This is a genomic window from Anaerosalibacter massiliensis, from assembly GCF_024623155.1.
Lineage (GTDB): Bacteria > Bacillota > Clostridia > Tissierellales > Sporanaerobacteraceae > Anaerosalibacter > Anaerosalibacter massiliensis.
Genome location: NZ_JANJZL010000002.1, coordinates 57,672 through 115,342, shown reverse-complemented (window position 1 = coordinate 115,342; position 57,671 = coordinate 57,672). Strand labels below are relative to the sequence as shown.

Here is a 57,671-nt window from a genome sequence, read left to right as displayed (position 1 = left end):
GGAAGTAAATTTACCATATTGATAACATTACAAGGTTATTAATAAATTATTGATTAAAGTTTGCTGGTATAGTCAAGTTATGATATTATATGACTACGTATAAAAAGGAGTGATGAACATGGAAACAATAAGACCATCCTCAGATTTAAGAAATCATTATAGTGAAATATCTAAAATTTGTCGTGAAACAAGACGACCAGTTATTATAACGGTAAATGGAAGAGGAGATACTGCTATTCTTGGATACCAGGAATATCAGCAAATAATTTCTGAATTGGAATTATTAAGAACATTAGCTGAGGCGGAAGAGGATGTTGTAGCAGGTAGAGTTGCACCTATAGAAGATGATTTCAATAATCTTCGTCAATCACTTTTATCGAGGAAGAATAAATGAAATATCGTATTATTAGAACGGATAAGGCAAGTGACCAGCTTTATGACATTATTAATTATATTGCTGAAGATTCTTGCAGTGTAGATATTGCCCTAAATTATTTGAATATGATTGAAAGAGCTATAATAGGGTTAGAAGATTTTCCTTATATGGGGAGTATACCACGATACAGTATTTTGAAAAAGCAAAGCTACCGTGTACTTGTTGTGGAAAGGCATCTTATTTTTTATAAAGTAAATGAAGTAGAAAAAATAGTAATTATATATGCTATAGTTGATGGCAGAAGGGAGTATAGGAATTTAATATAGGATTTGCTAAAGTAAGAATATATTTAAATGGATAAAAGCGAACATTTTTATAAATTCAAGGCAGAGAACAATTCTTTGTCTTATTTTTTTATTTATAATAATGGAAAATTTAATTAATATAATTAATAAAATTACAAAACTGTCAATAAAGTTGAATTGTTTTGTAATTTATAGATGGTATCCTATGTATTATAGTGTTAAATATATTGCTATATTTGCTATTAGACTTATATAAGGGAGGATTAATTGTGAATATATTGGAAACAAAATCATTGAAAAAATACTATGGAAAAGATGCTAATTTAGTAAAAGCTGTAGATGGAATAGATTTATCTATAGAAGAAGGGAAGTTTGTAGCAATAGTAGGTTCTTCTGGTTCAGGTAAGACCACATTACTCCATATGATGGGTGGATTAGATAGACCAACTGAAGGAAAAGTATTTATAGATAATAAGGATATCCATTCAATGAATGATGAAAGTTTGGCCATATTTAGAAGGAGAAAAGTAGGGTTTGTTTTTCAATCATATAACTTAATTCCAGTATTAAATGTGTGGGAAAATATAACTTTACCTATAGAGTTTGATTTAAAAACTGTAGACAATGAATTCATAGAAGAATTGATGAGGACATTAAATATCTATGATAAGAAAAATGCTCTTCCAAATCAGCTATCAGGTGGACAACAACAAAGGGTGGCCATAGCTAGAGCATTAGCTACTAGACCAGCTATAGTTCTTGCAGATGAGCCAACAGGAAATCTTGATTCTAAAACTAGTTTAGAAGTAATAAATCTATTGAAACAATCTGTAAGGAAATATCATCAAACATTAGTCATGATAACTCATGATGAAAAATTAGCCCAAATGGCTGATAGAATAGTGAGAATTGAGGATGGTAAGCTCCTTAACAGGGAGGGAGAATCTTGTTAAGGTATATGAAAATAGCATGGAAATATATAAGAGAGTATAAGAAAAGATCTATTGCTATGATTTTAAGTATTGCACTAAGTGTGTTTTTAGTAGTCACTATAGGATCACTGGCAGAAAGTACAAGGGTACTTCAAGTTAATGATGCCAAAAAAGATTCTGGGTTACAGCATGTTAGATACGATGGAGTAAATATGGAGCAAGTAAATAAAATAAAAGAATATCAAAATGTAAAAAAAGTAGCAAATAGCTTTTATTATGATGGTTGGAACCACGAGAGTGGATTAACAGTAAATATTTTAGGTGCAGAAAAAAATATATTATATATGGAATCAAACAAAATGAAGGTAGGGAGATTTTCAACGAAGTCCAATGAAATAGCTGTGGAAGAATGGGTTTTAGATAGACTAAGAATACCCCATGAACTCAATCAAACTATAAAGATATCTTTAGCAGAAAATGGTGAAAAGGAATTTAAACTGGTGGGAATAATTGAAAATAATTTAGATAAACAGAGTGTTGGAAATTTGGAAGCCTATGTAGCTTTTAATGATGAAAATTTAGCAGGTAGGGAAAATCACATATATTCCTTTGTTGAATTTAAAGAGGATTTGAATTATAGAGATGAAGCGAAGAAATTAGGAAAGCAAGTAGGAGTTAAGGATGAAAAGCGAATAGTATTAAATAGAGGTTTACTTACTGCTATGGGAGAGTTAAATGCTATAGATTGGGATTTAGTAAAAAAATCTCTATTTCTTATGGTTGTAGGTGGAATGGTAATATACAGTATATATAATATTTCAGTTCTAAAAAGAGTACAAGAATATGGAATGATGAGGGCCATAGGCAGTACAAAGAAACAAATAATATATGTAATACTGTCGGAACTATTCATTGTTTATATGATAGGAGTATTATTAGGTATATTGCTGGGAGTATTTTTTACAAATCTATTTAAAGGAAGTACTATGTCTAGTGGCTTGTTTACAGAAATTGATTATAAATTAGATATTGTAGTTATCTCTAGATTTGCCATTGGGTTAGCTATGTTGACATCTTTTGGCTCTATATTATTATCAGCCATAAGAGGATCAATTTTAGTTAACAGGGTATCTCCTGTAGAAGCTATAAATAGAAGCACCCAAGATAGTAATATAAAGTTTAAGGAAAGAGAAAGTTTCATTGAAAAAGTTTTAACTATACCAAAGAAGGTATCCTATAAAAATTTAAGGAGAAACAAAAAGACCATTATATTTACCATAGTATCTATGGCAGTAGGGTGTACATTATTTATGGTTCAAACTTTTAAAACAGAGTTGTGGACAAGAGATTGGAAATATCGCAATAGCATTGATAAATCACAGATGTATGAATTTAGATTAAATACAAACGAAGGTAGACCTATGAAGGAAGGCTATACTACGGAACAAATAGATGAAATTAGTAAATTACCCCAAGTACAGGATGTATCCTTTAAGCAAGTTCTTTATTCGGAATTAAAAATTAATAAGAAAATATTGAATGGAATATATGGCAAAAATTATATAAAGTTCATGAATTCCGAAAATGGATTTTTAAAGGATTTGGGAGACTTTTCTTTTGAAGGGGTTACTAAAGATGAAATGATAATAAGAAATACCATATTGGGATTATCAGATAGAGACTTAAAGTCCTTAAGCAAAGGATTAAAAGAAGGGCAAATAGATATAGACCAAATGAAGAATGAGCCTGTAGCTGTAGTCCATATTCCAAAAGTAAATGAAAAGGGATTATACTTTGATCATACAGGAAAGAGTAAATCTGAATCTGCGCTGAATTTAAAAGTTGGGGATAAAATAACAGTAACTATTCCAAAAAAAGGATATGATAAAGGTATTGATACTGTCAGACTTTTAGCAGAACATGATAAATCTCAATATATAGATCAGGAATTTACCATAATAGGTATAACTGATGTTTTGCCTGATAAGGATGGTTTTCATTTAGGTACTGATTTAGCACCATATCTATTTATATCAGGAAATATGTTTAAAGAATTATCAGGAATAGATAAATACAGATTAGTTCGAGTAGATATGAAAGATAATTATACTGAAGGTGATTATAAGATTTTAAAAGAGGAAGTTCAAAAGATGTCTGAGATTATTCCAGGAACTTTATTAGAAGATAGGGTTGAATATCTCAAGGAAGCAGAAAAATCTGATATCACATATGATTTGTTGAAAAATTCAATATCCATAATATTGATATTAATAAGTGGGTTGAGCATATATAACAATATAAACTATAATCTAATATCTAGAATAAGGGAACATGGTATCATGAAAGCTATAGGACTTACAAAGAAACAGTTTAGAAATATGATAAGATTTGAGGGATTAATATATGGCATTATATCTGCTACATTTTCATGTGCTATAGCATTAATGATTGAACTAGGTATCTTTATTTACTATGCATATATATTTGATAAATATTCGGAGCCAGTATTATTGTTAAAGCGATTTTTCATAGAGTGGAAGTCTTTTTTAATAGTAATAGCTATAAACTTGAGTATTGGCTATATAGCTACGATAGGTCCTAGAAGACAAGTAGATAAAATTGAAATAACAGATGCTATAAGAGCTGTTGAATAAGATAGGAAAAAATATTTATTTGCTCTTTAATTATGTAAACTCATATTAAAGATGCGATAAGTCCTTTTTATGTCTGGTAAAAAGGAAACCTAATAATATTTTGCCAAAATAACAAAACTGTCAATGATATGAAATTGTTTTGTAATGTAGAAATGCTACTTATATATATAGGTATCAGAATATATAAGATAAAAAGTGTATGAAAATAAAAAATGATTTTTAAAGTATTGTATTAGGAGGTAAAGAAATGAGTAAATTAGAAATAGTAAATTTAAGTAAAATATATGGAAAAGGAGAAAGCGAGGTAGAAGCCCTAAAGGGAATAAATTTATCAATAGAAAATGGAAAATTTACAGCTATAGTTGGACCTAGTGGTTCAGGAAAAAGTACGCTTTTGCATTGTACAGCTGGATTAGATAATCCAACAACAGGAGAAGTAATTTTAGACGGTAAAAATATATTTAAATTATCAGAAGAAGAAATGTCAAAATTGAGAAGACGAAAGTTTGGATTTATATTTCAAAGCTTTAATCTTATACCAGTAATAGATATATATGAAAATATAACACTACCCATATCAATAGATAATAAAAAAATAGATACGGAATATATATCAGAGATAATAAATACGCTAGGACTTAAAGATAAAGTGAGTAAATTTCCAAATGAACTTTCAGGTGGACAACAGCAAAGAGTAGCTATAGCTAGAGCATTAGCAAATAGACCAGAAATAATATTTGCAGATGAACCAACAGGAAATCTAGATAGTGAAACTACAGCTGAGGTAATAGAGCTATTGAAACTTAGCGTAGAAAAATTTGGACAGACTTTAGTAATGATAACACATGATGAAAATATAGCATCTACAGCTGACATACTCATAACTATAAAAGATGGAAAGATTGTAAAAAAAGCGGAAAATAAACAGCGCAAAAGACATTAGATGAATAGAGAGTAGAAATAACATATAAAATTAGCTTTGGCATATCTAAAGAAACAAAAGGAAAGAACATTCCCTATGATTCTTGGAGTTGTCTTGGCTATAATGTCAGTACTTGGTTTTGATGTAATAAATGAAAGTCGGAGTAAAAAACAATCAGAAATGATATATAAAGCATATGGAGAATATCATGGCTTTTATCAAAATTTAAGTAAAGATAAATTAGAGGAAATGAAAAACGATAAAGATATAGAAGAAATAGCAGGAGTTGCAAGTCTGAGAGATATTATAGCAGAATATGGTGTTTCTATAAAATTAAATTCATTCAATGAAAAATATATAGATATGAGTAGTTATTCCATGAAAGAAGGACATTTACTAGAGAAACAAGGGGAGATTGTTCTAGAGTCTCAAGTTTTAAAACAAATGGGATTAGATGAAAAGTTAAATCAAATAATTGAGTTCAAAATAAAAAAAGAATATAAAGATGAAAGTGGCATGAACCAGATATTTATGGAGAAAAAGAAATTCAAGTTAGTTGGAATAATAACAAAATCAGCCCTTTATTATGAAAATTTTTATTTTTTAAAGGGATTTACTTTCTTTAAAGAAGGAGATATTACAGTACTACCTAAAGAACTCATAAGTTATGAGAACATAGTTAAATTAAAATCTAAATCAAATATACTTTCAAAATTAAATGATATAAGGATAAAGTATAAGCCTGGGAGTTGGATTTTGAAGAAAACACGGATTGACCCCTTAATTTTGGACAAAAACTCACTAATATTTACAATATCATAGTATTTCATTTTGCCCTTGGTTTATTGTACATTAATATTTATCTTCATCAAGGATAAAGGCTACGCCTCTGCTAACGCAGGTCCTTGATTTCAGCTAAATATTAATGTGTTAGGCACTTGAGGGCAAAAATATTAAAGCTTTACTACCAACGGTTTTGCTGTTCCTTCCAATGCTTTATGATAAAATTCTACTGGTGAAATATATCCTAAAGAACTATGGATTCTAACCTTATTGTAGAATTTAATATATTAAGATACTGCTTCATAAGCTTCTGTATAGCTTTTAAATTCGTACCTTGACAAACATTCATCTTCTAATAATCTATGAAAAGCCTCTATATGGGCATTTTTGTTTGGAGTCTTAAATGGTATCTTTTCATGCTCTAATTCTAATTCCTTACAAGTATATTGAAATTTATTGTTAATAAATTGTGGGCCATTATCTGACCTTATAACCAAGTTAGTTTCCTTGTTATAGAGTTCTCATTTCATTAATACTCTTTTAAGGGTTACAATTATGTCTTCAGTTTTACATGATAATCCCATGTGATATTCTACTATATTTCTATCATATACATCTAAAAAGGAAGCTATATAGAAGAATCTATCTTCACCATGAATATAACCATATTTAACATCTACTTCCCAAAGAGAATTTGATGTTGTTATTTCTCTATTCATAGCTATTTTTCTAGGATACTTAGATTTAATCTTTCTTTGAGGTCTTAGAACCCTAAGCTATTTACATAATCTATATACCTTTTTCTTATTTATGATTAACTTAAATTTTCTTTTTAGTATTATGGTTATTTTATAGTAGCTATAGCATAATCCTTCGGACTCGATGATTTCACAAATATATTCTTTAATTTGTTCATCACAAATACGATTGCCATCTTTATTAAAAGAGTAACCAGGAATTGGTTTACCACCTTTATTTATTTTTATATCTTCAATTTTAGTTCTTTTTTTAATATTGTAGTAATAGGTAGACCTACTTAATCCAATAATTTTAAGGACAGTAACTGCAGTATCTCCTAAATTAATCCATTTTTTGCAATATTAACTTTATCCTCTATTATGGGTTTATTTTTTTAAAAAGGTCTTTAAGAATGGCAATTTCTAAATCTTTTTTGCCAAGTAATTTTTTTATTGCTCATTTTCTTTCTTTGACTCTCTAACCCAGCGAGTAACAATACCATGAACTAAATCGTGTCTTCTTGCAACTAAAGTAGCATTACCAGTTTCCTCTACTTCCTTAATAATTTGACGTTTGAATTCCTCTGGATATCTTTTACCTTTACCTTTCAATTTAGACAATCTCCCATTAATTTTTATTTCACTAAATTAGTGTGCGATTGTCCAAATTGGTTAGGGGGCTTAATAGAACAAGCTACTTACTCATGCTTTAGATGAATATATTATGGTAAAAGAGAGTGGTACACAAAAAGACATGAAGAGATTAATTATAGTTACATCCATGATACTAATATACAATATGTTTAATATAATATATTAAACATATTATGTGGTGATGCAAAAATAATGGAGACTGGTTTGTTAAGTGAAATGAAAGGTAACTCTTTTAAGTTATATAATAATATAAATTTTGATAATGATCTTGTAGGATATACATAAGAAGATATAGAAAAGTTATCTGGTATAGATGGGGTAAAATAAATAAAAACCAAAATTAATTTTCAGGGGTTTTTAAAATTAGAAACAAAAGATTTAGAAGAATATATGGAGTATAATGGAATATCAAATAAGAATAATAATGTAGAATTGAATATATTTATAAATGGATGTGATAACAATTCCTGGAAAAATTTAAAAAGTATATAGAAAAAGGTGAATTAACAAAGGAAAAGGAAGGAGAATATCCTAATGTTACAGTTTTTAATTATTATTATGATGTCTTAAAAGATTACAAAAATAAAAGTGCTATGAAAAACATGAAGATAGGAGATATAATAACTATAAAAATACCTAAGATTAAAGAAGTAATAATATCATATGAGTAACAGAAAGTTAGAGTAGGAGCTTTATTAAAAGAAGAGTGGGGATTTAAAGAAGATAATGGAGGGGGAGGATATATAAAAATTTTAATTCCAGAAAAGTCTTTAATGGACATGTCAAACAAGAATATTTATAATGAAATTGGTTTGAAAATAAATGAAGAAAAGGAGGAACAAATTTATAAAAAGTTAAAGGGAATTTTTAAGGATAAATCTTTTGTAGAAATAAAAAGTAGAGCAGAAATTAAAGAAATTAATAATGAAGGACCTAGAGAGAAAATAAAAGAATACTACATAATAGTGTTATTAATTCTTATTATAGCAGCAGTAAATATATATGGAACAATAAAGACTAGCTTACTTATACGTACAAACGAGTTTGCAATAATGAGAGCTATAGGTATGACAACTAGGCAGATTAGAAATATGATAATAAAGGAAACAATAATATATGGATTTTTAAGCAGTATATTAGCAGTAATAACAGGAGTATATAAATATTATAGTGAAATTAAATTTATAAACAATCAGTACAAAGGTGCGTTTAATATAGATAATATAGTAGAATTTAGCTTACCTATAGTAGAAATATTACAATATACTGTTATAGCAATGGTGATTTGTATAGTTGTAGGTTATATGTCTAAGAGAAGTATAGAGAAGATGAGTATAGTAGAGGGAATGAAAGTAGTAGAATAGATGTTAATATAATAAATAATAGAATATATAAAAAAGATTTTTTTATTATCTTTTTAATTTAAAAAGATTTGAAGATAAAAAGGAAAATCAATAATATTTTGCTTAAATTACAAAACTGTCATAAAACTGAAATTGTTTTGTAATAATTATGTGTTATTCTTTGTATGGAAAGTAGATGAAAGTTAAAAAATGCTATAAATCATATGATCAGTAGATAAAATATGATGAAAAATAATAATATATATTTATAATTAATTATTTATTGATATGTTAATTGGGCCTAATATTAGCAAAAGTAATATTTATTAAAAACTTAATAAACATAACGATAGAAAGGAGGGAAAGTAATGTTGAAAATAGAAAAGATAGAAGAAAAAATAGAATTATTAGATGTAGAAGCTCAGGCTGATCCATGTAAATATAAATATGAAAGGGATAAAGTTACAGGAACATATGATTGTTTGCATGATTGTACTAAAGGTGGTAAAAGAACACCATACCAATCAATAGCATATTAATAATTAAGAATAAATTAACAAGAGGCAGTGTTAAGATAAAAATGAATTTTAAGATGAAAAAAGTTTTTTAGATTGATTTTTTATTAAAAGTGAACTCATTTAGTTCTTGGTAGTGTAAATAAATGCTCTTTTCTGGTAGGAATTAAAATAAGAATAAAAACCAGAAAGGAGCATTTTTATGAGCACATTATCAAAAAAATTTGAGGAATATGATTAATGATGGAAGTAAAAAAACAGCAGGATATTCAAAAGGTTATAGAAAAGTAAGCATCAAAGATAAGACATATTTTCAACCATGATTTCGATGAGATAATACATTTAAATTATAATAAAGGAGGCTATCTTAAATGAAATCTTAAGGTAGAAAACTTTAGACTGAATGAATTCAAAATTATAGAAGTATTGGATTAATAGTTGTTAGGTGGTTTGAAGAAAAAGGCATTTCTGTTTATAAATTTAGGTATTAAATAGAATTTATGTTAATAAGGTAGCCATATTTTTTGAATAATTTTTGAGATGTTTTTCTAACATTTTGTAGAAATAAAAAGTAGTGTTGAAATTAGAGAGTTAGCTAATGCAAGGGCTAATAAGTAAATAGCAAAATGATGAATAAGTATTGCTAATTCTGCTTATAGTAGCAGTAAATATATATGGAACAATAAAGACTAGATTAATTATACATACAAATGATTTTGTAACAATGAGAGCCACAGGTACGATAATTAGTGGGATTAGGAAAAAATAATAAATGAAACCATAATATATGAGAAGGGAGAAAGTAAGGTAGAGACTCTAAAAGGAATAAATTTATCAATAGAAAATGGAAAATTTACAGATATAGTTGGACCTAATGGTTCAGGAAAAAGTACGCTTTTGCATTGTACAACTGGATTAGATAATCCAACAACGGGAGAAGTAATTTTAGATGGTAAAAATATATTTAAATTATCAGAAGAAGAAATGTCAAAATTGAGAAGATGAAAGTTTGGATTTATATTTCAAAGCTTTAATCTTATACCAGTAATAGATATATATGAAAATATAACACTACCTATATCAATAGATAATAGAAAAATAGATAGAATATGTTAGAGATAATAAATACACTAGGACTTAAAGATAAAGTAGGTAAATCTCCAAATGAACTTTATTTTTTTATTTGAATTAAATAATTATATAAAAAGGGTGAGATGTCATGAAGAAAAGATATTTTTTGAATGAAATTTGTGATACCGTTTTTAATGATAAAAAGGTTATATTAAGTAATCAGTTTACAGGAGAATGGATTAAGATACCTATAGAATGTTATAAAGTTATAGAATATTCCTTTAAAAAACGTATTCCAGTTAATAAAGTTATACATGCATTTAGAGATGAAGAAGATCAGAAATATTTTATCCAAGTTTTATGTAGACTGGAAAAAATAGGATTATTAGAAAAAGAAATAATAGATGATATAAAAGTAGATTTTATACCCAGAGTTATATTTTCTATAACAAACAGATGCAATCTGAATTGCGATTATTGTTGTGTAACAGCGTCTTTAGATAAGAAATTAGAATATGAAGATGTTTTGAAAACAGAGGATGTTAAAAAAGCTATTGATAAGATAGTAACTTTAAATCCTCAACAAATAGTTCTATCAGGCGGAGAACCTTTAATAAGAAAAGATTTTTTTGATATTTTTTACTATGTAAAAGGTATATATGATGAGAAATTAACCTTAGCTACAAACGCAACCTTAATAAGAGATGAAGATATTAAAACTATAGCTAAAAATGTTTATAGTATAGAAATTAGTCTAGATGGATTTGATGAAAAAACTTGTGCTAAAGTTAGAGGAAAAGGAATTTTTAATAGAGTTATTGAAGTGGTGAAATTATTACAGGAGAATGATTTAGAAAAAATATCTTTATCAATGGTAGTTGGAAATAACAATGTTCAATATGTAGACAAGTTTAATGAGCTAAATAGAAAGCTAGGGACAAAAGCAGTTATTAGGAATTTTAGTAAACTAGGTAGAGGTGAATATAATTTCGAGAAGTATCTAGGGGAAAAAAATATTGAACATTATATTGGAGATGATGATTTAGATATTGATATAATGAAAATAAAAGCCAATAGTTGTCAAGCTGGAAGTTCTCAACTATTTGTAAATTATGATGGTAATGTATTTTTATGCCCATTATTACAATATGAAGAATTTAAAATAGGAAATATTTTAGATTTGAATGATGATCTTATGGAAAAGATTTTAGAAAGGAAGTTACCTAGTTTTGAAAATTTTGAAAAGGTTAAGACTAAAAATATATTATATTGTAAAAATTGCAAAGTAAATACCTTTTGTACAGGATGCCCAGCAAAAATGTATACATTATTGAAAAATAAAGAAGCTTTTAGATATAATTGTGAATTTATGAAAGATAAGCTGATGTATAAAATATGGGAAAGTTTCTAAAATTACAAAACTGTCATTAAACTGAAAGTGTTCTGTAATATTCATATGCTACCTTTTATATAAAAGGTAAATAAAAGGTGGAAATATTAGAAGAAATTCATGGAGGAAGATATGGGAAAAATTAAAGTAGCTATTGTAGATAGTGGAATAGATTTAGACAATACTTATTTAACAAAGTATATAATAAAGGGGAAAAGTTTTATATTAGATGAAAGTAACAGAAAAATAATAGAGGGAAATGATATAAGAGATAGTTATGGTCATGGAACATCATGCGCGTATACAATTTTAAGACAAAATGAAAGTGTGGAAATTTTTCCAATAAAGATATTAAACTCTTTAGGAAGGACAAGTTCTAAATGTCTTTTAGAAGGATTAAAGTTTTTAATAGATACAGATATAAAATTAATAAATATTAGTTTAGCTACTGTTAATTTTGACCGTGAAAAAGAATTCATTGATATATGCAAAGAACTAATTGATAGAAATAAGATAATTGTAGCATCGATGGATAATATGTTTAGAGAAAGTTTACCAGCTATTCTGCCAGGGGTTATTGGCGTAAGAGGTAAAAATTTAGGATTTACAAATGAGTATTGGTATGACAAGAATAAGAAAATACAATGCATATGTGATAATGAACCTATATTTGTACCAAAAATAAATGAAAAAGGAATGAAGTTATTTGGTCATAATAGCAAAGCAACATCTCTTATGACAGCAAAAATATCAAAACTTTTAGATTTAAATAAAGAATTAAAATATAGAGAAGTAGAAGAATTATTATTAAAATATTCATCAAAAACAAGTTGGACAAGTGAAGAATTAAAGGAGGATAAACTTCCAAGAGAGATAGTTGAAAAAAGAGAATTAGAGGGAGAAATGAAAGAAAAAGCGAATGAATTATGTAAGTTGATAATAGAAACTTATGATTCAAAAATTGAAGATATAGATTTTCTCTATCAATATTCACTATTTAATAATTTCACAAAAATGAATAAGCATAATTGCTTTGATATTATAGATAAAATAGAAAACAAATTTAATATAAAAATAAAATATGATGAAATTTCTATGAGTTCATTTTATTCTATATATTCGTTATTAGACATTGTTATAAAATATTCTTAAAAAATGAGATTTGCTAAATAGGAGGAGATATTTTGAAATTAACTGATAAGATGATTTTTGATAAAAAAGACCTCTTAATTAATAAAAAGAATAAACTAGTTTGTATATACAATAAAAAAAAGTGTAAACATTTTATATTATCAGAAGAAGTATATGATTTTTTTGAAAAAGCTGTAGGTGAAAATATTACATTTAAAGAATTTATAAGCTATTTTAAAAATGAAGAGGATAAAAAATATATTAAAAGAGTAATAGATAATTTAATAAAATTAGAGGTGTTTTATTCTGAAAGTTTGGAAGATAAAGAAGAAAAAAGTTTGACATTAAAATCAATAGACAATATTTACATAACTTTAACTAAAAGATGTAATCTTAATTGTACACATTGCAGTACCAGTTGTAGCAATAAAGAAAAAGATTTTCTTAGTACTGAACAGATAAAAAAGATGGTTGATAAGATAAAACGATTAAATCCTAAAGTTATAATATTGACAGGTGGAGAACCTTTAATAAGAAGTGATTTTAAAGAGATAGTTATGTACATAAGAGAGAATCTAGAAAATGTATTTTTAGGATTATCTACAAATGGGACTTTAATATGTAAAAATAATATAGATTTCATTGTCAAAAATTTTGATAAGGTAGATATAAGTATAGATGGAGTAGATGAGGAAACTTGTAGTATTACAAGAGGTAAAGGAGTATTTAATAAAGTTATATCAGTGGTAAAACAACTACAATTAAAAGGATTTTCAAATATACACTTGTCAATGATTTTTGGAGAAAAAAATATGCATCTTTCTGAAGAATTTAATGAGCTAAATAAAAAATTGGGAACTACTCCAATAGAAAGAACATTTATTCCAGAAGGTAGGGGTGCAGATAATGTTTTAGAGTATTGTTTAGAGGACTTTAAATTACCTGTTCTAATTCCTAAAATATTAGAATCACAAAAAAATATAAAAAGTAAGAAAATAAGCTCTTGTGCTTGTAATGCACTAAAAGGTCAAATATTTATAGATCATAATGGAAGTATTTATCCTTGTCCTTCATTAATGAAAAAAGAGTATAAAGTTGGGAATATTTATGATAAAGATATAATCTTAAATATTCAAAATCTGGAAGTTACAAAACCAGATATATGTAGTAGACTTGAGGATATAAAGCCTTATAATTTTGAAAAATGTAAAGATTGTGATGTGAATATATTTTGTTGGCATTGTCCAGCGTTGATAGATGGAGTGAAGAACAACGATAAAGAATTAAATAACTGGTGTAATTTAATGAAACCCTTGTTAAATAAAATCATATGGGATGAGGATGTGATTTAAAATGAAATTCACCATATTTGTAACATCCAAATGTAATCTGAGATGTAGGTATTGTTATGAAGGAACTGAAAAGTCAAATATAGATATGACAACTGAAATATCAGATAAAGTTATTGAATTTATAAAATATAAATTAAAAGAAGATAGTGAAAAGAAACCTTTGAATATAATTTTTCATGGCGGAGAACCTTTGATAAATTTTGAATTAATAAAATATATATCAGGTTCTATCTTGCAAAAGATTAAAGATAGAGAAGTTATTTTTAGTATGACTACTAATGGAACCATAATGACGGAAGAAATTATTGAGTATGTAAAAGAGTATATTGATAGTTTGTCTATCAGTATAGATGGTACATTGAAGTCACATGATATGAATAGAAAATTTGCTAATGGAGAGGGTTCTTATAAAACGGTGATATACAATGCTAGAAAACTTCTATCAGGAGGAATTGATTTAAGAGCTAGAATGACTTTTAATTCTCAAAATGTAAGAGAATTATATGAGGGAGTAAAGATTATGGCAGATTTAGGATTTAGATATATTGTTCCTGCCATTGATTATTATGATGAATTATGGGATGAAGCAAAAGTTGAAGTATTAAGAGAACAAGTAAATAGAGTGTCAGAAATAAAAAATAAATACCCTAATACCCATATATCTTTAGTAGAAAGAGATATGATTTGTAAAAAGAAAGGTGATTGTTTTGGAGGGGTGAATGGTTATAGTATAGATCCTAAAGGAAATCTATATCCATGTGCCTTTTGCGTTGGCAATGATGAATTTATATTAGGAAATATATATAGTACAGAAAAATTGGATGATAATTTACCTAAGCTTTATGAAATCAGTCAAATAAAAAACCAAGATTGTTTAGGATGTAGTGCATATGAGTATTGTGATGGGGTAAGATGTAAGTTTTTAAATAAGGTAATTACAGGGGAATACAATGTACCACCTCCAATACTTTGTGCAATGAAAAATATACTTTTTAGAAGCAATAATATTTTGAAAGGTACTTTTTAATAGGGTAGACTGACTAAATTTCACTGCAGTGATGTCAGTTTTTAAATAATTATGAGAATTATAAAGGGGGGGGATATGAATGTTGAAAATAAAGAAAATAGAAGAAAAAATGGAACTATTAGACGTAGAAGCTCAAGCAGATCCATGCAAGTTTTTTTGGGACAATGATGGAGTTGCAGGATTATATGATTGTTTAAAAGACTGCAAAGGAAAAACACCATATGCTTCAGTTAAGTATTAATAGTTAAGAGTAAATTAACAAAGGGGATATATTAGATATCCTCTTTGTTAACTTAAAAGAAGAAAATATATATAAAAGAGTAATAAAGAAGAATGTTTTAAATAATGAGAAGTTGTAATATTTTATTGAAATTCCAAAACTGTTAATGAAATCAAATATATATAAATGATATTTATTATATCTAAAATAGAAAGAAATAAAGAGTAGTATAAATTTTTTATCAATCTGAACAGAGGTGAAGTATATGAAAATATATATAAAATTAGCCTTGGCATATCTAAAGAAACAAAAAGGAAGAACATTTTCCATGATTCTCGGAGTTGTCTTGGCTATAATGTTAGTATTTGGTTTTGATGTAATAAATGAAAGTCAAAGTAAAAAACAATTGGAAATGATATATAAATCATATGGAGGATATCATGGCGTTTATCAAAATTTAAGTAAAGATAAATTAGAGGAAATGAAAAACGATAAAGATATAGAAGAAATAGCAGGAGTTGCAAGTCTGGGAGATATTATAGCGGAAGATGGTACTTCTATAAAATTAAATTCATTCAATGAAAAATATATAGATATGAGTGGCTATTCTATGAAAGAAGGACATTTACCAAAAAAAGAAGAAGAGATTGTTTTAGAGTCCCAAGCTTTAAAACAAATGGGATTAGATGAGAGATTAAATCAAACAATTGAGTTTAAAATAAAGAAGAAATATAAAGATGAAAATGGTATAAATAAAATATTTATGGAGAAAAAGAAGTTTGAACTAGTTGGGATAATAACAAAGCCTAATCTTTATTACGAGAATTTTTATATAATGCAAGGATTTACTTTTTTAAAAGAAGGGGATACTACAATACTACCTGAAGAACTTATAAGCTATGAGAATATAGTTAAATTGAAATCAAAATCAAACATGACCACAAAATTAAATGATATAAGGATAAGGTATAAGCTTGGGAAGTTAGATTTTGAAGAAAACAAGCTACTTACTCATGCCTTAGATGAATATAGTATGGCACAAGAGAGTGGTACACAAAAAGACATGAAGAGATTAATTGTAGTTACATCCATGATACTAATATACAATATGTTTAATATATCATTAGCAGATATGATAAAGCAAATAGGATTACTTAGGGCAATAGGAGTATCAAAGAGGAAAGTAAGACTTATAGTTGGAATTCAAAGCTTATTTATATGGATTATAGGTACTATACTTGGTATATTATTTGGACTTATGTTTTCATATTTTGGAATGAAAACATTTAGTAATAGTTTAATAGATATGGATATACCAAGTACAGATGTATATGTAAGTATGCAGAGTATAAAAAATGCAATTGAGATAGGTATAATATCAGTAGGAGTATCAAGTTTAGTTCCTATTTGGTTATCAGGAAGAGTGTCACCATTAGAAGCCCTTAGAAAGACAGATAGAACAGGTAGATATGGAAAAAGAAGATGGCATCATAAACTTATGAGAAGATTATTTGGAATAACTGGAGAAATGGCTTGGAGAAATATTGGCAGAAATAAAATTAGGGCATTGATATCTATTATTGCAATAAGTATGGGTGGAATTATTTTTATATATCGGATAGGTCATATTAATAGTTTATTGTGTGGTGATGCAAAAATAATGGGGACTGGTTTGTTAAGTGAAATGAAAGGCAACTCTTTTAAGTTATATAATGATATAAATTTTGATAATGATCTTGTAGGATATACAGAAGAAGATATAGAAAAGTTATCTGGCATAGATGGTGTAAAAGAAATAAAAACAAAAATTAATTTTGAGGGGTTTTTAAAATCAGAAACAAAAGATTTAGAAGAAGAATATATGGAGTATAATGGAATATCAAATAAGAATAATAATGTAGAATTGAATATATTTATAAATGGATGTGACAATAATTCTTGGAACAATCTGAAAAAGTATATAGAAAAAGGGGGATTAACAAAGGAAAAGGAAGGAGAATACCCTAATGTTGCAGTTTTTAATTATTATTATGATGTTTTAAAAGATCATAAAAATAAGAGTGCTATAAAAAACATGAAGGTGGGAGATATAATAACTATGAAAATACCTAAAATTGAAAAAGGGATATTATCATATGAGGAACAAAAGGTTAGAGTAGGAGCACTATTAAAGGAAGAGTGGGGATTTGAAGAAGCAAATACAAAAGGAGGATGTATAGAAATTTTAATTCCAGAAAAGTCTTTAATGGATATGTCAAACAAGAATATTTATAATGAAATTGGTTTGAAAATAAATGAAGAAAAGGAGGAACAAATTTATAAAAAGTTAAAGGGAATTTTTAAGGATAAATCTTTTGTAGAAATAAAAAGTAGAGCAGAAATTAAAGAAATTAATAATGAAGGACCTAGAGAGAAAATAAAAGAATACTACATAATAGTGTTATTAATTCTTATTATAGCAGCAGTAAATATATATGGAACAATAAAGACTAGCTTACTTATACGTACAAACGAGTTTGCAATAATGAGAGCTATAGGTATGACAACTAGGCAGATTAGAAATATGATAATAAAGGAAACAATAATATATGGATTTTTAAGCAGTATATTAGCAGTAATGGCAGGAGTATATAAATATTATAGTGAAATTAAATTTATAAACAATCAGTACAAAGGTGCGTTTAATATAGATAATATAGTAGAATTTAGTTTACCTATAGTAGAAATATTACAATATACTGTTATAGCAATGTTGATTTGTATAGTTGTAGGTTATATGTCTAAGAGAAGCATAGAAAAAATGAGCATAGTGGAAGGAATGAAAGTAGTAGAATAGGTATAGTACATAGAGGAAGTATTGACAGTTATTATATAGGTAAGGTGATATTTTGAAACATCTTGAGAATAAAAAAAATAGCGTTGTTAGGTTTTTAACTTTCATATACAAAAATAATAAGTTGAAAATATTAGTTTCATTTGTATTAGTTATTATGGCTTCAATGGTAGATTTAGTATTTCCACAGCTTACAAGAAAAATTGTAGATAATGCAATTGGTGGGCATGATATAAATTTATTAGTCACGTTGGTCATATTATATGGTGTGTTATCAATAGCTTCAGCATGTGTTGATATAGTTTTAGAGTATTTTTATTCTAAGATGAAAAATAAGAGTGCTGTGGATTTGAGAATAAGTATGCTAAAACATTTATCTAAACTATCAGGGAAATATTATTCTAATATAAAAACTGGGAATCTACTATCAATTTTAGATAATGATATGTTTATAATTGAAAACTTTGGTACAGACATTATTTTTTCTATAATTGTAGATTTTTTTACTGCCTTAATTGCGTTATTCTTTCTAATAAGGATGCAATTCGATTTGTTCCTTGTAGTTATAGTTTTGCAGTTAATATTAGTAGTATCACAGTCTAAACTAACAAGTATAATAGCTGATAAGACAGCAGAAGTTCGTACGGACTATGGAAGAATTGCAAATATTGTCCAAGAATATGTTTCTAATATAATGAATGTAGTTTTAACAAAATCAAAAAGAAAATTCTTTAAATCTTTCTTGGATAAGGAAAGAAAAATAATCAAGAAATTCATTAGATTAGATATGGTAATATCCGGAAATGTTGCTATAGCCAGATTTGTTTCGGCATTGATTACTATAGCGATATATGGATTTGGAGGCTATAAGATAATAAAAGGTAAAATGACATTAGGTGAACTTATTGCATTTCAAGAATATACAGGTATGCTTATAGGTCCTTGTATAAATATTATAAGATCAAATACTAGAATACAACAAGCTAAGGTATCGCTTGATAGAATATATTCAGTAATTGATGAAGAAATATGTATAAAAGTAGATAACAAGGGTTTAAGATTAAATAATACCGATGTTGATAGTATTATATTTAAAGATGTCAGCTTTTCATACAATTCGAATGAAGAAAAAATATTGAAAAGTATAAATCTTAAATTTAAGAGAGGAAAAACTACTGCTCTTGTAGGTGGAAGTGGATGTGGAAAGTCTACGATAGTTAATTTGATATATAGGCTATGGGATTTGGATGATGGTCATATATATATTAATGATACAGACATAAGGGATTTAAACTTATTGTCTTTGAGGAAGAATATCTGTGTAGTGTCACAAGATTTATTTCTACTAGATGACACTATTAGAAACAATATTGTATTAGACAATAAGATAAGTGATGAAAAGTTAAAAAACATATGTGAATTAACAGGTTTATCGGAGTTAATTGATTCACTGAAACTTGGTTTGGATACAGTAATCGGAGAAAGAGGAGTCAAGTTATCTGGAGGTCAAAAGCAAAGATTAGCTATTGCAAGAACACTATTAAGTGAATGTCCTATAATAATTTTTGATGAAGCAACATCAGCATTAGATAATATATCACAAAAATCTATTATTAGAAATATAAAAGAAATTGTAGAGGATAAGATCATGATAGTGATTGCACATAGATTGTCAACTATAGATGATGCAGATTTAATATATGTTCTTGAAGATGGAAGGGTAGTTGAGCAAGGGAATAAAGATGAGTTAGTAAACCTGAAAGGTAAATATTTCCAATACTTATCTGAAGCTGAATCATAATAAATAAGAGCAGTAGAATAATATTAGTAAAGGATAAACAAAATATAATTTGCAATAGATATGATATAATATTTTATAAAAAGTATAGTTAAGGGTATAAAAATTACCAACAAAAAATCTTAAAGAATAGTGATAGAGGAACTAAAAGGGTTAAAAGAAGCTAATAATAAAAGTAGGTAATTTAGAGTAATGACAGAAAGAATTAGCATCAAAAATAGATGCAATATGTGAAGAGACGGCTAATCTAACAGAATTTAAATAAGAAACCAATAAAGATATTAAAAAAGTCCAAGATGATAATAGCATATTAAAAGAAATAGTTGGACGTTATGAAATAGAAATTAAATATTTAGAAAGAAAAATAGGATAAACTATAGTGAACGTTTCACATTTAGGTGCTGTAAGAAATACTAAACAATAAAATCTCCAATTTCAATATTGAAATTGGAGATTTTCCATGTCTATAATTAACCTAATACCTCTTCTACTGATGTATATGGTAAATCAAAAGCCTTTGCTACTGCTTCATAAACAACTTTGCCTTCTACTACATTAGCACCTTTTCTTAATGGCATTTCATCTTTTAGAGCTTGTTTCCAACCTTTGTTTGCTATTCTAAGAGCATAAGGTAGAGTAACATTTGTAAGGGCTAAAGTTGAAGTTCTAGGAACTGCCCCTGGAATATTAGCTACTGCATAGTGAACAACATCATGTTTCATAAATATTGGATCGGCATGAGTTGTAGGATGTGTAGTTTCTATACATCCACCTTGGTCAATAGCTACGTCAACTAAAACGCTTCCTGGTTCCATAAGTTTTACCATTTCTTCTGTAACTAATTTTGGTGCCTTAGCTCCTGGGATTAAAACAGCTCCAACAACTAAATCAGCTGTTTTAACAGCATTAGTTATATTGTAGTTGTTGGAATATAGAGTTTCTATTCTACCCATAAATACCTCATTTAGATAACGAAGTCTAGCTGTGTTTATATCAAGCACAGTAACTCTAGCGCCTAGGCCAACAGCTCTTCTAATAGCTCCAGTACCTACGATTCCAGCACCTACAACTACTATATGTGCAGGAGCTACACCTGGTACTCCATCTACTAGTAAACCTTTTCCTCCACGAGTCTTTTCTAAGTAAACAGAACCTTCTTGTACTGCCATACGACCAGCTACTTCACTCATAGGTGTAAGAAGTGGTAAAGATCTATCAGGATTTTCAACAGTTTCATAAGCAATTGCAATTGTTCCTGATTCTACTAATGCCTTTGTAAGCTTTTCTTCTGCTGCTAAATGTAAGTAAGTAAATATAATAAGTCCTTCTCTAAAATATTTATATTCAGATTTAAGAGGTTCTTTAACTTTCATAATCATATCTGATTTGTTCCAAACTTCTGAAGCTTCAGGTAGTATTTCTGCCCCCAGTTCTGAATACTCCTTATCTGTAAATCCTGCTCCCATTCCTGCATTTTTTTCTATAAGAACTTTGTGGCCTGCTCTTACTAAAGCATCTACTCCAGCGGGTGTAACGGCTACTCTGTCTTCTTGTTCTTTTATTTCCTTTGGCACTCCAACTATCATAAAAATTCCTCCTTAAGATATAATTATGTTATCAGATACATTTTAACACATAAAGAAAAGGTTTGCATCATTAAAATTAACTTGGTTACAGAAATAACTAAATTTTTAGTAAAAACATCAAAAGAATTCAAAATAATACTATAACATATAAAATCTCAAAAAAAATATTTATTTTATGTTAATATTTTAGCAAAAAAGCTTTTTGGTATTTAATATTTTAAAAAATTTACTAAATAGGTTATACTAAGGATAAGTAGAAAAGGAAGATTGATATGAATTTAAAAAAATATATTATAGAGAAATCTAAGGATATAGGAATTGACATTGTAGGATTTACAGGATGCAATAGATTAGATAGTTTAAATGACTATTTAATTGAAAGAAAAGCAAAAAATAAAGAAACAGAATTTGAAGAAAAAGATATTGAAAAGAGAATAGATCCTAAAAAAGTTTTTCCAAGTTGCAAAACTATTATTGCTATAGGAATTTCTTATAATGTAGATTTTAATGAAAGTGTAGATTTTAAATTAAAAGGAAGAATATCTAAGTCTTCTTGGGGGGAAGATTATCATAGAGTAGTTAAAGAAAAAATAGAGAAACTTATAAAAGAAATAAAAAAAGAAGTTGATTTTAACTACGAATATTTTGTGGATACTGGACCATTAGTAGATAGAGAAATCGCAAAAAAATCTGGTATTGGCTGGTATGGGAAAAATTGTTCTATTATAAATGACTATTATGGTTCATTTGTTTTTATAGGACATATTTTAACAGATTTAAATATTGTGCCAGATAGAGAATTAAAAGAAAAATGTAAAGACTGTAATGTTTGTATTAAAGCTTGTCCTACAGGTGCGTTAGAAGGACCTTATAGATTTAATCCTCAAAAATGTATTTCATATTTAACGCAAACAAAAAAAGATATTCCCTATGAATTGAGAGAAAAAATGGGAATCAAGGTTTATGGTTGTGATACTTGTCAATTAGTATGTCCTATGAATAAAAAAGCTGTTAAAAGTGGTAAAGAAGAGTTTATACCTAGTATTACTAAAGGATATATAGATATAGAAGAGATATTTACTTTATCTAATAAACAATTTAAGAAGAAATATGGACATATGGCAGGAAGTTGGAGAGGTAGAAATATTCTAAGAAGAAATTCTTTAATAGCTTTGGGAAATATGAAAAATAAAGAAAATATTGATTTTTTGAGAATGGTGCTAAAAGATAAAAATCCCATGATGAGGAAATATTCTGCTTGGGCTATATTAAATATTGATAAATATTTAGGTAGTCTTATTGTAAAAGAGGCAATGAAATTTGAGAAAGAGGAAGATGTTAAAAAAGACATGGAATGTTTGTTAAAATATTTTCAAAACAAAAACTAATAATAATAAATCAAAAAAATGTGATATACTATATTTGGATAATTATGAACCTTTTCTCTAAAACTATTAAGGAGGGGAAAAAATGTCAAATGTTCATGAGCTAAACTTTTTAAAGGAAAAAATTCAAGGGTTAAAAGATGATGGAGTTTACAGAAAACTTCCAGTATTGGGAGGAGCAAATGATTCAGAAGTTATTTTAGATGGAAAAAAAGTTATAAATCTATCTTCAAATAACTATTTAGGATTTGCCAATCATCCAAGACTTAAGAAGGCTGCTATAGAAGCAGTTGAGAAATATGGTGCAGGAGCAGGTGCAGTTAGAACTATAGTAGGTAATATGGATATTCATGAAGAACTTGAAGGTTTATTAGCAGAATTTAAACGTGAAGAAGCAGCATTTATCTACCAATCAGGATTTAATTGCAATGCAGGAACAATTCAAGCTATAACTGAAAAAGGAGATTTAATTATTTCCGATGAATTAAACCATGCATCCATTATAGATGGCTCTAGACTTAGCAAAGCTGACAAAACTATATACAAACATTCAGATATTGATCATTTAGAAAAAGTACTTAAAGAAAATAGAGATAAATATAATAATATATTAATTATAACTGATGGAGTATTTAGTATGGATGGAGATATTGCTAAACTTCCTGAAATAGTAGAATTAGCTGAGAAGTATGAAGCTATGACTTATGTAGATGATGCCCATGGTTCAGGAGTATTAGGGGAAAGTGGTAGAGGTACTGTAGACCATTTCAATTTACATGGAAGAGTAGATTTTTCAATAGGTACATTGTCAAAAGCTATAGGAGTAGTGGGAGGATATGTAGCTGGTAGTGAGACTATGTATGAATGGTTAAATCATAGAGCTAGACCAGTATTATTTAGTACATCTCTTCCACCAGCAGCTGTAGGAGCAATAATGGAAGCTATAAGAATGCTTATGGAATCAACAGAATATACAGATAGACTTTGGGACAATGCTAAATACTTTAAGTCTAAACTTGGTAAATTAGGATTTGACACAGGCCATAGTGAAACACCTATAACCCCAGTAATAATAGGTGATGAAGCAAAGACTATGGAATTCAGTAGAAAGCTACTTGAAAATGGAGTATTTGTATCAGGGATAGTATTTCCAACAGTTCCAAGAGGAACAGGAAGAGTAAGATGTATGGTAACAGCAGCTCATACAAAGGAACAACTTGATAAAGCTGTAGAAATATTTGAAAAAGTAGGTAAGGAAATGAATATATTAGGGTAAATAAAAGGGGGACGTCCCCCTTTTTATTTATATCTAATTATTTCAAAATATACTGAGGTGATTATCATGATAATTGGTTCTTGTACATTAAAGCTAATTATATATGAATCAAATTCTTTAAAAGATAAAAGACAAATACTAAAAAGCATCATAGCAAAAATACAATCTAGATTTAATGTATCCATTGCTGAAATAGATTTAAATGATAGTTGGCAAACTTCTTTAATAGGTTTTGCCTGTGTAACTAATAATACATCTCATGCTAATCAAATTGTATCAAATGTGTTAAAATTTATAGATAGGGATAGTAGAGTAGAAATTATTGACTATAATATAGAAATACTGTAGGTGATAAATATGAAAGGAAAGTTGAACAAAAAAGAAGTGGATAAGGTTTTGGATATATTAGAAGAACTTTATCCTGATGCTGAAGTTGAATTAAATCATTCAAATACTTTTGAGCTACTTATAGCTACTATACTTTCAGCACAGTGTACAGATAAAAGAGTAAATAAAATAACAAAAGAACTCTTTAAGGAATATAATACTCCTAAGGCTTTTTTGACCCTTACCCAAGAGGAATTAGGGGAGAAAATTAGAAGTTGTGGTTTTTATAGAAATAAAAGTAAAAATATTTTAGGAGCTTGCCAAATGATTATTGAGGAGTTTGATGGTAAGGTTCCAGATACTAGAGAAGAGCTTATGAAACTTCCAGGAGTAGGTAGGAAAACTGCAAATGTAGTTTTAAGCAATGCTTTTTCAGTAGATGCAATTGCAGTGGATACCCATGTATTTAGGGTATCTAATAGAATAGGTTTAGCAAATAGCAAGGATGTGTTAGATACAGAGAAGGATTTAATGGAAAATATTAAAAAGGAAAGATGGTCAAAGGCCCATCATCTTTTAATATTCCATGGAAGAAGAATTTGCAAAGCTAGAAAGCCTATGTGTGAAAAATGTCCTCTAAAGAAGTACTGCAATTATTATAAAGAAAATTTTAATTAAATAGTTAAAGAATATATAAATGAGGAAGGTTGTTATATATGGTTGTTCCTGATACAAATATAAAAAATTCTAATGATTTAATATTTTCATTGGACATAGGGACTAAAACTATTGTAGGAATAGTAGGAGTTCATGAGAATGGAAAATTTAAGATTATAGAAAGCTGTATAAAAGAACATAACAGAAGAAATATGTATGATGGTCAAATTCATGATATAGAAGGAGTTACAAGAATTATTAAAGAAATTAAAAAAGAATTAGAAGAAAAATTAGAAATACCTTTAAAGAATGTGTCTATAGCTGCGGCAGGTAGAGCTTTAAAAACTTATAGATTTAAAACAAATAAAGATATTGACAGTACTATTGAAATCGATAATAATATGATTAAAGCTTTGGAAATGGAAGGGATACAAAACTCTCAGAAATTAATGGATGAGGAAATAGGAAAAAAAGATCTTAGATATTATTGTATTGGTTATAGTGTAGTAAATTATTTTCTAGATGATAATTTTATAGAAAAATTAGAAGGGCACAAGGGTAAAAAAATAGGAGTGGATCTTCTAGCAACATTTCTACCCCAAATAGTTATAGATAGTTTATATGTAGCAGTTAATAGAGCAGGTCTTGAAGTCTCAAATATGACTTTAGAGCCTATAGCAGCCATAAATGTAGCTATAAAAGAAAATCTAAGACTTTTAAACCTAGCATTAGTAGATATAGGGGCTGGTACTTCAGATATAGCTATAACTAAAGATGGTTCTATAATAGCTTATGCTATGACTTCCATAGCAGGTGATGAGATAACAGAAGCTATTGCTAAATCTTATCTTCTAGATTTTGATTCAAGTGAAAAATTGAAGGTAAGATTAAATAAAGAAGAAGAACATAAATTTTTTGATGTAGTTGGTATAGAACATCAATATAGTACAGAAGAAATTATAAAAAAAATTGAAGGGGTAATAGATAAATTAGCAGCTGAGATATCAAAGAAGATAATAGAATACAATGGTGTTGCTCCTAGTGCTGTCTTTTTAATAGGTGGTAGTAGCCAGATACCTAAATTAAATGAATACATTGCTAAATATTTAAAACTTCCTGAAGAAAGAGTAGTATTAAGAGATTTAAGCTTTATAGAAAGTATTGAGGGAATTTCAAAACTTCATAATGGACCAGACATGATTACCCCTATAGGTATAGCTATGGAAGGAGCAAATAATAAGTATAAAAATTTTATACAAATATACTTAAATGGAGAGGAAATTAGGGTTTTTAATACAGATAGTGTAAAAGTTGCAGATGTTCTTATTCTTGTAGGGTACAATCCTAGAAAACTAATCCCTGAAAGGGGAAAAGATTTTATATACTATTTAAATAATGAGAAGAAAATTGAAAAGGGTGAAATAGGAAAACCTGCTGAAATAATTGTAAATGGAGCTAAGGGAAACTTAAAAACTGTTTTACAAAATAAAGATTTTGTAGAAGTTAAAGACTCTACTAGGGGAGAGATTAGAGATATTTATCTCTACAATATTATTCCAATATATGAGAAAGTTATTTTGAATGGTGAAGAGGTAAGAGTTTTAAAAGAAGCAAAAGTTAATGGTGAAATTATAGAAGAAAATATTCAAATTCACGAAGGAGATAGAATAGAATACTATAAAAATGAAACAGTATATAATTTATTAGAAGATTTAAATATAGATGAATACAATATATTTAAAAATGGAGAACAAGTGGGTATATATGAAAATATAAAAGACAAAGATGAAATAGATATAAAATTAAAATCAAATAAGAATTTTTTAGAAACTGAGGAGAATGAAATAGATCTAATAGTAAATGGAGAATCAAAAAAATTCACATATACTGAAGAAGAGTTTTTATTTGTAAATATATTTAATTATATTGATTTTGACTTGTCTAAACCTAAGGGGAAACTAGTACTGAAAGTAAATAACAGGGATGCTCAATATATGAAGGTTTTAGAGAATGGAGATAATGTAGAAATTTATTGGAGTAAGTGAGTTTTCACTAATTTACATATTTTGGAAATATGGAGGGAATTATGGAGAGGACAAGGAAAGAAGATAAAAAAAATATACAGATAATATTGTATTTATCTATAGCTATAGTGTTATTTTCAATTGGATTTTATGGATTTTATTTAGTATTAAGTAAGGAAACTATGTATGAAGGAATAAAAGTAGAGAAAATTAATTTAAGTAATATGACTAAAGAGGAAGCTCTAAAGCATATTAAGAAAAATAAAGAAGAAAGTTTAACAGGAAAGAAAATGGTACTAAAGTTTAAGGATAAATCTTATAATATAGAGCTTAAAGATTTAGGGTTTTATTATGATTATGAAAAAGCGATAAATAAGGCATATTCCATAGGAAGAAAAGGGAATATTTTTGCTAGACTTAAGACTATTTCTAATACTAAGAAACATGGAGAAAATATAGAATTGAAAAGTGGATATGATGTAAAAGCTGTAGAAAAATTAGTTAATAAAATATCTGAGGATATTAATTTAGAAAGTAAAAATGCAGTATTCCATTTTAATCAAGGAAATATGTCTGTAACAGAAGAAAGAATTGGGAGAAAGGTAAACAAAGAACTTTTGAAAGAGAAAATAGAAGGAAATATATATAAATTAGAAGATATAGATATTCCAGTGGATAATGTAAATCCTAAAATAACAAAAGCTCAATTAAATAGAATTAATGGAATAATAGGTGAGTTTTCAACTTCCTTTAAAAATAGCAGTAAAGATAGAAAAGAGAATATCCGCATTTCTGCAAAAGCTTTAGATGGAAGGATAGTAATGCCTGGTGAAGTTTTTTCCTTTAATGAATCAACAGGACCAAGAAGTAAACAAAAGGGATATAAAGAAGCAAATATTATTGTAAAGGGGGAATTTGTACCAGGATTAGGAGGAGGAGTATGTCAAGTATCTACTACTCTTTATAATGCACTTTTATTATCGAATTTAAATGTTACAGAAAGACATCCTCATTCACTACCAGTAAAATATGTACCAGAAAATAAAGATGCAGCAGTATCTTATGGTTCATTGGATTTAAAGTTTAAAAATGATTTTGATTATCCTGTATATATTCATACTAAAGCAAATGAAGATCATGTATATATTTATATATATGGGAATAAGAAAAAGTAAGTAACTAGTAACTTTTCTTATTTTAAATGCATATCCTGGTTATAAAAGCAATGAGGAAGTGATAAATATGAACCCTATTGTTTTTGTGCCAGGACTTTTTGGTTCTTTAGGAGATGATATAATAAAGGGGACTGGGGATTTTTCTTTTGGTCTTTCAACACATGTTTATAGGCCATTTTTAAATATTTTAAACTCTTTAGGGTATATTGAAGGTGAAAACCTATTTGTATCCTTCTATGATTGGAGGAAATCCTGTGATTATTCTTCAGAGAAGTATTTAATACCTACTATAAAAAAAGCTAAAGAAATATCAGGAAAAGGAAAGGTTGATTTAATATGTCATAGTATGGGAGGACTAGTTAGTAGAGCATATATTCAAGGAAAAGATTATAATAAAGATGTAGATAAACTTATACTTATAGGAACTCCTAATGCAGGAGCAATAAATGCTTATTATTTTTGGAGTGGGGGAAAAATTCCTTATCCTAAAGTAGAAGAAAATTTGTTTTATAAAGCATTAAAAATAGGATTTACCTGGTATTTTAGGATGTTTCAACAATTAGGATACTTAGATGTTTTAAGGAAGACATTTCCATCAGCTAAGGATTTATTGCCAAGCTTTAAATATGGAGATTATATTAAAGTTTTAGAGAAAAATGGGGAAAAGGAATTTTTGCCTATTTATAACATGAGTATTCAAAATGATTTTTTAAATGGATTAGATGAGGAAAACTTGGAAGATGTTGAGATATATTTAATAGCAGGTAATAATATAAAAACTAATAAATATTTACTGGTAAAAGACAGAACTAGCTTAGGAAGAAAATGGAAGGATGGAAAACCTGAAGGAGTATATACAACTAATTTAGGAGATGGTACTGTAACATTAAATAGTTCTAGAACTTTACAAGGAGAACTTATCCAATTAGATGGGAATCATAGTAGTATAATGTATAAATCTAAAGAGCATATTGCAAATATTTTAGGTAAAAGTACTGTGGAAACAGTAGAGGAAAAAGAGGTTGATTCAATATATGGGTTAATAATCACCAATTGTAAAAAGCTAGAGATAAAAACTTTTGATAATAACATAATTACTTCAGACACAGTAAAAATAGTAGATGATAAAGTATCTTTATCTAAATTAGGTAGTAATAATTACTGGAGTTTTATTGAAAAGCCTATTAAAAAGGGAATGGAAATTGCTATAGAGCCTATTAAAAATATGAATAGTAAAGTATTTATCTATAGTTTAAGAGATAATGAAGAGATGGAAATTATAACTAATAAGATTTTAATTAGAAAAGAAAGTATATATATTTAACTACAATTTAAAAAAAATGGAGGAGTACATATGAAAAATATTAGAAATAAAAAAATAATAATACTATTAACTTTAATATTAACATTAACAACTGTTGTAGGCTGTGAAAATTCTAATAAGATAGAAGATAATAAAGAATCCAAAACTAAAATTGAAAACTCGGCTTATCCCTTAGAAATAGAAGATCAGTTTAATAATAAGGTTAAAATAGAAAAGGAACCTAAAAGAATAGTTTCTCTAGCACCAAGCCATACAGAGATATTATATAGTCTAGGGTTAGGGGACAAGATTGTAGGAGTAACAAGTTTTTGTGATTATCCGGAGGAAGCTAAGGAAAAGGACAAAATAGGAGATTTTGAGGGAGTAAATATTGAAAAGATTATTGAATTAGAACCAGATTTAGTAGTTCAATATGGAAAAGGTAATGAAGAAGTAAATAATAAAATAAAGGAAGCGGGAATCCCAATAGTATCTTATGAACCAGAATCTATAGATGAAGTAATAGATACAATAAATGAAATTGGGAAAATTACAGGTAAAGAAGATGAAGCCAAAAAAGTAACAGAAGATATGAAATCTAAGAAAGAAGAAGTTCTAAATAAAGTAAAGAATGTTGAAAAAGTAAAGGTGTTTTATGAAATATGGCATGATCCATTGAGTGCAGCTGGTCCTGGTTCTTTTATGGACGAACTAATTAATTTATCAGGTGGAGAAAATATTGCTAAGGATGCAAAAGGTGGATATTCTGAATTTAATGAAGAAGAACTAATTGAAAGGAATCCAGATGTATATTTAGCAGCTGAAGATCCAGAAAAAACAGTAGAATCAATAAAGTCTAGAGCTGGATATGATGCTATGAATGCTGTGAAAAATAATAGAGTGTATCTACTAGAGCCAAATATAGTTTCAAGACCTGGACCAAGAATTGTAGAAGCATTAGAATTGGTAGCTAAAACATTACATCCAGATTTATTTAAGTAGACAGAGGAATTATTATGAAGGCTAATAAGATGAAAAATAGATATGCAACTATAATATTAATATTATCTATAATGTTAATATTATTTGTCGTATTGTTTTCAACCATTGGAACAGCTAATATAAAAGTATCTGATACATTTAAAATAATAGGTTCTAAGCTTCCTTATATTTCTAGCAAAATAGATATGAATGAAATATCAGATTCTCATAAAATTATAATATTGAAGATTAGATTGCCAAGAGTGTTGCTTGGTGTATTAGTAGGAGCAAGTTTAGCTAGTGCAGGAACAGCATTTCAAGGTATGTTTAAAAATCCTATGGCTGATCCCTATGTAATAGGTATTTCTTCTGGGGCAGCCCTAGGGGCTTCCATTGCCATAATTTCACAAATAGATATGAAATTTCTTGGAATATCTTCTATATCTATATTTGCTTTTATAGGTTCACTTATTACAGTATTTACAGTTTATTCTATATCTAAAATAAAAGGCAAGGTTCCTACAACTACTTTGCTACTGTCAGGGATAGCCCTGGGACAGTTTTTTACAGCAATAATGTCTTTTTTAATGGTAGTTTATACTAAAGATATGGAAAAGATAATTTTTTGGACATTAGGTAGCTTTTCAGGAAAAGGATGGGAACCTTTACTCCACATATTTGTACCTACTATAGTATCTATCATAGTATTAAATTTTTTTGCTAGAGATTTAAATATAATACTTATAGGTGAAGAATCAGCCCAAAGCTTAGGAGTAGATGTAGAAAAGGTTAAATTATATATACTAATATTATCTTCTTTTATGACATCGATGGTTGTATCAGTAAGCGGGATAATAGGATTTGTAGGTCTTATAATTCCTCATATAGTCAGGCTTATAGTAGGGCCAGATCATAGGATACTTCTTCCAGCATCTGCATTAGTGGGAGGTATTTTTATGACTTTTACTGATACGTTGGCAAGAACTATTATATCTCCTGTAGAAATACCTGTGGGAATTATAACTGCATTATTTGGAGGTCCCTTTTTTATATATTTATTGCGAAAGAAAAAGAGAGAAATTTGATTGGAGTGAAGATTATGGACTATGCATTAGAAGTTGAAAAATTAAATTTTGCTTATGAAGAGGAATTAACCTTAAAAGATATTTCTTTTAATATAAAAAAGGGAGAGTTTATAAGTATTATTGGGCCTAATGGTTCTGGGAAATCTACATTATTAAAAAATATAAGTAATATATATAGTCCACAGAGTGGTAGTATAAAGATATATAATAATGATATAAAAAAGTATGGGACAAGGGAGTTAGCAAAGAATATTGCTCTTGTTCCTCAGGATACTATTATATCTTATAATTTTTCTGTATTAGATATAGTTTTAATGGGGCGTTTTTCCCATTTAAATAGGTTTGAAAAAGAAAGAGAAGAGGATTTTAAAATTGTATATGAAGCTCTTAAAAAAACTAATACCTTCCATTTGAAAGACAGAAATATAGATGAGATAAGTGGAGGAGAAAGACAAAGGGTTATTATAGCTAGAGCTTTAGCACAAGAACCTAAGATTATATTTTTAGATGAGCCTACTAGTCATTTAGATATAAATCATCAGATGGAGCTACTTAATTTATTAAAAATATTAAACAAAGAGAGAAAGACTACAATAATACTAGTTATACATGATATTAATTTGGCTTGTAGATATAGTGATAAAATAATACTTATGAATAATGGAGAAATTGTAAGCATAGGTACTCCTAAAGAAGTAGTAACTAGAAAGAATATTGAAAAAACCTATGGATTAAATATTATAGTTGAAGAAAATCCTTATACAGATAGTATTTACATTGTTCCTCTATCTTTAAATAATTATATAGATCAAAATAAAAAAAAATCTAGAATTCATGTAATAGCAGGTGGAGGTACAGGAGGAGAAATATTAAGTAAATTAGAAGAAAAAGGCTACAATATTTCTATAGGGGTAATTAATATAGGAGATAGTGATTGGCAATTAGGAAGAAAATTGTCTTTAAATATAATAGATGAAAAACCATTTTCAGAAATAAGTGATAAAGCCTTTAAAGAGAATATGAAGGCAATAGAAAAATCCCATGTAGTCATACTTAGTAGTATTCCTTATGGTAGAGGAAATTTAAAAAATTTAGAGGCAGCTTACAATGCAATTAAAATGGGCAAAACAGTTTATTTAGTGGATTCTTATTCTGAATATGATAAATTTGACTATATAGAAGGAAAGGGTATTGAAATATTAGAGAAAATGAAAAGATCAGGACTTAGAATTATTAATTCTATAGATGAGTTTTTAGAAGAAGGCCAATAAGCCCTTTCTTTTATAAATTACTTTTTATTCTATTAATATTTACATATATTTATGATATACTTTTAGAGGGTTTATAAAAGTATAGGAGGTTTTTAAATGAAGTATAAATTAATTGCGATAGACATGGATGGTACTTTATTAAATAGTGAAAATCAAATACCAAAAAAGAACAAAGAGTTAATAAAAAAGGCTACAGATAGGGGGATTAAAGTAGTATTATCTACAGGAAGAATTTTTCCTTCCGCATTACATTATGCTAGGTTTTTAGAAATAGAAACTCCTATAATAAGTTGTAATGGAGCCTATGTTGCAGAACACGATAGTTCAAATATAATATATGAAAATCCTATTTCTATAGAATCATCTAAAGAAATAATATCTTTAGCTGAAAAAAGAGGTATTTATTATCATTTTTATGATGACACTACATTTTATGCAAGAGAAGTTTCAAAAACAGTTGAAAATTATTATAAATTGAATGAGGTTATGAATGAAAGAGAAAAAATAAATATTAAGATAATAAATAATCCTATTGAAATATTAGAAAAGGAAAAACCTTTAATATATAAGTTTGTATTTGTAAAAGATAATGAAAAAGAGCTTTTGGATTTTAGAAAAGAAGTTTCCAATATAAAAGGAGTAGAAGTAGCTAGTTCATGGTGGAACAATATAGAGATTATGAATAAAGGTGTATCTAAAGGGAAGGCTTTAGAAGAGTTATGTAAAATGTTAAATATCGATACAAAAGAAACAGTAGCCATTGGAGATAACGAAAATGATATACCTATGTTAAAAACTGCTGGACTTTCTATAGCAATGGGAAATGGAGAAGAAATTGTTAAAAAAATTGCAAATAAGATAACAGAAACTAATGATGAAAGTGGAGTAGGAAATGCTATAGAAAAATATATAATATAAAATATATTTAGCTATAAGCCATATAATGTTGTATACTTTTTTTAGATGTACAAAAACTAAGAAAAGAGGAGATTAAAATGCCATTAAATATTGTATTAGTAGAGCCAGAGATACCACAAAATACTGGCAATATAGCTAGAACTTGTGCTCTAACAGAAACTAAATTACATTTAGTAAGGCCTTTAGGTTTTTCTGTAGATGATAAACATTTAAAAAGAGCAGGTCTGGACTACTGGAATCTTGTAGATATATCTTATTATGATAGCTTTGAAGAATTAATAAAAAAATATGGAAATAATAATTTTTTTTATGCAACAACTAAAGGAAATAAAAGATATACGGAAGTTGAATATTCAGATGGAAGTTTTTTAGTTTTTGGAAAGGAAACAAAAGGTTTGCCAATGGATTTGCTATCACCAAATAGGGATAAAACTATTAGAATCCCCATGAGAGAGAATATTCCAAGATCTTTAAATCTTGCTAATTCTGTAAATATAATTTTATTTGAAGCTTTAAGACAAATTGATTTTCTAAATTTAGAATAAGGAATTTAATAAAATTAACATAAATTTAACAAAACTCTTTCAAAATTAATGTAACATATAGAGAGTTTCTTAAAATACTTCATCTGAAAAGAGTTAGGGGGATTATTAAATGGAAATTGCTTTTGGCGTCTTTGGTGGACTAGGCCTATTTTTATATGGAATGAACTTGATGGGTATGGGCCTTCAAAAAGCTGCAGGTGAAAAATTAAAAAAACTTATTGAAGTTTTAACTAGCAACAGACTTATGGGAGTTTTAATTGGGGCATTAGTTACAATGATTATACAAAGTAGTAGTGCAACTACTGTAATGGTAATTGGATTTGTAAATGCAGGTCTTATGACTCTCACTCAAGCGGTTGGTGTAATAATGGGGGCTAATATAGGTACTACTGTAACAGCTCAACTTATAGCTTTTAATTTAACTGACTTTGCTCCAATAGTATTGGCTGTAGGTGTAGGTATATGGTTATTTACTTCAAAAAAGAGTGCTAAAGATTTTGCAGAAATATTAATAGGTTTTGGACTTCTCTTTATGGGAATGGATATGATGGGAAATAGTTTAGCACCTTTAGGTAAAAGTCCCGTATTTAGAAATATAATGGTAAGTCTAAATGATCCTTTCTTAGGTGTTTTAGTAGGGCTGGGACTTACTACTATCATTCAAAGTAGTAGTGCTTCTATAGGTCTTTTACAAGCCTTAGCAAGGGAAGGACTGATAAGTCTTAATATTGCATTTCCTATTTTATTTGGTGACAATATAGGGACTACTACTACAGCACTTTTATCAAGTATAGGGACTAATAAAACAGCAAAGAGAGCTGCAATAATACATTTTTTATTTAACCTTATAGGAACGATTATTTTTATGTTTATATTAAGAGTGCCTGTACAAAAAATAGTTGTTATTTTAACACCAAATAATGTGCAGAAACAAATTGCAAATGCTCATACTATATTTAACCTTTTAAATGTAATTATTCAATTTCCCTTTGCAGGCCTATTAGTTAAGATTGCTAACAAATTAGTGCCTGGAGATATAGAGGAAGAATCTGTAGGATTGAAATTTCTGGATTCAAGAATAATTGAAACACCTTCTATAGCAGTGGGGCAAGTTTCAAAAGAAGTATATAGGATGAGTAGAGTTGTAGAAAAGAATTTAGAAACTGCAGCAAAAGCTTTTTTTGGTAAAGACCGAAAATTAGTTCAAGAAGTTTTTGAACAGGAAAAAGTTATAAATAGACTTGAAAGAGATATTACAGGATATTTAGTCGAACTTTCAAATGCACCTTTGACCAAGGAACAACATAACGCAGTTAATACTCTTTTCAATACTATAAATGATATTGAAAGGGTGGGAGATCACGCAGATAACTTAGCAGAGTTGGCCCAATATAGAATGGATAATAGATTGTTGTTTACTGATGAAGCAATAGATGAATTGAAAATAATGTTTGATAAAACTGAAAATGTTTATACATCAGCAATAAAAGCTTTTAAGGAAACTGATTTTGAAAAGGCTAGGGAAGTTCTTAAACAAGAAGAAGAAGTGGATTTTATGGAAAAACAATATAGGGCTAATCATATAGATAGATTAAATAAATTAACTTGCCAACCTAGTTCAGGAGTAATATTTTTAGATATATTGAGTAATTTAGAAAGAATTTCTGACCATTCATCAAATATTGCACAGTATATATTAGATGATGAAAATATTTAAATATTAAATTTTTGTATTGTCTCTCTTTTTATATTGTATTTAATGTATTTTTATATTATAATAAGAATGAAGATAGTATTGGAAATTTTAGCATATACATATTAAGGATATTTTCATTAGCTGTATGAAGAATACGGGAGAGACCAAAAATTGGCACCGAAGGAGTAAATTGTGGATGCTTGCCCTTCCACAATGAAACTCTCAGGTAAAAGAACCGTATTTGGACGGCTCTCTGGAGAGCGAAAGCACCGAAGGAGCAATCCTCTTTAGTTTAGAGGGGAAACTCTCAGGTTATAAAACAGAGTAGATAGGCACTAGGTGTCTTTTCTATTCTGTTTTTTTATCTTTATCTAGGATAGGAAAAAAATTAACAATCTTTTAGAAAAAAATGCAAGGACTAATAAAGAGTGTTAAGGAGAGAAGCTTATGACTAAAGCTATTGCAATAACTAACAATCCATTAGTTAAAGATAAATTAGAAAAAGAAATTTTTTTGAAATATTATGATATTTCATATTTAGAATTATTGGAAAAAGTAAGAGATAAAATTCATTTAGGATATAAATTGTTGACCCATCCGTTGTCAGGCAGTGTTAAGCCTAACGAAACCCCTTATAAAACTATTATTATATCAAAAACTGATCATCTTCATATGGAATCCCTTTTAACTATAGAAAATAGTATAGCTACTACGAAAAAAATGTTAAAAAATCAGGAATTACCTCATTGGAATAAGGAAGTACTTAGAGACTTTCAAGTAATAGATTTATCTTTGATTGAAGGGGTAATATATAAATTATAGTATAAATAAAAACAGTTTTGGTAAATTTAATACCAAATGAAAAAGTATATCTATATTTATAAATAAGGAGGAGATAAAGTTGACAGAAATTTATGACGTTATAATAATAGGTGCAGGTCCTGGAGGACTTTCAGCTGGTCTATATTCTGCAAGATCAAGACTTAAAACATTAATAATCGAAAAGGAAAAGGCTGGAGGTCAGATAGTAACAACAAATGAAGTTGAAAACTACCCTGGTTCTATTGAAAATGCTAGTGGACCTACTTTAACAGAAAGAATGGTTCAACAAGCTGATGAATTTGGCGTAGAAAGAGTTATTGATAATATTGTTGAGGTAAACTTAAAGGATAAGGTTAAGGTAGTTAAAGGTGAAAAAAATGAATATAAAGCTAAATCAGTGATAATAGCTACAGGTGCAGTACCTAGAGCAATAGGTGTTCCAGGAGAAGAAGAGTTTACAGGAAAGGGAGTCTCCTATTGCGCTACATGCGATGGAGCATTTTTTACAGATTTAGAAGTTTATGTAGTTGGTGGTGGAGATGCTGCGGTAGAAGAGGCTATATATTTAACTAAATTTGCAAGAAAAGTAACTATAATCCATAGAAGAGATGAATTAAGAGCAGTTAAATCTATTCAAGAAAAAGCCTTTAAAAATGAAAAAATTGATTTTATGTGGGATTCTGTAGTTAAAGAAATAAAAGGCGAAGGCGTAGTAGGTTCTATGATAGTAGAGAACACAAAAACGGGAGAACAAAAAGAAGTATTAGCAAATGAAGATGATGGTATGTTTGGTATCTTTGTATTTATTGGGTATTTGCCAGCAACTGATATATTTAAAGGTCAAGTTGATATGGAAGGTGGCTATATACCCACAGATGATGAGATGAGGACAAATTTGGATGGAGTATTTGCAGCTGGAGATTGTAGGGTTAAAACAGTAAGGCAAGTAGTTACAGCTACTGGAGATGGAGCTATTGCTGCTATTCAAGCAGAAAAATATATTAGCGAAGTTTTTGATGATTAAAAAAAATTTTAGGAGGGATAATTATGTTAGAGGTTGATAAGAAAACTTTTGAGGAAGAAGTATTGAAAGCTGATGGTTATGTTTTAGTAGACTATTGGAGCCAGGGGTGTGAGCCATGTAAAGCTCTTATGCCACATATTGAAGAGTTGGAAAAACAATATGGTGACAAAATGAAGTTTTGCAAACTTGACACAATGAAGGCAAGAAGACTTGCTATATCACAAAAGGTATTAGGGTTGCCTGTTATTGCTATATATAAAGATGGAGAAAAAATTGATGAAAGAGTTACAGATGATGCAACAGAGAAAAATGTAGAAGAAATGATTAAAAAGTATGTTTAGATTTTAATTCTAGGCATTGCCTAGAATTAAAATAGATATTTTTAAAATTAAAGGGAGGTGACTGTATTGCGTCTAGAGTTAGGCTATCTATTTGTTGAAGATGTTCAATTTAGTGAGGAAACAAAACTAGAGAATAAAACATTGTATGTTAACAAGGAAGAATTAATCAAGTTAATTAAGGAAGATGAACATTTTGAAAAAGTAGATCTAGAACTAGCAAGACCAGGTGAAAGTATTAGAATAACACCTGTAAAAGATGTCATTGAACCGAGAGTGAAAGTAGAAGGTCCAGGGGGAATATTTCCAGGAATGATTTCCAAGGTAGACACTGTTGGAAGTGGTAAAACTAATGTATTAAAAGGTTGTGCAGTAGTTACCGCAGGAAAAATAGTAGGATTTCAAGAAGGAATCATCGACATGACTGGGCCAGGAGCTGAATACACTCCATTTTCAAAACTAAACAATATAGTTTTAATTTGTGAGCCTAAAGAAGGAGTAAAGCAACATGAGCATGAAAAGGCATTGAGAATGGCTGGATTCAAGGCAGCAACTTATATAGGAGAGGTAGCAAAGGCATTGACTCCTGATGAAGTTGAAGTTTTTGAAACAGATCCTATTCTTGAAGGTATTAATAAATATCCAGATTTGCCAAAAGTAGCTTATGTTCAAATGCTTCAAAGTCAAGGATTACTCCATGACACTTATGTTTATGGTGTAGATGCAAAAGAATCTTTACCCACTATTATCTATCCAACAGAAATAATGGATGGTGCTATTGTAAGTGGAAATTGTGTTTCTGCATGTGACAAAAACACAACATATCATCATTTAAATAATCCAGTAGTAAAAGATTTATTTAAAAGGCATGGTAAAGAGTTAAATTTTGTTGGCGTGATAATCACTAATGAAAACGTTTATTTAGCTGACAAAGAAAGGTCTTCAAATTGGACAGCAAAATTAGCTGAGTTTTTAGGACTAGATGGAGTATTGATTTCTCAAGAAGGATTTGGAAACCCAGATACTGATCTTATTATGAATTGCAAGAAAATAGAACAAAAAGGTATAAAAACAGTTATTATTACAGATGAATATGCAGGAAGAGATGGAGCAAGTCAATCACTTGCAGATGCTGATCCACTAGCAAATGCTGTAGTAACAGGTGGAAATGCAAATGAAATAATAGCTCTTCCTCCAATGGATAAGGTTATTGGACATATAGATTATGTAGAAACAATAGCAGGAGGATTTGATGGAACTCTTAATGAAGATGGAAGTCTAGTTGTGGAATTGCAAGCTATAACTGGAGCAACAAATGAATTAGGTTTCAATAAATTAACTGCTAAAGGATATTAAAAAAATAAGAAAGGATGTGGGATAATGTCACTATTTGATGATAAGAAGATAATAATTATTGGTGACAGAGATGGTATACCAGGACCAGCTATTGAAGAATGCATAAAAACCACTGGTGGAGAAGTAGTATTTTCCTCAACTGAATGCTTTGTCTGAACTGCTGCAGGAGCAATGGATTTGGAAAATCAAAATAGGGTTAAAGAAGCTGCTGAAAAATACGGTGCAGAAAATGTAGTTGTATTAATAGGTGGCGCTGAAGCAGAAGCAGCTGGATTAGCAGCTGAAACTGTAACAGCAGGAGACCCAACTTTTGCAGGTCCATTGGCAGGAGTCCAGTTAGGACTTAGAGTATATCATGTTGTAGAACCAGAATTCAAAAATGAAGTTGATCCAGATGTTTATGATGAACAAATAGGTATGATGGAAATGGTTTTAGATGTAGATGAAATAATTGAAGAAGTTAAAGATATAAGAGATGAATATTGTAAATTTAATGATTAATACCCACTTAAATATAAGAGAGGGGGGAAGTAAATGGGAAAAATTAAAGTTGTTCACTATATAAATCAGTTTTTTGCAGGAATAGGTGGAGAAGAAAAAGCTGATTATAGGCCAGAAATTCGTGAGGGTTTTGTTGGTCCGGGAATGGCTATAAATGGAGGATTTAAAGGTGAAGCTGAAATAGTTGCAACAGTTATATGTGGTGATAGTTATTTTAATGAAAATGTTGAAGAAGCTACAAATGAAATAATAGAAATGGTTAAAAAATATGACCCAGATATTTTCATAGCAGGTCCAGCATTTAATGCAGGAAGATACGGAGTTGCCTGTGGGACTATAACAGATGCAGTTCATAAGGAACTAGGGATACCGGTTTTAACAGGTATGTATATAGAAAATCCTGGTGCTGATATGTTTAAGAAAAGTGTTTATATAGTTTCCACTAAGAATAGTGCAGCAGGAATGAGAAAAGCAGTGAAAAATATGGTGCCACTAGCTTTAAAACTTGCTAGAGGAGAAGAAATAGGAACTCCAGAAGAAGAAGGATATATTTCAAGAGGTATAAGAAAGAATTATTTTGCAGAAAAAAGAGGTTCTGAAAGAGCAGTGGATATGCTTCTTAAAAAATTAAAGGATGAAGGATTTGTAACAGAATTCCCTATGCCTGATTTTGATAGAGTAGAGCCAGTAGCTGCGATTAAAGATGTATCACAAGCAAAAATTGCATTAGTTACATCTGGTGGAATTGTGCCTAAAGGAAATCCAGATCATATAGAATCCTCTAGTGCTTCAAAATATGGAAAGTATGATATTGAAGGAGAATATGATTTAACTGAGGAAACCTATGAAACAGCTCATGGTGGATATGATCCAGTATATGCAAATGAAGATTCAGATAGAGTATTGCCAGTAGATGTTTTAAGAGATCTAGAGAAGGAAGGCGAGATAGGAAGTCTCCATAGATATTTTTATACAACAGTAGGAAATGGAACTGCTGTTGCTAGTGCAAAGGCTTTTGCAGCAGAGATTGCAAAAGAGTTGTTATCTGATGGAGTTGATGCAGTTATATTAACTTCCACTTGAGGCACCTGTACACGTTGCGGTGCAACTATGGTTAAAGAAATTGAAAGGGCAGGAATCCCTGTAGTACACATGTGTACTGTAACTCCTATATCTATGACTGTAGGAGCTAATAGAATAGTGCCAACTATAGCAATTCCTCATCCACTAGGAAATCCAGATTTAGATCCTGAAGAAGAGAAAGCTTTGAGAAGAAAATTAGTTGAAAGAGCACTTAGGGCTTTAAGTACTGAAGTAGAAGAACAAACAATTTTTGAAGAATAATAAACAATATATAAAATCTTATAAATAAGAGGGTTCTCCCTCTTATTTATAAGATAATGATATTTTAATATTATTGGAGGTGTCATTATGACTTATTCTGTAGTAAAAGGTTCAGGATATGTTTTGGTAAATACACCAGATATGATTCTACACAATGGAACAACACAAACTACGGAAAAAACTATCAATCCAAATTCAGATTATTTAAAAGAATTGCCTAAACATATTAGAAGTTTTGAAGAAGTAGTTAATTACCCACCGAATCAGACCTATATTGGAAACTTAACACCAGAAGAATTGAAGGAATATAAAAAGCCTTGGTACGATAAGAAATTTGAAGGGGCAGATAAAGTCGGAAAATTTGGAGAAATAATGCATCAAAATGAATTTATAGGACTTATGAAAATTGTAGATACTTTTGACTTAGTTAAATTAGAAAAAAACTTTACAGAAGATGTGAAGGAAAAATTAAGTGCCCATCATTTCATGAAGGAGGATTTAATATCAAGACTTAAATCTGGAGACGAAATAGAAAGTATTAAAAAATCTGTAGAGGAACAGGGAGCTGAAGGATTATATAATAATGGAGAACTTGTAGGATGTGTGAAAAGGGCTCATGATATTGATATCAATCTTAGTGCTCATATACTATTTGAAAATTTAGTAGTAAAGGCTTCAGGAGTGTTGGCAGCATTGAATCTTATAGAAAAAAATAATATAAATCCTGAAGATATAGAATATATAATAGAATGTTCAGAAGAAGCTTGCGGTGATATGAATCAAAGAGGTGGAGGAAACTTTGCAAAATCGATAGGTGAAATGGCAGGGTTTGTAAATGCTACTGGTTCAGATACTAGAGGATTTTGTGCAGCTCCTACCCATGCTATGATTGAAGCAGCTGCATTAGTTGAAGCAGGGATATTTAAAAATGTAGTAGTAGTAGCAGGAGGTTCAACAGCTAAATTAGGAATGAATGGCAAGGACCATATTAAAAAAGGTTTGCCAATTTTGGAGGATGTAGTTGGAGGTTTTGCATTACTTATAGGAGAAAATGATGGAGTTAACCCAGTACTTAGAACAGATTTAGTTGGAAGACATACAGTAGGGACAGGTTCTTCTCCACAGGCAGTTATAGGTTCCCTTGTAACAGAGCCATTAGATAAGGGAAATTTAAAAATAACAGATATAGATAGATATTCAGTAGAAATGCAAAATCCAGATATAACAAAGCCAGCAGGGGCAGGAGATGTACCAAAATCCAATTATAAGATGATTGGTGCATTAGGTGTAATGAGAAAAGAATTAGAAAGAACCCAATTAAATGACTTTATAGAAAAGCATGGTATGGAAGGTTGGGCTCCAACTCAAGGACATATTCCATCAGGTGTACCTTATGTAGGATTTGCTAGAGAGGATATATTAAATGGAAAAATAAAGAATACAATGATTGTAGGAAAAGGAAGTCTGTTTTTAGGTAGAATGACTAATTTATTTGACGGAGTATCCATAGTTATAGAAAAGAATCCTGGAAAAATAGATGAAGAAAAAGGGGTATCAGAGGAAGAAATAAGAAGCTTTGTAGCAGAAGCCATGAGAGATTTTGCCTCTCATCTATTAAAGGAGTAGAGGTGATAAAATGATGGATAATAATGTAAAGAATATGGTAGGAAAAGTTTTTAAAGATATGGCAGATGCATTAGAAACAGGACAATTTGGAGAAAGAGTAAGAGTAGGAATAACTACCTTTGGAAGTGAACATGGTGTAGAAAATATAGTAAAAGGTGCAGAAATTGCTCAAAAAAGAGATTCGTCCATTGAAGTAGTTTTAATAGGTCCAAAAGTTGATAGTCAACTAACTCAAGTAGTAGTAGGGACAGAAGAAGAAGGATATAAAAAAATGGAAGAATTATTAGATAACAAAGAGATAGATTCTGCTGTAACTATGCATTACAGTTTTCCAATAGGTGTTTCCACTGTAGGAAGAGTTTTAACGCCAGGAAAAGGTAGAGAAATGTTTATAGCCACAACTACAGGAACTTCTTCTCCCCATAGAGTAGAAGCAATGGTTATGAATAGTATATATGGGATTATTACTGCTAAAGCTATGGGTATTGAAAACCCAACAGTTGGAATATTAAATGTAGATGGTGCAGTACAAGTAGAAAGAGCATTGAAAGAGATAGATAAAAATGGATATAAAATTAATTTTACTAATTCTTTAAGGGCAGATGGTGGCTCTATAATGAGAGGCAATGATTTACTTGGGGGAGTACCAGATGTAATGATTACAGATACTTTAACAGGTAATATATTGATAAAAATGTTCTCATCCTATACTACTGGTGGGAGCTATGAATCTTTAGGTTATGGCTATGGACCAGGAATAGGAGAAGACTATGATAGAACTATACTTATTCTTTCAAGGGCTTCAGGAATACCTGTTGTAGCCAATGCAATTAGTTATGGTGCTAATTTAGCCAAAGGAAATGTAAAGGAAATAGCAAAAGAAGAATTCAAAAAAGTAAATAATGCAGGTTTTAAAGAAGTACTAAAAGGATTAAACAAAGAGAAGAAGGATGAAAATTCTGAAGAAATAACTCCACCAGAAAAAGAAATTGTAACAGGAACTATTTCTGGGATAGATATAATGGAGTTGGAAGATGCAGTAAAAGTTTTGTGGAAAAACAAGGTATATGCGGAAAGCGGAATGGGATGTACTGGACCAGTATTATTGGTGAATGAAAATAAAATTGAAGAAGCTATAAAAATATTGTCTAAAGAAGGCTATATTTCAAATGAGTCTAACATTTGTTAAAACACTCCAAGTCTCCAAGGTAAACTTGGAGTGTTTTTGTAGGATAATACAAAAAGATTAGAAGTATTTTATAAAACTTTGTAGAATAGGACAAAGTATGCTAAAATTGTATTAGGATAAGGTTATTAAAATACTTCAAAGCTATTGAAAGGGGAGTTTAAAATTGTCTAAAATGAAAAAAATATTAGCTTTACTTATGATTGCAGTATTAACTTTTGCTGCAGTTGGATGTTCAGGCGGAGATAAGACTAATGACGATAAAAAACCAGCCGAACAGACTGAGGAAGGAAATAAAACAGATGGCAAACAGCTTAAAATTACTATGGTTACAGATGTTGGTGGAGTAAATGACCAATCCTTTAACCAATCAGCCTGGGAAGGACTTCAAAAAGCTGATAAAGATTTAGGTACTAAATCAACTTACCAAGAATCCCATCAAGAATCAGATTATGTTTCTAATTTAGAGACAGCCCTTGATGCAGAAAATGATCTTATATGGGGAATTGGATTTAAATTATCAAAGGCAGTAAAGGCTGCTGCAGAAGAAAATGATGATGTAAAATACGCAATAGTCGATTTTTCATATGGTGATGATACACCAGATAATGCAGTAGGTGTTGTATTTAAACAAGAACAACCATCTTTCCTAGTAGGATATATAGCTGCAATGATGAGTGAAACTGGTAAAGTTGGATTTGTAGGCGGCATGGAAAGTGAAGTTATAACTGCTTTTGATTATGGTTATCATGCAGGAGTTGCCTATGCAAACAAAGTTGCAGATAAAGATGTAAAAGTACTTAGACAATATGCAGAAGCTTTTGATGATCCTGCAAAGGGAAAAGCTATAGCAAACAGTATGTATCAACAAGGTGCAGATATAGTATTCCATGCTGCAGGAGGTTCTGGAGATGGAGTTATAGAAGCAGCTAAAGAACAAGACAAATATGTTATAGGTGTTGATAGAGACCAGCATGATTTAGCTCCTGACAACGTTATTACATCAGCTATGAAACGTGTGAATGTAGGAGTTTATAATGTAGTTAAAGATTTAAAAGAAGGGAAATTCCCTGGTGGAACTACAGTTGTTTATGGTTTAGAAGAAGGAGCAGTAGATATAGCTCCAACATCAGATAAGCATGTTCCAAAAGAAATCCTTGACAAAGTAGAAGAAATCAAAAAACTTATAATTGATGGAGAAATTGAAGTACCTTTTGATGAAGATTCTTATGAAGAATATGTAAAGACATTAAAATAGTTGAAAATGCAGTCCAGGCTTTTGTCTGGACTGCTTAGATATTAGATAGGAGGTAGCCTATTTGAATAATGTAGATTTAGAAACTAAAGTTATTGAAATGAAAGGGATAACTAAAAAATTTGGAGATTTTGTGGCAAATGATAGCATTGACTTAACAGTTCATAAGGGGGAGATCCATGCACTATTAGGGGAAAATGGAGCAGGAAAAACTACTTTAATGAATGTATTATATGGATTGTATATGCCTACAGAAGGGAATATATTTATTAAGGGAGATAAAGTGGAAGTTACAAGTCCTAATGTAGCTATAGAAAAGGGTATTGGTATGGTTCATCAACATTTCATGCTAATAGATACTTTCACTGTAGTTGAAAATATAATCCTTGGAATGGAAACTACTATCAAAAAAGGTTCATGGGATACAAAGTGTATTGATATTGAAAGGGCTACTAAAGAGGTAGAAAAACTGTCTAAAAAATATAGTTTGCATGTAGATCCAAAGGCTAAAATACAAGATATATCAGTAGGTATGCAACAAAGGGTAGAAATACTCAAAGCTCTCTATAGGGGTGCAGACATTCTTATATTGGACGAGCCAACTGCTGTTTTAACACCTCAAGAGGTAGAAGAACTTATCCAAATAATCAAAAACTTAACTAAACAAGGAAAAACTATCATAATAATCACTCATAAATTAAAAGAAATAAAACAAGCAGCAGATTATTGTACTATTATACGAAGAGGGAAAAAGATAAATACAGTTAAAGTGAGTAATGTAACAGAGGAAAATTTAGCTGAGATGATGGTAGGTAGACAAGTTAGTTTTGCAGTAGATAAAAAGGATATAGAAAAAGGTGAAGTAGTTCTTAATATTGATAACATTATAATTAAAGATAATAGAAAATTAAATGCAGTAAATGGTTTATCTCTGAAAGTTCATAGAGGAGAAATATTAGGTATAGCTGGTGTAGATGGAAATGGACAAAGTGAATTTTTAGAAGGGATTACTGGGCTTAGGCCTATTGAATCTGGAAAAGTAGTTTTAAATGGTGAAAATATAGTTAATACTTCACCAAGACATATTATGAAAAAAGGCATGTGTAATATTCCTGAAGATAGACAGAAAAGAGGACTAATATTAGATTTTAGTATAGCTGAAAATATGATACTTGAAATATATGATAAGGAACCTTTCTCTAAAAACGGAAGATTAAACCATAAAAACATAGAAGAACATGCAAGAAAATTAATTGGAAAATTTGATGTAAGACCTCAAAATGAGAAACAAGCTGTTGGTGCATTATCTGGAGGAAACCAACAAAAGGTGATAATAGCAAGAGAAGTTACAAATGATCCAGATGTTCTTATAGCAGCCCAGCCAACAAGAGGACTAGATGTTGGTGCTATAGAGTTTGTGCATAAATATTTAGTTGAACAAAGAGATAATGGGAAAGCAGTTTTATTAATTTCTTTTGAATTAGATGAAATACTAAATCTATCAGATAGAATAGCTGTAATATACAATGGAAAGATTGTAGATATCTTAGATAGAAAAGATGCAAATGAGAAAAAACTAGGATATTTAATGGCTGGAGGAGGTGTAGAAAATGGAAGGAAAGAGGCTTAAATTTACTATTATATCTGTATTTGTAGGTCTCTTAGTAGGTGCTTTTATATTATTGGCAGTAGGATTCAACCCTTTAGAGGCTTATGGAGTAATGATAAGAGGAATTTTGGGGAAACCTAAATATATTTCCTGGACAATAATTCAATCTACACCTTTAATATTGACAGGTATTTCTGTAGCCTTTGCTTTTAGAACAGGTTTATTTAATATTGGTGCAGAAGGACAATTTATAATAGGTGCATTAGTAGCTACATTAGTGGGATATTTCTGGAATTTACCTCCAATTCTTCATGCTATAGTAGCTATGTTGATGGCATGCTTAGCTGCAGCTATTTGGGCAGGTTTAGCTGGAATTTTAAAGTCTAAATTTGGTGTAAATGAAGTTATTACAACTATAATGCTTAACTGGATAGCACTTTATTTGAGTAATGCCGTTGTGTTTTGGGACCAGTTTAAAAGACCTAATAGTGAGGCTTCCTATAATATATTAGAATCTGCAAGTATAAGATTTCCAAAAACTTTAAGATCTATAAGTGATTTTTTTCGAGCACCAGTTAATTGGGGATTTATAATTGCAATTCTTGTAGCTATATTAATTAGACATATATTGAAAAACACTACTTTAGGATATCAGTTAAGGGCAGTAGGGTTTAATAGTGATGCAGCAGAATATGGAGGAATAGATGTTAAAAGAAATATAGTCATATCTATGGCTATTGCAGGTGCATTATCTGGACTTGCAGGTGCAGTACATGTACTAGGAGTTACTGAAGAAGTAGCTGTCTTAGCAGCCATGGAAGGAAATGGTTTTGATGGTATTGCAGTATCTTTAATTGCTGGAAATAATGCTATAGGATGTATATTTGCAGGACTATTATTTGGTGCTTTGAAATATGGTGGATATAAGATACAACCTGCTATGGGGGCACCGTCTGAAATTATTAGTATTGTAATAGGTACAATTGTATTCTTTATATCTATGCCTAAACTTATAGAAATGTTAACAACTTTAAGAGCTAAAAGAAAGAGAGGTGGAGAGGTTGAGTCTAAATGATTTGGGACTAATTATAGGGATAAGCTTAATGTATTCTGCACCTCTCATGTATACAGCATTGGGAGGGGTTATGTCTGAAAACTCTGGAGTAGTAAATATAGGACTTGAAGGCATGATGACAATAGGCGCCTTTGTAGGGACTACTGTAGCTTATTATTCAGGTAATCCTTGGTTAGGATTTCTAATGGGCGGGTTATCTGGTGGAGTATTGGCCCTTTTACATGCTATTGCTTCTGTTTCTTTTGCGGCAGACCAAATAGTTTCTGGTATAGCTATAAACTTTCTAGGACCAGGATTAGCATTGTTTTTAAGTAGAGTATTTTTTGATGGAGCAACTATGACAGCTCCCATTCCATTAGATCGTAAAATGCCTAGACCATTTAATTATTTATTTACTAAAGGTTCTTTTTTAGATTTAATTTTCAACCAATATGCAACAGTGTATATTGCATTTTTATTAGTACTAGTAGTATGGTTTATACTATATAAGACCAAGATAGGACTTAGAATAAGGGCAGTAGGAGAACATCCAAAAGCTGCAGATACATTGGGAATCAATGTATTTAAAGTTAAATATTTAGCAGTAATACTTTCAGGAGTATTTGCAGGATTTGGTGGAGCTTCAATGAGTATAGCTGTAGTATCTAATTTTAGAGCTACTCTTATATCTGGACAAGGATTTATAGCTTTAGCTGCTATGATATTTGGCAAATGGACTCCTCAAGGTTCTATGTGGGCATGTTTATTGTTTGGAGCTGCTCAAGGTATAGTAGTTTATTTAGGTGGAACGGATGTGAAAGTATCATCTCAAATACTTGAAATGATACCATATGTTCTTACATTAATAATACTTGTGAGTTTTGTTGGCAAAGCCACAGGACCAGCAGCAAATGGAATTCCTTACGAAAAAAATGAAGCATAATATAGAAAAAGCTCTTAACCCTAGGATTAAGAGCTTTTTCTATCAAATAAAACTTATATCTGTCGAAAAATAAATAGTTTTGTACTTTATGCAACTATCTGGTATAATATGAACTGTAAACAAATAAATTAGAAGTAAGGATGGAGTGAGCTTTTATGAGATTAGGTTATAATTTAACCCTTGAGCAAGCTCAAAAGCTAGTAATGACCCCTGAATTACAGCAGGCAATTCAATTGCTTCAGTTTACTAGCCATGAACTAAATGAATATTTAGAAAACGAAATGGAAACTAATCCATTACTAGAAGTAAAAACTGATGCTAAAGAACATGAGAATATAGACGAAATAGAATCCAAAAATGAAGAAATTGATTGGGAAGAATTCCTAGAAAACTATGATGACATAAGCTATACAGTTACAGCGCCAAGAGACAGAAATGAAAAAGAAATCACTTATGACAATTTTATTACCTATTCATCATCCCTAAAAGAACATTTATTACTTCAGTTAAATTTAAACATTTCTAATGAAATAGATAAAATCATTGGAGAACTTATCATTGAAAGCATAGACCAAAATGGTTATTTAATCACATCTATTGAAAGTTTGGCTAAAGATTTAAAAATTCCTTTTGAAAGGGTGGAAAAGGTTTTACTCCAAATACAAACTTTTGACCCTATAGGAATAGGAGCTAGAGATTTAAAGGAATGCTTAATGATTCAACTAAGAGAAAGAAAAATTAAAGATGAAAATATATATCTAGTTGTTGAAAATTATTTAGAAGATATAGCTCACAATAGACTTTGTAAGATCTCAAAAAAATTAGGTATAGAATTAAAAGATGTACAAGATATTTGTGATTATATTAAGACATTAGAGCCTAAACCAGGAAGATGTTTTTCAGGAGATATGGAAGAAGTTAAATATATTACTCCAGATATTACATTGAGATATTTAGATGGGGAGTACATCATTATACTAAATGATAATACAGCACCAAGACTAAATATTAATAGATTTTATAAAGGACTTATGGCTAGTTCAGATGATCCAAATATAACTGAATTTATAACTAAAAAGTTAAACTCTGCTATGTGGATTATAAAAAGCATAGAACAACGGAGAATGACTATATATAATGTAGTTGAATCTATATTAAAATTCCAAAGTGATTTCTTTGAAAAAGGTGAAAAAGCCTTAAAGCCTTTGACATTAAAAGATGTCGCAGATGATATAGGGGTACATGAATCAACTGTTAGTAGGGCAACTAATGGAAAGTATATGCAAACTCCTAGAGGGCTTTTTGAACTTAAATATTTTTTTACAAGTGGAGTATCTAGTGAAAAAGGTAGTTTGTCAGCTACTAGTATCAAAGTCATGATTAGAGATATGATAGAAAAAGAAGATTCTAAAAAGCCTTTAAGTGATCAAAAAATAGCGGATATTTTAAAGGAAAAGAGCATATCTATTTCAAGGAGAACAGTAGCTAAATATAGAGATGAATTGGATATACCATCATCATCTAAAAGAAGACGATATTAAAGCCTTTATTCAAAATAGAATGAAGGCTTTAGTTATAATATGAATATCGCTATATTTTTTATATTAAATCAAGTACTTAAATAATTTTTATTTCACTTGAAAAAAGATAAGTTTTATTCTATAATGGTATTGTAAAAAGAAAGAGTGTTGAATTTAGAAATTTTTTTTGAGCATAGTGGGACAAAAATAATACAGAGGGACTTCTTATGACCATATAGAATTATATTAACTACTTATGTACATAATATTTATCATAACAATACTTGGCTTTCTAATGTTAAGAGGTGTTTTTATTGAAAGATTTAATTAAATTAGAAAAAAAGATAGTACCAGAAATAATAGATACTTTAGAAAATAGATATGATATTTTAAGAAATATATATTACAATGAGCCTATTGGAAGAAGATCCTTAGCTAATCAGCTAGGAATGGGAGAAAGAGCTGTTAGAACAGAGGTCAACATTTTAAAAAATCAAGGTTTATTAAATATTGAATCAATGGGTATGTATGTAACTATAGAAGGTAAAGAACTTCTAGAAGATATGAAAGATGTAATTCATGGAATAAAGGGATTAACAGAATTGGAAAATGCATTAGAAAGTAAATTAAATCTTAAAAAAGTTTTAGTTGTTCCAGGAAATTCTGATGAAAGTGAACTAGTTTTAAAAGATATGGGAAGAACTGCAGCTAAATACTTGAAGAAACTTATAAAAGCAAATAATATCATAGGCATAACTGGCGGTACTACAATGGCTGAAGTAGCTGAAGAAATGCCAAAAGGAAAAGCAGATAATGAAATTTTAGTCCTTCCAGCTAGAGGTGGATTGGGAAAAGATGTAGAAACTCAAGCTAATAGTATAGCTGCCAATTTAGCTAAGAGATTAGGTGGTAACTATAGACTTTTGCATGTTCCAGATAATATTGAACAGGAAGCTATAGATGCACTTTTAAAAGTTTCAGAAGTTAAGGAATTTGTAGATATAATCAAAAAAATAGACATACTTGTTTATGGTATAGGTAGAGCAGATGTAATGGCAGAAAGACGAGAGTTACCTAATGAAACTATTAAAAAGCTAATAGAAAAAGGTGCAGTTTCAGAGGCTTTTGGTCATTATTTTGATACAAGCGGAAATAGAGTTTGGGAATCTATGACTGTAGGATTATCCCTTGTAGATTTTAAGCAAGTTAAGAATGTTATTGGAGTAGCAGGTGGTACTAAAAAAGCAGAAGCAATTATTTCTATTTCCAGTATTAGAGAGGATATGGCTTTAGTAACAGATGAAGGTGCAGCTAGAAAGATTTTAAAATTAGTTAATTAAGCTACATATGTAGCTAAAAATAAATAATAGTATTAAGGAGGAATATATATGACTTTAAAGGTAGGTATAAATGGATTTGGTAGAATAGGAAGAGATGTTTTAAGAATTTATATGGAGGATGAAATAAAAGATTTTGATGTAGTAGCTGTAAATGCATCAGGTGATATTGATACTCTAGCACATTTATTCAAATATGATTCATTATATGGAAAATTTGATGGAACTATTGAAACAACAGAAGATTCATTCATTATAAACGGTAAAGAAATCAAAAGAACTGATCACAGAAATCCAGAAGAAATACCTTGGAAAGAACTAGGAGTAGAATTAGTAATTGATTCAACAGGAGCTTTTAGAGATAGAGAAGGACTTTCAAAACATATTAAGGCAGGAGCTAAGAAAGTAATTCTTACAGCACCAGGTAAAAATGAAGATACAACTATAGTTATGGGAGTTAATGAGAATGACTACGATCCAGAAAAACATAATATAATATCAAATGCTTCTTGTACAACAAATTGTCTAGCGCCAGTTGCAAAAGTAATATTAGATAAGTTTGGAGTTAAGAAAGGTCTTATGACTACAGTTCACTCCTATACAAATGACCAACAAATATTAGATAAGAGACACAAAGATTTAAGAAGAGCAAGAGCTGCAGCAGAATCAATTATTCCTACAACAACAGGAGCAGCTAAAGCTGTTGCATTAGTAATACCAGAACTTAAAGGAAAATTAAATGGATTTGCAATGAGAGTTCCTACTCCAACAGTATCTGTTGTAGATGTTGTGTTTGAAGTTGAAAATCCAACAACAGCAGAAGAAGTAAATAAGGCATTAAAAGAAGCTAGTGAAGGAGAAATGAAGGGAGTTCTTGGATTCTCAGAAGAGCCATTAGTTTCAGTAGACTATAAGGGAGATCCACATTCTTCAATAGTTGATGGATTATCTACAATGGTTATTGACAATATGGTAAAAGTAGTTTCCTGGTATGATAATGAATGGGGATATTCCTATAGAGTAGTTGACTTAGCAAGCTACGTTGCAAACGCAAATAAGTAAACATATTAGACCGGTCTTGAATTTCAAGACCGGCTTTTACCAACTATATTAATAAGAGGTGATAAATATGTTAAATAAGAAAACTGTAGAAGATTTACAAGTGGAAGGAAAGAGAGTATTAGTTAGATGTGATTTTAATGTTCCTATGGATGATAATAGAAATATAACTGATGATACAAGAATTGTGAGTGCTCTTCCTACTATAAAGTACTTAATAGAAAATGGTGGAAAAGTAGTTCTTATGTCTCATTTAGGAAGACCAAAGGGAAAAGCAGATTCTAAATTTAGCTTAGAGCCAGTATCAAAGAGATTATCAGAGCTTCTAAATAAGGAAGTAAAATTTGCTAAAGATGATAATGTTATTAGTGAAGATGTAAAAAATATAGTAGATAATATGAACAATGGAGATGTAGTTTTATTAGAAAATACTAGATTTAGAAGTGAAGAAAAGAAAAATGATGAAAACTTTGCTAAAGACCTAGCATCTCTTGGAGATGTATTTGTAAATGATGCTTTTGGAACATCTCATAGAGCTCATGCTTCAAATGTTGGGGCTTCAAAATTTTTGCCTTCAGCAGTAGGATTTTTAGTAAAAAAAGAAATTGAAGTAATGGGTAAAGCATTAGAAAATCCTGAAAGACCTTTTGTTGCTATTCTTGGTGGAGCAAAAGTTTCAGATAAAATAGGAGTTATTGAAAATCTACTTGAAAAAGTTGATACTATACTTATAGGTGGAGGAATGGCTTATACATTTTTAAAGGCAAAGGGATATAGTATAGGTACTTCACTATTAGAAGAAGACAAAATAGATTTAGCTAATGAACTACTTAAAAAAGCAGACGAAAAAAATGTAAAAATCCTACTTCCAGTAGATATAGTAGTAGCTAAAGAATTTAAAAACGATACTGAATATAAGACTGTAAAAATAGATAGTATTCCAGAAGATATGATGGGATTAGATATAGGATCGGAAACAATTAAATTGTTTAGCGAAGAAATAAAAAATGCTAAGACAGTTGTATGGAATGGACCAATGGGTGTATTTGAAATGAAGAACTTTAAAAATGGAACAGAATCAATTGCAAAGGCTATGGCAGAAACTAATGGTATAACTATAGTTGGAGGAGGAGATAGTGCTTCAGCAGTTGAAAAAGCTGGCTTCAAAGAAGAAATGACTCATATATCTACAGGTGGAGGAGCTTCTTTAGAATTCTTAGAGGGAAAAGAATTGCCAGGTATTGCTGCTATAAGCGAAAAATAAGAGGAGGTATTTTAATGCGTAAACCAATTATTGCAGGAAATTGGAAGATGAATAAAACTATTAAAGAAGCAGTAGAATTGGTTAAAGATATAAAAAGTGGAGATAGAGATGATAATGTAGAAGCGGTTCTTTGCGTTCCATTTACAAACTTAATGGAAGTAAAGAGAGAAATTGAAGGAACAAATATAAAGCTTGGAGCACAAAATATGCATTGGGAAGATAGTGGAGCTTTTACAGGCGAAATATCACCATTGATGCTTAAAGAAATAGGTATTGACTATGTAATAATAGGTCATTCTGAAAGAAGACAATATTTCAATGAAACTGATGAGACTGTAAATAAAAAGGTGAAAACTGCATTGAAATATGATATAAATCCAATTGTATGTGTAGGAGAAACTTTAGAAGAGAGAGAAAGTGGAAAAGAAAAAGAAGTAGTTAAGGCACAAGTTTTAAAAGCATTGGAAGACATAGAAGAAAAAGACATAGAGAGTATTGTAATTGCCTATGAGCCAATATGGGCTATAGGAACTGGAAAGACAGCCTCAAATAAAGATGCAAATGATATAATAAGTTTTATTAGAGAAACTATTGGGAATAAATATAGTAAGGACATTTCCGAAAAAATAAGAATACAATACGGCGGAAGTGTTAAGCCGGCTAATATAAGTGAATTGATGGATGAATCTGATATAGATGGAGCGTTAGTTGGCGGAGCTAGTTTAAAATCTGAAGATTTCTTAAAACTTATAAATTTTTAATGGAGGCTTTAAATATGGATAAAAAGAAACCAGTAATGCTTACAATATTAGATGGTTGGGGATTAGGCAAAAAATATGAAGGAAACGCAATAGAACTTGCCAATAAGCCTAATTTTGATAAACTTTTAAAAGAGTGGCCTAGCACTAAACTAGGTGCTAGTGGATTGTCAGTAGGTCTTCCAGAAGGTCAGATGGGAAATTCCGAAGTTGGCCATTTAAATATAGGAGCTGGAAGAATTATATATCAAGAATTAACTAGAATCACAAAGTCTATTGAAGATGGAGATTTCTTTGAAAAAGAAGAATTTTTAGAGGCAATAGATAATGCAAAGAAAAATAAAAGCAGTATCCATATAATGGGTTTAGTATCTGATGGAGGAGTTCATAGCCATAATACTCATCTATATGCTCTTTTAGAGCTATTTAAAAAGCATAATATAGATGATGTATATATTCATGCTTTCTTAGATGGAAGGGATGTACCACCTAGCAGTGGGAAAGGCTATATAGAGGAGCTGGAAAAAAAAATAAAAGAAATTGGTATAGGTAAAATATCCACAGTTTCGGGCAGATATTATGCTATGGATAGAGATAAGAGATGGGAAAGGACTAAATTAGCCTATGATGCTATGGTTATAGGAGAAGGAAAAGAATCAAAATCAGCTGTAGAGGCTATTGAAAATTCTTATGACGAAAAAGTGTGGGATGAGTTTGTTGTACCTACAGTTGTAAAAGAAAATAATGAGCCAGTGGCTACAATAAATGATGGAGATTCTATTATATTCTTCAATTTTAGACCAGATAGGGCTAGACAAATAACTAGGGCTATAGTTGATAAGGATTTTGATGGTTTTGAGAGAGCAAAAAAAGTAAGTACTTTTTTTGTAACAATGACTCAATATGATAAAACTATTGAAAATGTTCATATAGCCTATAAACCTGAAAAATATAAAAACACCTTAGGCCAGTATATAAGTAGTTTAGGACTTAAACAACTTAGAATAGCAGAAACAGAAAAATATGCTCATGTAACCTTCTTCTTCAATGGGGGAGTAGAAGAACCAAATGATGGAGAAGATAGAGCATTGATTCCTTCTCCTAAAGTAGCTACCTATGATATGCAACCTGAGATGAGTGCAGAAAAAGTAAAAGATGAAGTAATAGAAAGAATTAAAATGGATAAATATGATCTAATTATTTTAAATTTTGCAAACTCAGATATGGTAGGACATACAGGTGATTTGCAAGCTACTATTAAAGCTATAGAAACTATAGATAGATGCTTAGGAGAAATAGTTGAAGAAATAGAAAAAAGAGATGGAAAGCTATTGATTACTGCAGATCATGGTAATGCAGAAAAAATGATAGATGAAAAGGACAATAGTGTGATAACATCTCATACAACTAATGAAGTACCTTGTATAATAGTAGGAGATAGAAATATAAAACTAAGAGAAGGAATACTTGCAGATATTTCTCCTACATTACTTCATATGCTTGATATTGAAGTTCCAAAAGAAATGACAGGAAAATCACTTATTTTAAAGGAGGAGTAAATAAATGACTATGATAACTGATGTATATGCAAGAGAAGTATTAGATTCAAGAGGGAATCCAACAGTAGAAGTGGAAGTATGGACAGAAACAGATGCATTTGGAAGAGCGTTAGTACCATCTGGAGCTTCTACAGGAGCTTTTGAGGCTGTTGAACTTAGAGATGGTGATAAGGATAGATATTTAGGAAAAGGAGTATTAAATGCTGTAGACAATGTAAATAGCATAATTGCTCCAGAAATTATTGGAATGGATGTATTAGATCAAATAGGTGTAGATAAGGTGCTTATAGAATTAGATGGTACAGATAATAAAGGGAAACTTGGAGCAAATGCTTTGCTTGGAGTTTCACTAGCAGTAGCTAGAGCAGCAGCTAATGAATTAGGACTTCCTCTTTATCAATATATTGGAGGAGTAAATGGAAAAGTTCTTCCTGTACCAATGATGAATATTCTAAATGGTGGAGAACATGCAGATAATAATGTGGATATACAAGAATTCATGGTAATGCCAGTAGGAGCTAAAAGTTTTAGAGAAGCTCTTCAAATGGGTGCAGAAGTATTTCATAGTCTAAGATCTGTACTTAAAGGTAAGGGATTAAATACAGCAGTAGGTGATGAAGGTGGATTTGCTCCAAATCTAACTAGCAATGAAGAAGCATTAAAGACTATAGTAGAAGCTATAGAAAAAGCAGGGTATAAACCAGGCAAAGATGTACGTTTAGCTTTAGATGTAGCTGCAACAGAATTATACAACGAAGAAAGAAATATGTATATTTTGGCAGGAGAAGGAAAAGAATATACAGCTGAAGAGTTAGTAAAATTCTATGAAGAAATGGTAGAGAAG

54 protein-coding genes and 2 riboswitches (2 of these 56 cut by a window edge) are annotated in these 57,671 nt (G+C 29.6%); of the genes, 49 read left to right on the top strand and 5 right to left on the bottom strand.

Annotation, left to right across the window (positions count from 1 at the left end):
- The 7 genes from NSA23_RS03430 to NSA23_RS03400 all read left to right on the top strand — a co-directional run.
- Positions 1–42, top strand: the end of a protein-coding gene (locus NSA23_RS03430; protein WP_257490135.1) for a sensor histidine kinase. Its footprint begins 1,044 nt before the window's first position; only the last 42 of its 1,086 coding nucleotides appear in the window; the start codon falls outside the window, past its left edge; its stop codon occupies positions 40–42.
- A 76-nt stretch (positions 43–118) separates the two neighbouring features.
- A complete protein-coding gene (locus tag NSA23_RS03425) occupies positions 119–394 on the top strand; it encodes a type II toxin-antitoxin system Phd/YefM family antitoxin (RefSeq protein WP_042680091.1) in 276 nt (91 codons plus the stop codon).
- On the top strand, positions 391–702 hold the full coding sequence (locus NSA23_RS03420; RefSeq protein ID WP_257490134.1) for a type II toxin-antitoxin system RelE/ParE family toxin: 312 nt from the start codon (positions 391–393) through the stop codon (positions 700–702). The genes NSA23_RS03425 and NSA23_RS03420 overlap by 4 nt, the downstream gene beginning before the upstream one ends.
- Before the next feature lie 248 nt (positions 703–950).
- The gene (locus NSA23_RS03415; protein WP_042680093.1) at positions 951–1,634 is read left to right on the top strand and encodes an ABC transporter ATP-binding protein; all 684 of its coding nucleotides are present in this window, start codon (positions 951–953) and stop codon (positions 1,632–1,634) included.
- Positions 1,628–4,267, top strand: coding sequence for an ABC transporter permease (locus NSA23_RS03410; RefSeq protein WP_042680095.1), 2,640 nt, complete (start codon positions 1,628–1,630; stop codon positions 4,265–4,267). The genes NSA23_RS03415 and NSA23_RS03410 overlap by 7 nt, the downstream gene beginning before the upstream one ends.
- A gap of 247 nt (positions 4,268–4,514) precedes the next feature.
- Positions 4,515–5,210, top strand: a complete 696-nt coding sequence (locus NSA23_RS03405) for an ABC transporter ATP-binding protein (RefSeq protein WP_042680096.1) — start codon at positions 4,515–4,517, stop codon at positions 5,208–5,210.
- A 36-nt stretch (positions 5,211–5,246) separates the two neighbouring features.
- A complete protein-coding gene (locus NSA23_RS03400) occupies positions 5,247–6,011 on the top strand; it encodes an ABC transporter permease (RefSeq protein ID WP_257490133.1) in 765 nt (254 codons plus the stop codon).
- Between the two features lie 131 nt (positions 6,012–6,142).
- Here NSA23_RS03400 and NSA23_RS16705 read toward each other — a convergent pair whose 3' ends face one another.
- The 4 genes from NSA23_RS16705 to NSA23_RS03385 form a co-directional block, all read right to left on the bottom strand.
- Positions 6,143–6,256: a hypothetical protein gene (locus tag NSA23_RS16705; protein ID WP_420841073.1), complete on the bottom strand. Its 114-nt coding sequence runs from the start codon at positions 6,254–6,256 to the stop codon at positions 6,143–6,145.
- A gap of 3 nt (positions 6,257–6,259) precedes the next feature.
- Positions 6,260–6,469, bottom strand: a complete 210-nt coding sequence (locus NSA23_RS03395; protein ID WP_081915183.1) for a DDE-type integrase/transposase/recombinase — start codon at positions 6,467–6,469, stop codon at positions 6,260–6,262.
- 24 nt (positions 6,470–6,493) lie between these two features.
- Positions 6,494–6,691, bottom strand: a complete 198-nt coding sequence (locus tag NSA23_RS03390) for a hypothetical protein (protein ID WP_081915184.1) — start codon at positions 6,689–6,691, stop codon at positions 6,494–6,496.
- A 468-nt stretch (positions 6,692–7,159) separates the two neighbouring features.
- Positions 7,160–7,321, bottom strand: coding sequence for a transposase (locus NSA23_RS03385; protein ID WP_222704740.1), 162 nt, complete (start codon positions 7,319–7,321; stop codon positions 7,160–7,162).
- 821 nt (positions 7,322–8,142) lie between these two features.
- Here NSA23_RS03385 and NSA23_RS03380 point away from each other — a divergent pair.
- From NSA23_RS03380 to NSA23_RS03335, 10 genes are all read left to right on the top strand, one after another.
- On the top strand, positions 8,143–8,727 hold the full coding sequence (locus NSA23_RS03380) for an ABC transporter permease (protein WP_257490132.1): 585 nt from the start codon (positions 8,143–8,145) through the stop codon (positions 8,725–8,727).
- 347 nt (positions 8,728–9,074) lie between these two features.
- Positions 9,075–9,245, top strand: a complete 171-nt coding sequence (locus NSA23_RS03375; protein WP_187116644.1) for a hypothetical protein — start codon at positions 9,075–9,077, stop codon at positions 9,243–9,245.
- 741 nt (positions 9,246–9,986) lie between these two features.
- Entirely contained in the window at positions 9,987–10,226 is a 240-nt protein-coding gene (locus NSA23_RS03370) for an ATP-binding cassette domain-containing protein (protein ID WP_222704746.1), read from the top strand.
- Positions 10,227–10,440: 214 nt separating this feature from the next.
- On the top strand, positions 10,441–11,703 hold the full coding sequence (locus NSA23_RS03365) for a radical SAM/SPASM domain-containing protein (RefSeq protein WP_042680100.1): 1,263 nt from the start codon (positions 10,441–10,443) through the stop codon (positions 11,701–11,703).
- Between the two features lie 111 nt (positions 11,704–11,814).
- Positions 11,815–12,834, top strand: a complete 1,020-nt coding sequence (locus NSA23_RS03360; protein ID WP_147524974.1) for a S8 family serine peptidase — start codon at positions 11,815–11,817, stop codon at positions 12,832–12,834.
- A 32-nt stretch (positions 12,835–12,866) separates the two neighbouring features.
- A complete protein-coding gene (locus NSA23_RS03355) occupies positions 12,867–14,165 on the top strand; it encodes a radical SAM/SPASM domain-containing protein (protein ID WP_222704741.1) in 1,299 nt (432 codons plus the stop codon).
- Between the two features lies 1 nt (position 14,166).
- Complete coding sequence (locus NSA23_RS03350; protein ID WP_257490131.1) at positions 14,167–15,192, top strand: radical SAM/SPASM domain-containing protein; 1,026 nt, start codon at positions 14,167–14,169, stop codon at positions 15,190–15,192.
- Positions 15,193–15,271: 79 nt separating this feature from the next.
- Positions 15,272–15,433 (top strand): hypothetical protein, encoded by a 162-nt coding sequence (locus NSA23_RS03345; RefSeq protein ID WP_187116645.1) that lies wholly within the window; start codon positions 15,272–15,274, stop codon positions 15,431–15,433.
- 244 nt (positions 15,434–15,677) lie between these two features.
- Complete coding sequence (locus NSA23_RS03340; protein WP_257490130.1) at positions 15,678–18,248, top strand: ABC transporter permease; 2,571 nt, start codon at positions 15,678–15,680, stop codon at positions 18,246–18,248.
- A 121-nt stretch (positions 18,249–18,369) separates the two neighbouring features.
- Entirely contained in the window at positions 18,370–20,046 is a 1,677-nt protein-coding gene (locus NSA23_RS03335; protein ID WP_257490129.1) for an ABC transporter ATP-binding protein, read from the top strand.
- Positions 20,047–20,513: 467 nt separating this feature from the next.
- On the opposite strand, the gene ald is transcribed toward NSA23_RS03335, so the two are convergent.
- Positions 20,514–21,629, bottom strand: a complete 1,116-nt coding sequence (ald, locus tag NSA23_RS03330; protein ID WP_257490128.1) for an alanine dehydrogenase — start codon at positions 21,627–21,629, stop codon at positions 20,514–20,516.
- Between the two features lie 272 nt (positions 21,630–21,901).
- Here ald and queG point away from each other — a divergent pair, with 272 nt between their 5' ends.
- The 32 genes from queG to eno all read left to right on the top strand — a co-directional run.
- The gene (gene queG / locus NSA23_RS03325) at positions 21,902–23,017 is read left to right on the top strand and encodes a tRNA epoxyqueuosine(34) reductase QueG (protein WP_257490127.1); all 1,116 of its coding nucleotides are present in this window, start codon (positions 21,902–21,904) and stop codon (positions 23,015–23,017) included.
- 82 nt (positions 23,018–23,099) lie between these two features.
- Positions 23,100–24,290, top strand: a complete 1,191-nt coding sequence (locus NSA23_RS03320) for a glycine C-acetyltransferase (RefSeq protein ID WP_257490126.1) — start codon at positions 23,100–23,102, stop codon at positions 24,288–24,290.
- 66 nt (positions 24,291–24,356) lie between these two features.
- Positions 24,357–24,638: a DUF503 domain-containing protein gene (locus tag NSA23_RS03315; RefSeq protein WP_042680274.1), complete on the top strand. Its 282-nt coding sequence runs from the start codon at positions 24,357–24,359 to the stop codon at positions 24,636–24,638.
- A gap of 9 nt (positions 24,639–24,647) precedes the next feature.
- The gene (gene nth / locus NSA23_RS03310; protein WP_257490125.1) at positions 24,648–25,295 is read left to right on the top strand and encodes an endonuclease III; all 648 of its coding nucleotides are present in this window, start codon (positions 24,648–24,650) and stop codon (positions 25,293–25,295) included.
- A gap of 38 nt (positions 25,296–25,333) precedes the next feature.
- A complete protein-coding gene (locus NSA23_RS03305; RefSeq protein ID WP_257490124.1) occupies positions 25,334–27,319 on the top strand; it encodes a cell division protein FtsA in 1,986 nt (661 codons plus the stop codon).
- 41 nt (positions 27,320–27,360) lie between these two features.
- A complete protein-coding gene (locus tag NSA23_RS03300) occupies positions 27,361–28,473 on the top strand; it encodes a VanW family protein (RefSeq protein ID WP_050069745.1) in 1,113 nt (370 codons plus the stop codon).
- 67 nt (positions 28,474–28,540) lie between these two features.
- Positions 28,541–29,797, top strand: a complete 1,257-nt coding sequence (locus NSA23_RS03295; protein WP_257490123.1) for an esterase/lipase family protein — start codon at positions 28,541–28,543, stop codon at positions 29,795–29,797.
- Between the two features lie 30 nt (positions 29,798–29,827).
- A complete protein-coding gene (locus tag NSA23_RS03290; protein ID WP_257490122.1) occupies positions 29,828–30,778 on the top strand; it encodes an ABC transporter substrate-binding protein in 951 nt (316 codons plus the stop codon).
- Positions 30,779–30,792: 14 nt separating this feature from the next.
- Positions 30,793–31,842 carry a FecCD family ABC transporter permease gene (locus tag NSA23_RS03285; RefSeq protein ID WP_042680270.1) on the top strand — a complete coding sequence of 350 codons (1,050 nt, stop codon included), beginning with the start codon at positions 30,793–30,795 and terminating at the stop codon, positions 31,840–31,842.
- A 14-nt stretch (positions 31,843–31,856) separates the two neighbouring features.
- Entirely contained in the window at positions 31,857–33,113 is a 1,257-nt protein-coding gene (locus NSA23_RS03280; protein ID WP_042680268.1) for an ABC transporter ATP-binding protein, read from the top strand.
- A gap of 96 nt (positions 33,114–33,209) precedes the next feature.
- Complete coding sequence (locus NSA23_RS03275) at positions 33,210–34,031, top strand: Cof-type HAD-IIB family hydrolase (RefSeq protein WP_042680266.1); 822 nt, start codon at positions 33,210–33,212, stop codon at positions 34,029–34,031.
- Positions 34,032–34,108: 77 nt separating this feature from the next.
- A complete protein-coding gene (gene trmL / locus NSA23_RS03270; RefSeq protein WP_042680264.1) occupies positions 34,109–34,576 on the top strand; it encodes a tRNA (uridine(34)/cytosine(34)/5-carboxymethylaminomethyluridine(34)-2'-O)-methyltransferase TrmL in 468 nt (155 codons plus the stop codon).
- A gap of 109 nt (positions 34,577–34,685) precedes the next feature.
- Positions 34,686–36,293 carry a Na/Pi cotransporter family protein gene (locus NSA23_RS03265; RefSeq protein ID WP_042680262.1) on the top strand — a complete coding sequence of 536 codons (1,608 nt, stop codon included), beginning with the start codon at positions 34,686–34,688 and terminating at the stop codon, positions 36,291–36,293.
- 124 nt (positions 36,294–36,417) lie between these two features.
- Positions 36,418–36,520: riboswitch (glycine riboswitch) on the top strand.
- A gap of 3 nt (positions 36,521–36,523) precedes the next feature.
- Positions 36,524–36,597: riboswitch (glycine riboswitch) on the top strand.
- Between the two features lie 122 nt (positions 36,598–36,719).
- Positions 36,720–37,094 carry a GrdX family protein gene (locus NSA23_RS03260; RefSeq protein WP_042680260.1) on the top strand — a complete coding sequence of 125 codons (375 nt, stop codon included), beginning with the start codon at positions 36,720–36,722 and terminating at the stop codon, positions 37,092–37,094.
- Positions 37,095–37,182: 88 nt separating this feature from the next.
- Complete coding sequence (gene trxB, locus NSA23_RS03255; protein ID WP_222704751.1) at positions 37,183–38,118, top strand: thioredoxin-disulfide reductase; 936 nt, start codon at positions 37,183–37,185, stop codon at positions 38,116–38,118.
- Positions 38,119–38,141: 23 nt separating this feature from the next.
- Complete coding sequence (trxA, locus tag NSA23_RS03250; protein WP_042680256.1) at positions 38,142–38,459, top strand: thioredoxin TrxA; 318 nt, start codon at positions 38,142–38,144, stop codon at positions 38,457–38,459.
- A 66-nt stretch (positions 38,460–38,525) separates the two neighbouring features.
- On the top strand, positions 38,526–39,812 hold the full coding sequence (locus NSA23_RS03245; protein WP_042680254.1) for a glycine/sarcosine/betaine reductase component B subunit: 1,287 nt from the start codon (positions 38,526–38,528) through the stop codon (positions 39,810–39,812).
- Between the two features lie 24 nt (positions 39,813–39,836).
- A complete protein-coding gene (gene grdA, locus NSA23_RS03240; protein ID WP_081915188.1) occupies positions 39,837–40,313 on the top strand; it encodes a glycine/sarcosine/betaine reductase complex selenoprotein A in 477 nt (158 codons plus the stop codon).
- A 33-nt stretch (positions 40,314–40,346) separates the two neighbouring features.
- Entirely contained in the window at positions 40,347–41,657 is a 1,311-nt protein-coding gene (gene grdB / locus NSA23_RS03235) for a glycine reductase complex selenoprotein B (protein WP_081915187.1), read from the top strand.
- Between the two features lie 87 nt (positions 41,658–41,744).
- The gene (gene grdC, locus NSA23_RS03230; RefSeq protein WP_042680246.1) at positions 41,745–43,283 is read left to right on the top strand and encodes a glycine/sarcosine/betaine reductase complex component C subunit beta; all 1,539 of its coding nucleotides are present in this window, start codon (positions 41,745–41,747) and stop codon (positions 43,281–43,283) included.
- Between the two features lie 10 nt (positions 43,284–43,293).
- Positions 43,294–44,472 (top strand): glycine/sarcosine/betaine reductase complex component C subunit alpha, encoded by a 1,179-nt coding sequence (gene grdD / locus NSA23_RS03225; protein ID WP_246119181.1) that lies wholly within the window; start codon positions 43,294–43,296, stop codon positions 44,470–44,472.
- A 172-nt stretch (positions 44,473–44,644) separates the two neighbouring features.
- Entirely contained in the window at positions 44,645–45,727 is a 1,083-nt protein-coding gene (locus NSA23_RS03220; protein WP_042680293.1) for a BMP family lipoprotein, read from the top strand.
- Positions 45,728–45,824: 97 nt separating this feature from the next.
- Positions 45,825–47,354: an ABC transporter ATP-binding protein gene (locus tag NSA23_RS03215; RefSeq protein WP_042680291.1), complete on the top strand. Its 1,530-nt coding sequence runs from the start codon at positions 45,825–45,827 to the stop codon at positions 47,352–47,354.
- Entirely contained in the window at positions 47,335–48,408 is a 1,074-nt protein-coding gene (locus NSA23_RS03210; RefSeq protein ID WP_042680241.1) for an ABC transporter permease, read from the top strand. Before NSA23_RS03215 ends, NSA23_RS03210 begins: the two co-directional genes overlap by 20 nt.
- Positions 48,409–48,436: 28 nt before the next feature.
- Complete coding sequence (locus tag NSA23_RS03205) at positions 48,437–49,330, top strand: ABC transporter permease (protein ID WP_042680290.1); 894 nt, start codon at positions 48,437–48,439, stop codon at positions 49,328–49,330.
- 155 nt (positions 49,331–49,485) lie between these two features.
- Positions 49,486–50,871, top strand: coding sequence for an RNA polymerase factor sigma-54 (gene rpoN / locus NSA23_RS03200; RefSeq protein WP_257490121.1), 1,386 nt, complete (start codon positions 49,486–49,488; stop codon positions 50,869–50,871).
- Between the two features lie 293 nt (positions 50,872–51,164).
- Positions 51,165–52,190, top strand: coding sequence for a sugar-binding transcriptional regulator (locus NSA23_RS03195; RefSeq protein ID WP_276537017.1), 1,026 nt, complete (start codon positions 51,165–51,167; stop codon positions 52,188–52,190).
- A 48-nt stretch (positions 52,191–52,238) separates the two neighbouring features.
- A complete protein-coding gene (gene gap, locus NSA23_RS03190; protein WP_042680235.1) occupies positions 52,239–53,249 on the top strand; it encodes a type I glyceraldehyde-3-phosphate dehydrogenase in 1,011 nt (336 codons plus the stop codon).
- Positions 53,250–53,316: 67 nt separating this feature from the next.
- Positions 53,317–54,510, top strand: a complete 1,194-nt coding sequence (locus NSA23_RS03185) for a phosphoglycerate kinase (protein WP_257490119.1) — start codon at positions 53,317–53,319, stop codon at positions 54,508–54,510.
- A gap of 14 nt (positions 54,511–54,524) precedes the next feature.
- Entirely contained in the window at positions 54,525–55,271 is a 747-nt protein-coding gene (gene tpiA / locus NSA23_RS03180) for a triose-phosphate isomerase (RefSeq protein WP_042680231.1), read from the top strand.
- A gap of 14 nt (positions 55,272–55,285) precedes the next feature.
- Complete coding sequence (gene gpmI, locus NSA23_RS03175; protein WP_257490118.1) at positions 55,286–56,827, top strand: 2,3-bisphosphoglycerate-independent phosphoglycerate mutase; 1,542 nt, start codon at positions 55,286–55,288, stop codon at positions 56,825–56,827.
- Between the two features lie 4 nt (positions 56,828–56,831).
- Positions 56,832–57,671, top strand: the 5' portion of a protein-coding gene (eno, locus tag NSA23_RS03170; protein ID WP_257490117.1) for a phosphopyruvate hydratase. The gene runs 453 nt beyond the window's last position; 840 of the gene's 1,293 nt are visible here — the first part of the coding sequence; its start codon is at positions 56,832–56,834; its stop codon lies off the right edge, out of view.

Excerpts from the sequence above, each read along its gene's own strand:
- NSA23_RS03425 (WP_042680091.1), top strand. The coding sequence starts at position 119 with ATGGAAACAATAAGACCATCCTCAGATTTAAGAAATCATTATAGTGAA.
- NSA23_RS03420 (WP_257490134.1), top strand. The coding sequence starts at position 391 with ATGAAATATCGTATTATTAGAACGGATAAGGCAAGTGACCAGCTTTAT.
- NSA23_RS03405 (WP_042680096.1), top strand. The coding sequence starts at position 4,515 with ATGAGTAAATTAGAAATAGTAAATTTAAGTAAAATATATGGAAAAGGA.
- NSA23_RS03390 (WP_081915184.1), bottom strand. The coding sequence starts at position 6,691 with ATGAATAGAGAAATAACAACATCAAATTCTCTTTGGGAAGTAGATGTT.
- NSA23_RS03380 (WP_257490132.1), top strand. The coding sequence starts at position 8,143 with ATGTCAAACAAGAATATTTATAATGAAATTGGTTTGAAAATAAATGAA.
- NSA23_RS03375 (WP_187116644.1), top strand. The coding sequence starts at position 9,075 with ATGTTGAAAATAGAAAAGATAGAAGAAAAAATAGAATTATTAGATGTA.
- NSA23_RS03365 (WP_042680100.1), top strand. The coding sequence starts at position 10,441 with ATGAAGAAAAGATATTTTTTGAATGAAATTTGTGATACCGTTTTTAAT.
- NSA23_RS03360 (WP_147524974.1), top strand. The coding sequence starts at position 11,815 with ATGGGAAAAATTAAAGTAGCTATTGTAGATAGTGGAATAGATTTAGAC.
- NSA23_RS03350 (WP_257490131.1), top strand. The coding sequence starts at position 14,167 with ATGAAATTCACCATATTTGTAACATCCAAATGTAATCTGAGATGTAGG.
- NSA23_RS03345 (WP_187116645.1), top strand. The coding sequence starts at position 15,272 with ATGTTGAAAATAAAGAAAATAGAAGAAAAAATGGAACTATTAGACGTA.
- NSA23_RS03340 (WP_257490130.1), top strand. The coding sequence starts at position 15,678 with ATGAAAATATATATAAAATTAGCCTTGGCATATCTAAAGAAACAAAAA.
- ald (WP_257490128.1), bottom strand. The coding sequence starts at position 21,629 with ATGATAGTTGGAGTGCCAAAGGAAATAAAAGAACAAGAAGACAGAGTA.
- queG (WP_257490127.1), top strand. The coding sequence starts at position 21,902 with ATGAATTTAAAAAAATATATTATAGAGAAATCTAAGGATATAGGAATT.
- NSA23_RS03320 (WP_257490126.1), top strand. The coding sequence starts at position 23,100 with ATGTCAAATGTTCATGAGCTAAACTTTTTAAAGGAAAAAATTCAAGGG.
- NSA23_RS03315 (WP_042680274.1), top strand. The coding sequence starts at position 24,357 with ATGATAATTGGTTCTTGTACATTAAAGCTAATTATATATGAATCAAAT.
- nth (WP_257490125.1), top strand. The coding sequence starts at position 24,648 with ATGAAAGGAAAGTTGAACAAAAAAGAAGTGGATAAGGTTTTGGATATA.
- NSA23_RS03305 (WP_257490124.1), top strand. The coding sequence starts at position 25,334 with ATGGTTGTTCCTGATACAAATATAAAAAATTCTAATGATTTAATATTT.
- NSA23_RS03300 (WP_050069745.1), top strand. The coding sequence starts at position 27,361 with ATGGAGAGGACAAGGAAAGAAGATAAAAAAAATATACAGATAATATTG.
- NSA23_RS03295 (WP_257490123.1), top strand. The coding sequence starts at position 28,541 with ATGAACCCTATTGTTTTTGTGCCAGGACTTTTTGGTTCTTTAGGAGAT.
- NSA23_RS03290 (WP_257490122.1), top strand. The coding sequence starts at position 29,828 with ATGAAAAATATTAGAAATAAAAAAATAATAATACTATTAACTTTAATA.
- NSA23_RS03285 (WP_042680270.1), top strand. The coding sequence starts at position 30,793 with ATGAAGGCTAATAAGATGAAAAATAGATATGCAACTATAATATTAATA.
- NSA23_RS03280 (WP_042680268.1), top strand. The coding sequence starts at position 31,857 with ATGGACTATGCATTAGAAGTTGAAAAATTAAATTTTGCTTATGAAGAG.
- NSA23_RS03275 (WP_042680266.1), top strand. The coding sequence starts at position 33,210 with ATGAAGTATAAATTAATTGCGATAGACATGGATGGTACTTTATTAAAT.
- trmL (WP_042680264.1), top strand. The coding sequence starts at position 34,109 with ATGCCATTAAATATTGTATTAGTAGAGCCAGAGATACCACAAAATACT.
- NSA23_RS03265 (WP_042680262.1), top strand. The coding sequence starts at position 34,686 with ATGGAAATTGCTTTTGGCGTCTTTGGTGGACTAGGCCTATTTTTATAT.
- NSA23_RS03260 (WP_042680260.1), top strand. The coding sequence starts at position 36,720 with ATGACTAAAGCTATTGCAATAACTAACAATCCATTAGTTAAAGATAAA.
- trxA (WP_042680256.1), top strand. The coding sequence starts at position 38,142 with ATGTTAGAGGTTGATAAGAAAACTTTTGAGGAAGAAGTATTGAAAGCT.
- grdC (WP_042680246.1), top strand. The coding sequence starts at position 41,745 with ATGACTTATTCTGTAGTAAAAGGTTCAGGATATGTTTTGGTAAATACA.
- grdD (WP_246119181.1), top strand. The coding sequence starts at position 43,294 with ATGATGGATAATAATGTAAAGAATATGGTAGGAAAAGTTTTTAAAGAT.
- NSA23_RS03220 (WP_042680293.1), top strand. The coding sequence starts at position 44,645 with ATGAAAAAAATATTAGCTTTACTTATGATTGCAGTATTAACTTTTGCT.
- NSA23_RS03215 (WP_042680291.1), top strand. The coding sequence starts at position 45,825 with ATGAAAGGGATAACTAAAAAATTTGGAGATTTTGTGGCAAATGATAGC.
- NSA23_RS03210 (WP_042680241.1), top strand. The coding sequence starts at position 47,335 with ATGGAAGGAAAGAGGCTTAAATTTACTATTATATCTGTATTTGTAGGT.
- NSA23_RS03205 (WP_042680290.1), top strand. The coding sequence starts at position 48,437 with ATGTATTCTGCACCTCTCATGTATACAGCATTGGGAGGGGTTATGTCT.
- rpoN (WP_257490121.1), top strand. The coding sequence starts at position 49,486 with ATGAGATTAGGTTATAATTTAACCCTTGAGCAAGCTCAAAAGCTAGTA.
- gap (WP_042680235.1), top strand. The coding sequence starts at position 52,239 with ATGACTTTAAAGGTAGGTATAAATGGATTTGGTAGAATAGGAAGAGAT.
- NSA23_RS03185 (WP_257490119.1), top strand. The coding sequence starts at position 53,317 with ATGTTAAATAAGAAAACTGTAGAAGATTTACAAGTGGAAGGAAAGAGA.
- tpiA (WP_042680231.1), top strand. The coding sequence starts at position 54,525 with ATGCGTAAACCAATTATTGCAGGAAATTGGAAGATGAATAAAACTATT.
- gpmI (WP_257490118.1), top strand. The coding sequence starts at position 55,286 with ATGGATAAAAAGAAACCAGTAATGCTTACAATATTAGATGGTTGGGGA.